We start from the raw sequence: 54,382 nt of genomic DNA on the forward strand, positions 1-54,382 counted from the left end.
AGCAGGCCGTAGTGGCCGAACCCGTCACGTATCGCCAGATCGCGCAACGTCCGCCAAAGGTCAAAGCTTCACCATAATGTGAAATTGTGGAGCTAAATGGATAGCCCTTATGAATGTACAGTATATAGCGCTTGCGAGGACTACATCGGTATCGATCCGTATCCCGCTCGCAACGCGTATACTGCGGACATTCCCGCAGTTATGGAGCAGGATTCCATCGATGAACCAGACCAAGGTCATTCACGGCATCACCCTGAAGCCTCGTGTAGAGGTTGCGCCGCGAAATGCGATCGATCCGACGACTCCTGAAGGTCGTGATCGACTGATGGAAGCAATGCGCGTGATTTTCGAAGAACATCGCGAAGTCTTCGAAAAATTGGCTAAGCGATGATGAACTTCTTGCGTGGATTCCTCAGCGGTTTGGCGGGCCCGGTAAGTCTCTTTTCCGAGCCGCGCCGTGTGCAGCCGGTGAAGATCGAAATTAAGAAACTGCACCGGTCGATCGCTGATCCCGTCGAGGCTATGCGCGCTGATTGGCAGCAGGTGGGAGACGACCTGCGCGCTGTGATGGGGTCCAAGATCGGAGAGAATGAATGACGAAACGAAACCTGTTCGCCGAGGTCAGGGACGGCATGGATGCGCTCGCTGCAGGGCGGGGCGGGAAGTCCGTAATCGAGAAAATCCCATACAAGGACTATCTGATAATCGTCCGCCTCGAATTGATGGAAGGCGGGGGCGCGAAGATTCACAGTCAAACAATCCAGAAAGGCGAGTCCGGTACGCCATACGAGGTGGCGGTAGATACCAACGTCACTGGCATGTACCGGAACGAAAGCGAGGCTATCTCTGCCGCAGTACGCACCGCTCGACCCATGATTGATGAATTCGCGAGCGGTAGGTCGTCGCTTCCTTGAGCATAACCATTAACGCGCGGGGTTGGCGCCGGTCAACTGCTCACATTCCTTCCTTGCAGCCTCCCGGCGCTGACCGATGTATAGCGCCAGATCTGCAATGTGAACGCCCTTGGCGGTCTTCTGTGACTTCTCCATCCGCACGAGCGGGAGGACAATATCGCCGGTCGAGATTTTCCGGAGCAACTTGTCGGCCTCGAGGTGCGGAAAGTAGTCGCGGCACACGACGTCGATGGGGATGATCGCTCGAGCTCCGTACTGGGCCATGAGGACGAAGGCGGTGTTCATTGGCCCTGACCTAATCTGCGAGACATCTCGCCGTACTCGTCGGCATAGACGGCAGTGGGCTCGACAAAATATCGGCTGCCGATTTTGATCGGTGCCGGCACGATCCAACCGCCTCGGCGCCAGTTGTACAGGGTGTTTCTGTGCGGGGCATGTTCACCGAAGACTAGCTTTGCCCATGCGTCGAGAGGAATCAGTTTCGGTTGATCAGTTGTCATCTCTCGTCTGTCCGGTATGAGGAGCCAGTAACGCGTCAACGCTTTCCGCGGTGATCCTGCTAGTGCGGTGTCCGAGACTCATCTTCGTCAGCCTACCGGCGTCTACCAGCCTGTACACCGTAGCCCGTGAGATGTTCAGCATGGTCATAACGTCGCTGATTCGGTACAGCCGAGGTTTGAGAATACTCATTGAACAGGTCTCCTTGCGCAGAGGGCTAATCCTACAACGGACCGAGTGAACGGCAAACGATCACATGGCAAGTCCATATCAGCTAGACCACTCGGCAATTTCTAGTGCGCTTTTCGCGTATCGGTAAATTCTCTTGCATTCTCCCAGGCGGTTGTCTATCCTTTGGGTGTCGCTGATACAACAGCGACCGGGCCTGGAAACCCGGAATAGCGTAGGCGGACGACCGCCAAATGGCGGTATTTTTTCGTCCGTAGTATCATCGCTCGCGCCCTTTTCTGGGCGGGCCATGGTGGGGAGGCGCTCGCGCCTGCCGGTTCCTACGTTCCGGTTTTCCAGCCCTGCCATGTGCCTGCCCACCCCGTCTGGAAACGTGGTGGCAGGCTCTTACCAAACGTAGGAGTTCGTACCATGACCGCACCCATCAGTTCACATCCTCCCCCTTTTGTCCAAGCTTCCAGATCGTCAGATAAACCGGCGTTCTGAGGGCATCTTTGGCTGCTGATCGGGCAATTGACCATCGCTCGCAAGCGGAAAAATAAGTTGAATCACACTACGTCGCCAAACTGGGCCGACGTGTGCATTGACAACTAGAGGGGCATCACCATGGACCGTGTATCTATTTCACAAAATCAGGAATCCGAAAGAGATAAAAAGCTCGCGCGATATAGCGACGCAATCAATGGCATCGATTGTATGTGCCAGACTCAGCTTGGCCAGATCGATGCGATCATCATGTCGACGCTTCGTGCTATGGAAACGCCGGATTTCTGGCGACATCCGCTCGCCATGAGGGAATCACTTGGTCTGATCCAATATCTCGCCGGGGACTTGATGAACTTTGTGAACGCGACGGCAGAAATCGAGGGTTGCAACTTTGTGGACGAGGTCGGGCGCGCGCGTGAAATGCGTATCCTTCAGGCCGCCCGTGCGATCCAGGAAACGGGAGCCAATCATGTCTGAATCGACAATCGATAAGGGCCCGATTCCTCTCACGGCCGACCGTTGGAGGTCGGATGAGGAGCCCGAATTCAGCCGCATCCGCAGCGCCGCGCTGGCCGACATCAACAGGGCTTCCCGCGGCATCGCATCGATCGCGCGGATCTTGCACAACTCGATTGGTGACGACATCGACGGTGTAACCCGCAGCAGCATCGACAACTTCACAAAGCAGAACCTGGCCGGCGCCGTCGAGTGCATAAGCGATTTCATATATTCACTCCTCGAGGAGGAGGCCGCCACGCAGTCGATGATCGACGGATTGCATAAGGCCACGTCCGCAACTGACGGTGTGAAAGCCGAATCTGAGCGTCATGGTTCGTGAGCAGGTAGCATATCTTGGCAGTCAATGGGCAACATTCTCGACAGAGCCACTTGAATTGGCTCTGTCGAATCTTCATCGGGGCATGAAGGTGGACTATATTCATCGAGCATTCGTGGTCCGACGGGGATCATCAAATTCGGTCGACCGCGACGCCGAGTTTAAGGCGGCGGTGTTCGAACGACGACTGGTGATTTACATCGACGAATGGGACAACAAGCGAACCATGGAGGCTCGCGTGTACGGAGCCACGCCAGGCGGGCATGTCCTCATCGGGTTTCAGATCGATGCTGACCGCGGCATAGTCCCGGCGCAACTGTGGAAAGTCGTCGACGACCTCGACCGAGTCGTGATCACGAAGGATGTGTACGAAACGATCGAGCGCACGGTACCGTCGCAGTACGCAGGACATCTCGTTCGTTTCGATGCGGTGTCGTCGGATACCGCGCTGGATCTGACGAAGCACGCTGCGGACGGATATTAAGAGTTGGAGAAAAAATGACCGTTCCAAGTGAAGACGCGTTCAAGTTGGCGATGGAGAGAATCGAAACATCGGGGGCCAACTATCTGCGGCCGGCTTTCAACCGCGAGATGTTTCTCCACGAGAACCCGAAGACGGCTAAACAGCTAATCGAGCTTGCTCTTCACGCTCGAAGGAAATCGTTCGCCTTGTTCAATGACGATGAAGTTCTGTCATGGCTGATCGAACAAGAGCCGTTCCGACGCGTAGAGCAGAAATTCTGGGGAACAACTGACGCAGGCGATCCTGACGAACGGTCTGACGAGCGACGGGTAGAAAGGCACTATGAAAACTTTCATAATGCCGCGCAACTAGATACCGCCAGAGGAAGAAGACGCTTTGACGACCGTCTCGATATGCTCTTAGGGGGACACGTGCGGTCGTACTCTGGGTGGCTGCTGAGGCTAGTGTCGGCTATCAGAGAATACCATTACGGCAATTCAGCGACGAGAATGATCGCCAACAGGCGACAGTATTTGTCAAAAATCAGGTCAGCAATTGTCGGCATGAAAGCGGTTCTTGATCTTACTAGCGACCCTTCGATCACCAACCGATTCTCCACCCTGACGGCGTATGCAGACGAGGGACTTCAGCTAATTGACGCGGACTTTTACAAAAGGCTTCAAGTCTTGCAAGCGATGGAGTCGACCGATATTGAAACCATGTATCCCCTTGAGCGGCTTGATAAGACAGCCAAGGAGAGACTGTTTGTCTTCCGCATGATGCGTGCGAACCATTTGGTCTGGCATAAGTATCGTCCTTCGGACATCTACGTCTTGATGGAGCTGGAAGGATTCGAATATCCCCAAAGCGAAAGAAATATACAACGTCTGTGCGCTGAATTCGACGTTCATTGGCGACGCTTAAACGAAGAAATTACGGCGGTTAGTGTCGCGACATTTAATTCGGTAAACGACAAAACTACCACCGTTACAACCGAATAGCTCTTTCTGTACCTTCTAGCCATACACAACGTTTCCCAAGAGGGGACCAGTATGGCTACCAAACAAACCGATGACAACCGTCCCGCCACCCTGCCTTTGGTGGGCCGGTCCCGCTGGACGCAAATCCAGCCCTTCCTACCTGTCTGTCGCGAGACGTGGCGCACCATGTGCCGAGAAGGCCGCGCACCTAAGCCCGTTCGCCTGAGCCCGCGTTGCACGGTCTGGGATAACGCGCAGGTTCACGCCTGGCTAGCTGACCCGCTTGGCTACCGCGCGGAGTAACGCATGCGTACTCTGCTCAAGCAAGCCATCATGGCTGCCTATAACCACGGGTTCTTGCCGTTCGCGGCCGTGTCGCCGTTGATCCATTTTCTGGGTCTGGAGGCTTCCTGATGAGCCTCGAACTGCATCCGCTTTGCACGCTGTTTCCTCGCCTCGAAGGCGTCGAGTTCGAGTCGCTGAAGGCTGACATTCAAGCAAATGGCCAAATGCAGCCAATCGTCCTGCACGACGGGATGATCCTCGACGGCGGCAATCGCTATCGTGCCTGCGTCGAGCTCGGCATTGAGCCGTTGATCGCCGAGATGGATCTCGGAGACTACGATCTCCTGTCCTACGTGCTTTCGGTGAACCTTCACCGCCGGCACCTTACGCCAGGTCAGCACGCAGCAATCGTAGCTGCAGCGACGAACTGGCTTGAGGCTCAAACGCACGGCGGGGACCGGAAGTCGGACCAAAGTGCAACGTTGCACTTTGAAACGACCGCTGATCGGGCAGCCCAATCCGGCGCCAGTATCCGCACGCAAAAGATGGCCGATAAGGTCGCTAAGGCGGACCCCGAACTGATAAAGGATGTCGGGCACGGGAAGATCAGCCTTCCCAAGGCGCTGAAACAGGTAGAAGGTAAGGATCAACCTGAGGCAGGCACGAGCATCGATTCTTCGCGTGTCGATGTCGCTGAGGAGTCCCTATCGAACCCGTGTGGTATGGACGATGCCGAATTCGAAAATTATCTCAACGGCCTGCTTGCGCAGATCGAGAGCCTGCAACGTGCCAACGACGCGATGTCAGCGACCGACCAGGGGGCAGAGATGATGAAGCACGTTCAACTGCTTCTGAATGCCGAGAACGCTCTGGCCGCTGAACGTGAGCGCGGTGTCGTCCGCGAGAAGGCGTTGCGGTGGTTCGGCAACCAGTATGCAGAGCTTCGCAAGGTTCTGAACGTCAAGAATGATCGTGACGTGCTGCCGGCGGTGAGGCAACTGTTGGAGGAGGCAAAGTGAGGGCGCCGACTCCTGAAGAAGTGGCAGCTTTCGAGCACTTCGGTCTTCGTCAGTATCAGATCGACGCGGTGCTGCGAGTGAGTGATGCCTATCGCAATGGCGCGAGGAACGTGCTTTTGTGCGCTCCCACTGGCGCCGGGAAGACCCGCATTTCCGCATGCGTTGCCTATCTCGCGTCGAACAACGGTAAGTACTCCCATTTCGTTGTCGACCGTGAGAACCTGGTTGATCAGACGTCGCGGACGTTCGATCAGTTTGGTGTCTCACACGGAGTCGTCCAGCAGAAACACTGGCGGTACCGTCCCTATGAGCGCGCACAAATCCTGTCGATACAGACCGTGATGCGTCGCGGCTGGCCAGACGATCCACAGCCAAAACTGGTGATTGTCGACGAATGCCATACCGTGCACGCTCCGACCAAGAAGCGGCTTGCCGCAGGCGATGCTCGCGGCCTCGGTCTCACGGCGACTCCGTTCACCAAAGGCTTGGGTGAGATCTACGACGCGCTGATCAACGTCGAGACGACGAATCGCCTGATCGAGCAGGGCGCCCTGGTGTCGTACCGGATCTACTCGCCGTCCCAGCCGGACATGACGGGCGTGAAGATCAATGCTGGCGAATGGGAGCAGAAGGAGGCGACTAAGCGCGCCCTTAAGGTGGTGGGCGATTGCGTCTCGGAGTACATCAAGCACGGTAACTCGCAGAAGTTCATCTGCAGCGCTATCACGGTCGACCATGCGCGCGAACTCCATCGCCAGTTCACCGCCGCCGGTATCCAGTGCGTAGTTTACACGAGCCGGGAGACGAAAGAAGAGTGCGACGAGATCGTCGGTGAATTCAGCAAACCCGATTCCTACATTCGAGGATTGATCACGGTTTCCAAAGCAACGAAGGGCTTTGACGTTCCCGATGTCGGCTGCGTGATCATGTGCCGGCCGCTTCGTAAGTCCCTCGCTGATGTTATCCAACTGATGGGCCGCGGGCTCCGTACAAGTCCCGAGACCGGCAAAACAGAACTCATCGTCCTCGATCATAGCGGCAACATCGAGCGCTTCTGGGACGAGATCAACGAGTTCTTTGAAACCGGCGCGGTAGAGCTCGACGACGGTAAGAAGAAGCCCAAGTCCGAGAAGAAAAAGCCGAAGGCTGAAGACGTGATGGTGAAGTGCCCGCACTGCTCGCACCTTCATAAAGCACGCCCTGCCTGTCCGAGTTGCGGTCACGAGTACCCGAAGCGCGCAACTGTGGAGCATGTTGCTGGCACGCTCGAGGAAATGCTGGCCAGCGGTAACCAGCGGAAGCTCACGACGGAGCTATGGCCCATGGTGTGCCATTACGCTCGTCTGAAAGCCACAGACATGCAACTCGCGAACAAGAAAGCGTACGCCATGTACAAGGAACTCACTGGCGCATGGCCGAAGGCTGATTTCTTCCAGACCATCCCAGTCCTGCCGACTCCAGAGGCCGCCAAAAGGTTCGTCAACATGGACAAGCGGTATTGGATCCGGCAACGCGCCATGTCGAGGAAAGCGGCATGACGTTCGAGCAGGCAATGATTGCTCACGGGCTGATTCCACGCCAGATAGTCGCCGACGGCAAGTGGTATCGCTGCCGGACCGTCGACAAGCCGCGGAAGATGAACGGCGCATACCTGCTGTGGCTGAACGGGCAGCGAGGTTTTTACAAGAACTTTGCCACCGACGATGACTATTGCGAATGGCGGTCCGACAAGCCTGTCGCGATTGCCGATCAACGTGCCATGGATGAGCGCATCAAACGGCTTCGGCAGCAGGAAGCGGCGGCGCGCGCACGGGCCATCAACCGGATGCGCGAGCACTGGGACACGCTTCCAATCCTGACTGAGTGGCACGCCTACATCGAACGCAAGGGATTGTCTCTGAGGGGCTGCCAAGGCGTCAGGCTGGAGGGAGATGACCTGGTGATCCCGATGTATCGCGGCGGCGCGTTGGTGAGCTTGCAGAACATCACGATCGACGGCCAGAAGCTATACCGGAAGGGATGTTCTACCCGTGGTGCGTCTTTTGTCATGTCGCGACCGGGAAGCACGATCACATGCTTCGTCGAGGGATTTGCCACCGGCCTGGCTGTCTTTCAGACGGTCACCAATGCGTCTGTCGTCGTGTGTTTCGACGCACAGAACCTGATCACCGTCGCCCAGGACACAAAGGTCCGCGGGATGGCTGTCGTGTGCGCAGACAACGACTGGGAAACGCAGCGCGACAGGGGCATCAACAAGGGCGTAGAGAACGGCAGGAAAGCCGCCGAAGCGATTGGCTGCGGTATTGCCTACCCCGAGGGCATCCGGGGCACCGATTGGGCCGATGCACTGCAGGAATGGGGCGATCGCGGCCCGGCAAAGGTTCGGATGCAGATCATGAAGGGGGCACGGCTCGTCATCTGATGCAGCAACGCACCGCGCTGGGCGGACACGGTTTAACACCAGCGGCGCGGGAAGACTCGGTACTGGGGGATAGGTCTGAAATACCGATAAGGGTGGCGAAGCTAGCGCCCGAGACCGAACGGCTGGCGGGTCATGCGGCTCCGGACGGGAAGCATGTGAAGGCAGACCTGGGATGGGCTAGGTCTGCCCACCAAACGGGAAGGATCGTAGGGATGTGGTGTAGGGGTTGAACAACAGGTGCTGGTTAGTACCACTGAGGGCCGGGGACGGCCAAATTTGCCCACGAAGGAGGGGCCATGCAACAGGATGACCAGAAGTCATGCAGTCGTGGATGGGTAACGACGTTCAAAAAGGACCTATCTCGGTTCCTTGCCGAACCGTTCTACACGACGAACCCGCTGTACGTCGCACAGCACAAGGAATGGGACTGGCAGGAATGCGACTTTGAGACTGCCGATCGTGAAACGCGGCGCCAGTCTGGCTATCCCACGGACGGCGACGCCGCATAAGAGGGCACCATGGCCACGCTAAGGGAAATCTACCGGGAGAACTCGAGCACGCGTGCGATATGCAAAATGCTCGACGGCGGTCCGCTGACACAGACGCAGATCTCTGCGGCGGGCGACATCACCAACGGATGTACGTGCAAGTGCCTCAAGCTTCTGATCGACGAAGGCTACGTGACGCGGGGCCCGCGCGCGATGAACCGGCACCGTACATCAATTGGTCCGCGACCGTGGACTTACGTCAGGACCACCAAACCGCTGCCAGAGACCAGAACGACGCTTCCGGCTGCTCCGACGGCAAAGGAACTGTGCGACATCATGAACAGCATCATCAGACGCTCCATGAGGCTTACATGAGCCAGGAAAAACTCATAACCTGATCACGTCTCCATAGCGTGTGGTTTGCCCGGTTCGCCGGGCTCTTTTTTCGATGAAGCCTGAAACCGTCCTGTGTCCGAACTGCGGCAACGAATGGCAGATCCCGCTTCTGGCGATGGTCAGGCAGCGCTCGCCATTGTGGTGTCCTGCGTGTTTGAAAAGGGCAGATGAGAGGCTCGACGAAGCATTGCGCAGGTATCCAGGAGAGACCTCACGCATACCGGCCCGGCAAATCCGGGAAGACTGACAGCTTCCGACCGGTGAGCTGCCCTGTCAGATGGGCCGGTAGTCGTGAGGTAACCGCAAATAGCCGACGCGGTATAGAAGAAAGGCGAACGGGGGGCCATAACCCAGCCCTAGCGGAGAAAAGGATCTGGCAACAGATTCGGCGTAGCGCCTACCGCGATAAACGTACCGAACTTGGCGAACTTGAATGTGAACGCCTTGGAGCAGATGGAAAGGTCACCGCACACGGGCGCGACAGTCTGCTTAGGTTAGATAAACCCAACGCTACCGAATTTCCTCAAATTGAGGGCATTCGCTTCGGGTGTGGTGCTTTAGAAGTGGCCACGCTCCGGTTATGCCACTTGCAGCGCATGCCGGAGCCCGCCGGAAAGACCTCGTTCCCCAGGCGCATTGCGCAAGATCCGACGCCTGTAGTATCGTCTCCAGCCCGCCACCACGGCGGATTCACGTAATGGAGACCATATGAGCATCGATGTAGAAAAGCAGGCAGCAGAAGCAAACTGGGTCAGGGACGTCAAGATGCTGGTAGAGAAGTTGAACGAATCCCTTGGCAAAGTCCCAGAGGGCGTAGACGTTTCGGTCGACGCATCCAAAGGGATTCACCTGGTCGGCGCGATCGATCTGTCGACCGCCAAGGAATCGTGGCGGATCGAACTCAAGGCCACGAAGACTCAAACGCTGATCGGATAGTTCAGTGAACCGGCGCGTAGGCAATCTCGCCTACGCCCGTCGTCTCCATCCACTCATCACGATCCGCGAATCCAGCCACCTCCGCACAGTGGTCAGCCAGCTTTTCCAGCGTTGGCGGAATAGCCGTCGTCAGGTAAGCCAGCATCGCGCCGCTCGGCGTGAAGATCGCGTAGGTCATCATCGTCAGTCTCCAGTGGGGATGTCTGAGTGTCGGATGATTTCCAGAGCAGTGCACAGCGTGACATGGTGTCATGCTGACCGGCGGATTGCCGGTTACCGATGGTTGCCCGCAACAGGGTCAGAGATAACGACTCTGTTGACCCCTGATCAAAGGGGACGGCTAATTACCGCATCCTCCGGTATTCGCCGACGGCATCCACACATCCGCGCAACGCTCAGCAGCAACTGACCCACTAAAAGACGTTCTGTCCAACGCATTCTCACGCGCACGCACGCGCGAGGAAAGGCTCAACGGATGGTGTGAAGATAGGAATGAATGCAACAAATGCTCCGCTTTCGGGGCCCGTGAGCGCCTCAGAAATACGCTCTGCGGCAGTCGGCAGGCCCGGTGCCCGCCGCTATCACTGCCTCGCGAGGACACGCTGCAGTTGCACGAGCGACCACTCGCTGCCTCGCGCCGTCCTGACTCCAAGGCGGTTCAGCTCATCAACCATCGCGCGCTGGCTCATGCCGGCAGCCTTCAGGCCGGCCAGCACGTTGGACAGCGATGCTGCGAAGTCATCAGCCGCTCGCTGACGGGCTTCGATGTTGGGCCTAAGGTTGGCGGGGCCGGTCGAACCTAGAACCACGCCGCGGGCCTTGGCGGCGCGCAGTGCGTCTTTCGTGCGCTCACTGATGCGCTTCGCCTCGTGTTCGGCAAATGCCGCCATGATGTGGATGGTCAGCTCGTTTGCTTCTGGCATATCGACGGCCACGAACTTCACCTTCGACTCCATCAGGCCGCTCACGAAGTGCACATTGCGCGCGAGGCGGTCGAGCTTCGCAATCAGCAGGCGTGCGCCAGTCTTCCGGCACAGGTCAAGTGCGGCGCGCAGTTGCGGCCGCTTTGCGAGTGCATCGGCACCTTTGCCGGTCTCAGTCTCTGTGAATTCTCCGACGAGCTCCCACGAGCCGCCGTTGAGGTATCGCGTGACGGCTTCGCGCTGAGCGTCAAGGCCGAGTCCGGACATACCCTGCCGAGCAGTCGATACCCGGTAATACGCCACGAATTTGCCGTTTGCCATTTCGCTTTCCCCGTTTGACAACATTTCAGTACGAACGTCCAATGTGTAGTCATGATAGGTGAAAAGGACGAGGATGCATAGGAATTCCCGTGAGGGAATCACCCTGGTCGGGATCCTGCGAATGGCGGAGAGCCTTTGCCAGAGCGGCTGAGCGGGCAAATTCCGCTAGCCGGCGGTGCAGTCGATGCCTGGCAATGCGAACGATTCTCAAACTCGGGGACCACGCCACTGCCCCCGGACCCGGGGTGACAAAGTTTGCAGACCCTCTCTCCAATCCGCACACAGGAAAAACACCGATGATCCTCCGCAATGGAGGATAGGCATGGCCCTGACGAACGCTGCGTTGCTCACATCGATCTCGGAGGACCGGGCGCTTGGCTCGGCCATGCTGTTTCCGCATCGTCATCCGCAGGCTTCACCGGCGTTCCACATTGAGGTCATGGACCTGTGGAGATGCGCCGATGAGTGGGTGTTGATCGAGGCATTTCGGGAAGGTGCGAAGTCTACGCTGTCGGAGGAGCATCTGCTGATCGAGGCGTGCTTCGGAAACTTCGGGTACTGCCTGATCATCGGCGAGACGTACACGAAGGCGTGTCAGAGGCTCGAAGCGATCAAGTTCGAGGCGACGCGCAACATGCGTCTGCAGAGCCTCTTCGGCAGGGTGAAGCAGGCTGGCAGGGTGTGGAACGAGCATCAGATGGAGCTCGCCAATGGGGTGTTGCTGGAGGCGCACGGATGGGAGGAGGAGTTCCGCGGCTTCAAGTGGCGGGACCTTCGACCGGATCGTGCGTATCTCGACGACATCGAGAACAAGGAGCGGGTCAAGGACAAGGCATCGGTCGATGCGTCGATGAGGAAGCTCTACCTCGAACTGATTCCGGCAATGGACAAGGTCAGGGGAAAGATTCGCGTCACCGGGACACCATTGGCCGAAGACTGCATGATCACACGCTTACGAGAAAACCCGGACTGGACGTCCCGCCGGTATCCGATCTGCAACGGTGACATCGACGATCCTGAGACTGAAGCGCTGTGGCCCGAGCGATACCCGATGGACTGGATTCGTCGCAAGCGTGACGAAATGGAGCGAGCCGGTCAGCTTCGCGGCTTCATGCAGGAATACATGCTGATGGCGATCGGCTCGCAGGACAAGCCCTTCGAGTCAGACCAGATCCGGGAGATGGCGCTTGATCCCGCTCCGTGGATGCCGAAGGTCGTCATCACCGACCCCGCCCGGACGGTGGATGTGAAGAAAAGCGACCGCACGGGCCGCGTGGTGCTGAGTCGTCTGGGCACGACGATCTACGTTCATGCGTCGTCCGGCGAGTATTGGAAGCCGAACGAGATCATCGACGATCTGTTCTCGACGTCCCAGCGGTTCAACGACGCGGCTGTGGCAATCGAAAAGAACTCGCTCGACGAGTGGCTGCTCCAGCCTATGCGCGCGGAAATGCTACGCCGCGGAGTAACGCTTGCTCTCAAGCCACTGTCTGCTCCCCAGGATCGTGACAAGGAGCAGTTCATCATGGGCCTCCAGCCGTTCTTCCAGGCGGGCGACATTGTTCTGGTCGGCGGGAGAAGTGCGCACCCGAAGCTCGTCGCCGAGATCCTGAATTTCCCATCTGGCAAGCGCGACATTCTGAACGCGCTCGCGTACTTCCAGCGTGTTTTCTCGGGGGCGCCCGTGTACGAAGAATTCGGCGAATGGAACCTCATCGACGGGTATGAACCGTCGCAGCGTCACGCCATGGCTTTAGCCTTCAATGCCGCCGGCGCGGAAACCACCGCGGCCCTCATCTGCATCGAGGGCGAAAGGATGGTCGTCGTTGCCGACTGGATTTCTCCGGTTCCTCCTGCCCAGGCAGTTCCGGACATTGCGCAGCTCGTGCGCGCGGCGTTCCCGCGTGCGCGCGTAACAGCATGGCTGCCGGCCGATGTACTCGATCAGTCCGACCGCATGCCGATCGTGCCAGCTTTGCGCGCGGCAAAGATGCATCCAATGCGCGGAGGGTATATCAACGTCTCTCGCGGGGCTCTTTCGCCGATGATCCGCACCGAGTCACGAGGAAAGAGGCTGTTCCTCGTCGATTCAGGTGCGACGCATACGCTCAACGCTCTGGCCGGTGGCTATAACTTCCCGGTGAATCGCACAGGAAATAAAGATAGCCTCCCTGAGACTGGTCCGCACCGCACCTTGATGGAAGGTCTGGAGTCGGCCACTTACGTGATCTGCTCGCAGCACAACGACGTCATTCCCGACGGCGTTCACACCGCGGTTAATCCGCAGGGCGCGAGCTACATGACTTCGTTACCCAGGAGATAGCCATGGCTGTTTCGAAAACCGTTTCGCCCAAAGCGCCTTCGCAGAACCCGACCTCGTTCTACCAGGGCAAACAGCAGGGCGGCGCCCATGGCAAGCCCGAGCGCGTGCCCGAAAAACTGAAGGGCGGCCCGATGCGCGAAAAGATGGGCAGGAAGGGGCTGTGATGAAACGCTACGGCCGCGGCGACGCGGGTAAAGGCCAGAACCGTTCAGAGTCGAGGGATGTGAACAGCTTTTTCGGCAAGACGCCGAAGAAGCCCGAAGCCGACGACCGTCCGGGACGCACGCCGCGCGATCGCAACACCGGCACGCGGCTCGCGAAAAAGCTCGCGGGCAAGGTGATCGGCTGAGATGGCCCGCAAGGCGAAAAAGAAGGACGACAAGCCCGCAGTCGAAACATTGGACTCGCGGGCTATCGACGCTGATAAGAGCGGCGAGGATCTGGAAAACTGGGCCGACCAGCCCGATTCCGAGGCCTACATCGAGGCCGGCAAGCTCTACGAGAAAATCTCGAAGTGCTTCCAGAACAAGCAGGAGCAGATCGACCAGTGCGAGGAATTCTGGTCGATCTACAACGCTCAGCCCGACGAGAACCAGCAGTACTCAGGCAATTCCCAGTGCTATATCCCCGCGGTGCGCAACGCGATCAACGCGCGCATGAAGCGCACGCTCGCGCAGCTTTTCCCGGCGAATCACAAGCACGTCAGTGCGACTGGTCCGGATGGAAACATGCCGTTCGCGCAGATCAGTCTGCTTGAGCACTACATCCGCCAGACGAAGCTGAAGGACATCGTTCGCGCCGATCTGATCGCCGGCGATGTTACGGGCCAGTGGAACCTCTACATCGACTGGACGAAGAGCTACCGCAAAGTCACCGAGCTTGTTCGGAAACCTCCGATCCTCGAAGACAGCCAGATTGGTGTCGAGGTCGAAGACGTCACGGTCGATGAAGACGATTGGGAATGGGAGAAGGAACAGAAGGACGTCATCGAGGAAGGGCCGGACATCGTTCCGTTCGCGACCGAGGACTTCGCCGTCTATCCGCCTACCTGCAATGACATCCAGAAGGCCACAGCCACCGCGATCAAGCTGCGCCTGTCCAGTGATGCGATCCAGCAGTTCGTCGATGAAGGCGTTTTCGTGGGACACACCGCGAAAGACATCATCGACCGGATGGCGCAACCGGGGCAGGGAAAGGAAAAATACGTCGCGCCCAAGAAACGTACAGGCGACGCGGGCATCCGCACCGAAGGAACCTACAAGTACGCGCTGATCTATGAAGTGCACACGAATCTCGATCTCGGCAACGGAAAAGAGCCGTGCTTCGTCTATTACGCGGGCCAGGAAGAGATTCTTGGCATTATCCGCAATCCATTTTGGTCTGGGAAAAGGCCGATCCTCTCGGCGCCCATTGAGCGAATCCAGGGATCGGCTTTCGGCATCTCGAAGATCGAACCGGTCAAGTACCTCCAGTGGAACCTGAACGACTTCTGGAACATGGGTCAGGACTCGGCGCAGTACAGCCTGTTGCCGATCACGATGGTGGATCCGCTCTCGAACCCTAACTACCAGTCGATGGTGGTCGGACTCGCCGCGGTGTGGCTGACTGACCCCGCCAAGACGAAGTTCGCCAATTTCCCGGCGATCTACAAGGACGCGATCCCGCTGTGCGAGAACCTCAAGCAGCAGATCAACGAGTCGATGGACGTCAATGACGCCATGCTCGGCAAGGCTCCGACAGGCCGGAAAAACCAGGCGCAGATGGCCGCGCTCACCGCAGCGCAGGAATCGAACATCATCGATAACGCCAAGCGTTACGAAGAGGTGATGCTTAATCCGCTGCTCGAATGGATGTTCGAGCTCGACAGGCAGTTCCGCACCGAAGAACTCACGGTTCAGGTGCTGGGCGAAGTGGGGGTACGTGCAAACCTTCAGGTGATCCCGCCGCAGGCGTTCGGCGAGCGCTATTTCTTCGGCTGGTGTGGAACCGCCTATCAGCAGAATCTTCAACGAATGCAGCAGATGATCGCGACGATGAACGTGCTGCGCGGAATCCCGCCGCAGCAGCTCGATGGCCGCCGGCTCAATATCGGTCCGATCCTGGAGAACCTCGTCGAGCAGGTGTTTGGCCCCGAAGTCGCGCCGCGCATCCTGATCGACGAGCGCAATCTGTTCCATGTCGATCCCGAAGATGAAAACCTGATGATGCACAACGGCCTCGCCGCGGAGATCCATCAGGCCGACGACGACCGTCGCCATATCGCTTCGCATCTGCAGGCCGCTCAGCTCACGGGAGATCCCGCAGGGCTTTTCCGCGCACACATCCAGCAGCACCAGCAGGCGATGCAGGCAAAGCTCCAGGCGCAGATGCCGAAACCGCAAGGGCAACCGGGTGTTCCAGGTGGAGCAGGTCCGGGTGTCGCAGGTACGCCGCGCATGGGGGCACAACCAGGACTTCCGAGACCGCAGGGTCCTAACGGCATGATCCACGCAGATCAGATGGCTTCGCCAACAGGAGGGTCACGATAATGGCCGACCAGTTCCAGCTCACGCAGTCTGTTCTGCAGATTCTCGGATCGATGGCTGATCCGGCTTCGCTCAAGCAGGCTCTTATCAGCCTGGCAACGCAGACGCAGATCTCTCTCAATACGTTGTCTACGCAGGCGCAGGCTCCTTCGGGAGCCGCGGGCGGCGATCTCGGCGGGACATACCCGAACCCGACCCTTGCGAAGATCACCAACGCGCTGACGTCATACGGTGGCCTGACTCTCGTAGGAGAAGGAATCCCGGTCCAGGTCGCGTCCGCCGGTCAGGTTTCACAGGCCGCGAATGTTTCCGCCACGACGCTTTACACCGTTCCGGCCGGTGGTGCTGGGTGGTATCGCGTGTCTGCGCAGGCCGTTGTGACTCAGGCTGCGACATCGTCGTCGACGCTGCCTAATGTTGGGGTGACGTGGACCGACAATGATTCCGGTGTCGCACTGTCCGCGACCACGATGACGCCGACTAACACGGCTAATGCTCCGGGCGCCTTCGGCCTGGGATCGCAGATGATGTATGTCAAGGCCGGCACGAACATCCAGTACCTGACGAGCAACTACGCGTCGTCCGGCGCCACGCCGATGCAATACGCAGTGCGCGCGCGTCTCGAATTTCTCGGGTGACCCATGAAGCGTTTCTTTGCGCGCACGACCCCGTGGCACACGGTGCAGACCGGCGACCTGATGGATTGCCTGACTCCATCGGTACGGGCAGCCGTGATAGCTCATGAAATGGGGCATCTGAAGCATTGGCATGCCGAGAAGCGGCTGCTGTGGTTTTTGACATTGCGCGTGCTCTGGGACTGGCAGGGATTCCTGCAGATGTGCGAAGAGCAGGAATTGGAGGCGGATCGCTACGCCCGCAGCACGGGGCACGGTCTTGGACTGAGGATGTTCCTCGTCGCGCATGGTCATCGGCGCAAGCAACTGGGCTATCCGTGCCTGCATAAACGACTGGAGGCCCTGAATGGCTGACGCATTCCGGATCACTCCGCCTCAGGTTCGCGCCGAGGGGAAGGACGTTCCGCCGGAGCAGATTCAGGCGGGCTTCAATGCTCTCGCGCAGCAGGTTACCGTCGCGCTAAACAGCGTGGCCAGTGATCCTACGGGGCCCGCTGGCGGTGATCTCTCAGGCACGTATCCGAATCCGACCGTGTCGGGTGTGAACGGATCGCCGGCCGGCACGATGGCGAACCAGAACGCAAGTGCTGTTGCGATCACGGGCGGCACGATCTCAGGCGTTACGCTCTCGACGAGCACTGCTATCGCGGCCACGAGCGGAGGAACCGGACGCAATGCACTGACGGCGAATGCAGTTCTGATCGGTGAGGGTTCGAGCCCGGTGAACTTTGCGGCGCCGGGAGCATCGGGAACTATCCTCGCATCGACCGGCACGAATGCCGATCCGTCGTTCCAGACCAAAGCGTCCCTCACCATCGCATCGAGCGGCGCGAACTCCGACATAACCAGCCTCTCCGGATTGACGACCGCCCTGTCTGTCGCGCAAGGGGGGACGGGGCGCCAGACGCTAACTGCTCATGGTGTGCTGCTCGGCGAAGGAACGGCCGCGATCAACCAGACAACGGCCGGCACATCGGGGCAGCCGCTTCTCTCCGGCGGCGCTTCCGCAGATCCGAACTGGGGAACGCTTACACCCTCATTCGGCGGAACAGGTCTCACGACGATCACGGCTCACGGCGTGATGATCGGCGAAGGGACGAGCAACGTCGCCACAGTTGCGCCGTCCACTGCCGGTCAGGCATTGATCAGCGCGGGCGCAACTTCTGATCCTGTTTTTGGATACCCGACCGGTGCATTGATCAATGTGCAGCGTTTCACATCGAGCGGCACATACACGCCGACTGCGGGAACGAATAGCGTCATCGTCGAGATTCAGGGCGGCGGCGGTTCGGGCGGTGGGGCTGTGCTGACGGGTTCCGGTCAGATTTCCTCTGGAGCCGGCGGCGGCGCGGGCGGTTACATCAAGCACCGAATGACCAGTGGCTTCTCAGGCGCGACCGTCACTATCGGTAGCGGCGGTACAGGCGCATCGGGTGCTGCTGGCGGAAACGGGGGTAACACTTCGTTCGCTGGCGTTACTGCAAATGGCGGCGGTGGTGGTGGTGTCGGGGCAGCCAGCTCTTCTACTTCTCTGGCGTCCGGAGGTACTGGCGGTGCCGCGTCCGGCGGCAGCATTCTCAATATTCCAGGTGCGAACGCCGGTGCATCGTCCTATTCATCAACTGCCATCATCGCCGGCGGTGTAGGCGCGAATTCGGTTTTGGGATCCGGCGGTTTGTATGCCGTAGGGACTACTGGTAGCGCGGGCGGTGGATTCGGCGGTGGCGGCGGTGGTACAGACAACGGAGCAAGTTCTGCCGCACTTACCGGTGGAGTTGGAGCGCCCGGCGTTGTGATCGTCTGGGAGTACGCATAACCCTTGCTTAGCACAGGAAATATTTCTACAAAGTCGCTAGTCCATCAGGAGAGCATCGTGCGCAAAATCCGTATTGCCCAAATCATCGGAGCCCTGTTTCCGGCGATCGGCCCCGGCCAGATTCCGAACATTCCGGATAACGGCACGGTGCCCGACCAGATCGGTCTTATCAACGCCATCATGGGTATCAATCCGCTTCAGGAAGCGATCTACAACGCGGACGCCGCGACTGCTTCCAAGACTCTAAGCGGAGCGGAAATGAGCGGCGCCGCTCAGGTGTTTCTCGCATTCACCGGCACGTTCGGCGCCGGCGGCGCACTGACGCTGCCGACCGTCGCAAACCTGATCGCGTCTCTGCCGTCGGTGGTTCAGGCAAATCCCGTCGGCATCACCTGGCAGTTGCGCGTTATCAACGTCGCGACGACACAGACTCTCACGATGACGACCAACACCGGGTGGACGCTGGCCGGAACGATGACCGTGTCGACCACGACGTTCCGTGATTTCGTCGTCACGATTACCAGCGCCACGACGGCCAGCCTTCAGGCGGTCGGATCGGGCAACGCTTAACAGGAATGGGCATGAGCGCACTTCTGAAAAGACTTCTTGGCTTGCTGCTTCCCGGCGTCGATGACCCGGACGCAGACTCCTCTGGCGATCCGGCAGCCGATCCGGACGCCGCTGGCGACCCACCAGCTGATCCCGGAACCGAGGACGACGAAGTCGATCTGGAGTTCGTCGAGACGCCGGCTCCCGCACGTACACGTGGAACCGAGGCGGACCGTCTCACTGCTCTCGAAGTTGAATTCGAGCGCCGTACGCGCATCGCTGCTGAGCAGAACGCGCGTCGAGAATCCCCGGTAGATACCGAGTTCCAGCGTGAAGAAGAGCGACTCCGGAATCCGGAAACCTCGGATATGGAACGCTGGCAGATTCAGGCGAACCGTACGTTGCGCCAGACCCAGGCTGAAGCGCAGCGCGCACGTATGGAAGCATCGGACCTGATGGACCGCACGCGCTTCGAATCGAAATTCAGCAGCGATCCGCGCCGCTCCAAGTACGCAGAGCGCGTCGAGGAAGCGGTCGCACAAGAACGAGCTCAGGGCCGCATCGCTTCACGTGAGGCGGTCTACTTCTACATGCTCGGCAAGGACATCGCCGACGGCAAGCTCAAGCCCAAAGCGAAAGCGCGCACGCCGGCTGCGGATGTGCCGCGCGGTCGTCCCGCGAATGCCCGTTCCGATATACCGGCGCGCGGTCGTCAGACCGAACGCGACAAACTCCGCTCGCGGCTTGAGAACCTGAATATTTAACCAGCAAGAGGAAACCATGATCACGACCCAACTGGCCCTTCTGCTGGGCCTTCTGTTCCCCGGTGTGACTAACCAGTCCACCAGTTTCACCGCCGATGTCGAGGCGTACATCCAGGAAGAAGTCGAACCGCTCGCGCGTCGCCAACTCGTCGCGTATCAGTTCGGCAAGCCCCTGAAGCTCGACACGAACCGCGGCACGACGTACACCGCGTCGCGCTACCAGCGCCTGCCGCTGCCGTATGCGCCGCTGCAGGAAGGCGTTGCGCCTCCGGGTGAAGCCATGACCCTCCAACAGGTCAGCGCCACCGCTCAGCAGTGGGGCGACCGCGTCATCATCACCGATGTCGCGAACCTGACCATCAAGCATCCGCTCTTCCAGCAGGCCTGCGAACTCGTCGGGTTGCAGTTGCCGGAAACGCTTGAGCGCAACACGATGAACACGTTGCTTTCGACCACGCAGGTGAACTACGCGAACGGCAAATCGAGCCGCGCGAACCTGCTCGCAACCGACGTGATGACGCCGCACGAGAACAACCGTATCGTCGGTTCGTTCCTCACGTACGGCGTCCCGCGTTTCATGGGCGACGAGCGCGAAGACATGATGATCGAAGCCGGCGCGTACCGTGATCCGTCGCGCTCGCCGGCCGTCATGCAGCATTACGTCGCGCTGATTCACCCGCTGTCCGCTCAGGACATGCGCGAAAACACCACCGTCGTCAACGCGTGGTCGTACAGCGACGTGAACCGACTCTACAACAACGAGCTCGGTCCGTTCGGCGGCGCGCGCTTCGTTGAGTCGAACATGATCCCCTACTGGACCGGCGCTGCCGCGATCCAGGGCACGGCATCGGCTTCGGGCGGCCAGCTCGCGACGAATGCTGGTTACCAGATCATCGTCACCGCTTCGCCCGCCCAGACGTCCGTCGAGCAGGTGATCTATCAGGTGTCGAACACGATCAGCGTGACGGGTCCGACGGGATCGATCTCGGTCGTGCTGCCGCAGCTCGCCGGCTACGTGTTCAACGTCTACCTTGGCACGTCGGCTACGCCGTCGAATCTGGCGACCGCAGTCGGTGTCGGCGTTCCGGTGACGGGTCCGCTCGCCGGCATGGCGACGCAGCTCGCACCGAACCAGACGGTGACGCTCACCGGCATCGGTGTTGCACAGACGCCGCCGGCGGCTCCGGCGACGGGTGTCAGCGTGTTCCCGACGATCTACATCGGCAACCACTCGTACGGTCAGGTTCTGCTCGAAAACCCCGAGTTCCACTACCTCACGGGCGCCGACAAGTCCGATCCGCTGAACCAGACCCGAGTCGTGTCGTGGAAGGTCTTCTACGGCTCGATCATCCTCAACCAGGCGTTTATCGCCCGCGTCGAGGCAGGCTCCGCGTTCACGCCGGGATACTCTGCCGGCACGCAGTCTTAAGGAGTAGCTGATGCCCCCGCGCAACCCGAATAGCCCGCTGGAAGGCGAAGACAAGTCGGAACAGCCGAAGCTGGAAACGACCGAAGAGCTTCAGGCGCGTATCCGCGCGCTTGAAGACGAACTCAGCCGGTCAAACGCCGCGCGCGTGATCGCCGAGGACGAGTCCGCACGTATCCAGGCTCAGGCCCAGTCGTCGCTGCTGACGACGAACGTCACCGAGCGCTTTGCCGGCGAGGAAGATGGCAAGCAGATGTGGTGGTACCGCATCGACCTCGCGCCCTGCGGCGGCACGGAAATCCGTATCAATGGAACTCCGTACTACCACGGCTCGACGTACAAGTTCGAGACCGATCTGCTGCGCAGCGTGAAGGAGATCGTCGCGCGCACGTGGTCGCACGAGAACAGCATCAACGGCGCGAACGAAAACCCCTACAAGCAGGCTCAGAACAAGGTACTCGGCAGCGGCCGCGGTATCGCGCCCTGGGCTTTCCAATAAGAGGAAACATGGAAAACACACCTGTACTCGGCAACTTCCAGATCAACCTGCCGGCGCCGAATGGCGCCAGCCTGTCGGTGAGCGGCTACATCTATGGGGATGAGTCTCTGACGTCGTTGACGGAACGCATGGACATGCTCCGCGAGGCGCTGGAGTCGCAGCAGCGCGCTCTGGAACTGCCGGTACTCGAAGAGCGTCTCGTGCAACTGGAACGCACGCGCGAACAGGTCATGTCCGCTTATGCTGATCTGCTCGAAAAGCAGAAGCAGAAGCAACTGGCGACGACGGAAAAACCGCACCTGCGCAACTACCCTCTGCAGATCAAGCAGATCGAGGAAGAGATCGCGAAGGGCCGCAGCAAGGTTGCGGAGTTCCGGAAGGCGGCATAGTGGCATACCTCCAGGCCCAACAGATCGTCGCGCGCGCCTGTGCGATCGCCAAATGCCCTGGCTTCACCCAGCAGGGCGGCATCTATCTGAACATGGTCTTGGAGGATCTGTGGCTGCATCGCGATCTGAAGATCAACCGGGTCGTGGAGTCGGTCGTTGTGGCGGCCAACAACTACGGCCCGTTCACGCTGCCCCTGAACTATCTGCGCACCTACGACCTGTTCTTCCAGCAGAACAACCTGCCGTATTTCCTGCATCCGATTTCCATTGAGGAATGGGACCAGGAGTTTAAAGACCCGTCGATCGCGAACTACCCGTACGAGTTCATGACTACCCTGCTCGACGAGACGAGCGCGCAGGCGGCTAACTCGGCGGGAAGCCTCTATATCTATCCGCAGTCTTCCGGCCAGATCACGCTGACGCACCGATACATGGTGAAGCAGCCAGACATCGTCGCGCCCGAAACATCGGCGGTCATTCCGTGGTTCCCGGATCAAGGCTATCTGATCGACGCCACCGCTGCCGGCCTGATGAAGGAATCGGACGACACGCGCTATGACTCGTTCATCGCCAGATGCGAGTCAATGCTGCGCACCCACCTGATCATGGAAGGCGACGAGCAGGCGGTCGTGAAGTCGGTACGCCTCGATCCGCGGCGCTTCCATACGAACCGGACCCTGAAGCCGACGAAGATCACGGACTAGGAGCGGACATGGCTATTCGCAATGGCAAGCCGGTTCGCTTCACGCCGAAAGGCCTCTGTGATGCTTTTGACGCCACAGACGCCTTCCCAGGCGCATGCCAGCTTCTATCCAATCTCGTATTCGACCAGGGCAATCCTGAACTCGTGGTGTCGCGCCCGGGTGTAGGTGCTGCGGATACCACGTTCTCTGGTTTCACCACGCCGACCTATGTGTCGGTCTATATCGTCGTGGCCAACGTCGCCTACGGGATGGTGTCGAGCGCACGCAATCCCGGCCACGACGAGCCGTTTGCCTACAACATCGTCACCAACACGTTCATCACGATCTCTGGAGTGACCTCGGGCAATACACCGACCTCACCCGCAACAAGTGGACCGTGGACGCCACCGACGATGGCCGTCGTAAGCACGAAGATTCTTGTGACGCACCCGGGGTTTAGCGGTACCGGATCGAACTTCTTCGGCGTGATCGACATCACGACACCTTCGTCGCCGGCGTGGTCCGCGACTAACACAGCGACGAATGCGCTCCCAGGTGTGCCGACGGCGGTCGCGAACTTCAATAACCGCGCGCACTTCGCGGTGGGGAACGTCGATTATTTCAGCGATGTGCTTGTGCCGACGACTCGGACCAACGCGACTCAGTCCGTTACGGTGGGCGACACGACGCCAATTACCGCGTTCTCTGGTCTGCCGGTGCAGACGACGTCGGCCGGCGTGATTGGCGCGCTCGTGGTTTTCAAGGCCTCTCAGATCTGGCAGGTGACGGGCGATCCGACGACCAACAATCTCGCGCTGAATTACATCACGCTCACGACCGGATGCTCTTCTCCTCGGAGCGTCGTGCAGGGCCCGTTCGGCATCTTCTTCGCGGGGCTAGATGCGCCGTACATCCTGAATTTTCTGGGAACTCTGGTGCCGTTGTCGAGCCGGCCGGGAACCGACTTTCCCGCTGATCTTCAGGTGCCGTTCCAGAACTGCACGGAGCCGACTCGTGTAACAGCCGCTTTCGCCGGGAACATCTATCGGGTGTGCGTGCCGACGCTTATCCTCGGACAGGCGCAGACCAACGACTACTGGTACGACATTCGCCGGAAACGCTGGACCGGTCCGCACACGTTCAGTTACGACTGCGCCGCGCAGTTCGGCAACGCTTTCCTGCTGTCGTCCCCAGCCCAGGGCGCCGCGTTGTTCGTGAGCACGACGATTCCGACGTCGAACAGCACCTATTCCGATGCTGGAACACCCATCGTCAGCCATATGCGCTCTTCGAATTTCCCGAAGACGGGGCACATGGCAGAAGTGCAGGTGGTGGAATCGACGATCGAGCTCGCGTCCACCGGCTCTCCCGTGAATTTCAACATCACGGCCACTAACGATCAGGGCACGACGATTCAGACGACGTTTATCCAGACGCCTTCGTCCGGATCGCAATGGGGCGCTTTCAACTGGGGCGCGGCGAACTGGTCGTCGAACGTCAGCATTCCGCACGTCTACACGATCCCATGGCCGGCCGCTCTTGTGTTCCAGAAAATGTCGATCGACGTGAGTGTGACGCCGGTCAATGAGGTGTCGATCGGGACGTTCTTTGCCCGGTATCAGGACACCGGCTATACGAACCAGAGGTAATCATGTCGATAATTGGCGCACTACCCAACAACCTCGCGAACGGCACGACTGCGGATGCTTCCCAGGTCATGGCGGATTTGAACTTCATCGTCAACCAGGTCAATGCAAATGCGTCTCCCATCGGAACGCTGACTGCTCCGTCCGGGACCCGCATGGCGTTCCATCAGACGGCCGCGCCGGCGGGATGGACGATCGATACGACCATCACTAATCACACATGTCTGTACACGTCGTCAGGCGGCGGCATCGTCAACACCGGTTCGGGGTATTCCTCGTTTGTATCGAGCGGATGGTTCACCGATCTGCATACCTTGACAGTATCGGAACTCCCGTCCCACACGCACAACGTGCCAATTATTACCGGTAGCGGCGTTCAGTCCGGCGCCATTGGTGGCGGGAATTTCACCGGCGGGAATGCTTCCACCGACAACGGAACCGGCGGCAACCAGGGCCATCAGCACAACATCACGACCAAATTCCAGTACATCAGCATGTGCGTGGCGCAGAAATCATGACCAAAAAGTGTCCTCTCCTGAAGAAAGCCTGCATTGAGTCCGACTGCGCGTTCTGGACGCACATGCTCGGCATGCATCCACAGACGGGGGCTCCGGTGGATCAATGGGGCTGTGCGGTCACGTGGCTGCCGCTATTGCTGGTCGAAAACTCGCGCCACGCGCGCGGCGTGCAGGCGGCGGTGGAATCCGCACGGAACGAGATCACGGCGCGGCAGGATGTCTTGAACTGCGCGGTGAGAGTAGCGCGCCAGTCGGCTAACCAGGTGGAAGGTGGGCAGCATGAACAGTTACGCGATCGTTGAAAACGGTGTCGTCTCCAACGTGATCCTTTGGGACGGACAGACAGAATGGACGCCGCCGCCCGGATCAACCGTGATGAAGCTCGCCGACGGGATTGAATGCGGTCCGGGCTATACCTTCGACGGAACCAACTTTATTGCGCCGCCGGCGCCTCCGCCTCAGATTTTCTGAAGCCTTTTGTTACGGGGGAAAAAAATGGACGATAAGCGCACTTTGAGCGAGGCCGACGTCAGAGCGATCGCCGAGCAGATCGAAAGAGGCATCACCCAGCGGTTTCAACTGAATGTCGGCCGCGGCGTCCTCGGATTCGCGTGGAAGGTGGTTCTCTATGCGCTGATCTGCCTCGCCGCTTACGGCGCCGGAGGTGGCTTCAAGAAGTTTCTCTAGGAGAAGGTGATGAGCATCTGGTCAGCAATCGAAAGCGAATTCAACTCGATCATCGCGGATGCGCGCTCGGTTCCCGAGAAGCTAGCCGCGCTCGTTGACCTGCATGGCAAGGCTCAAGGTCTCGCCGGAATCGAAACGGCCGTGACCACGATCATCGAGGACACGACCAAGGCGACCGAGGAAAAGGTCACTGCGATCATGCAGGCGGTGGGCAAGCTGTGAGTTCGTTCGATGACGCCTTCGTGTCCCTCATGGGTAACGAAGGCGGCTACTCGAATAACCCGGCCGATCCGGGCGGTGAAACCATGTGGGGCATCACCGCCCGAGTGGCGCGCGCGAACGGCTATATGGGCGACATGCGCCTGTTGCCTCAGTCCGTGGCGAAGCAGATCGCGAAGATGGTCTATTGGGACCCGTATTACTGCGACCAGTTCGACCCGCGCGTGGCTTTTCAGGTGTTCGATGCGGCATACAACGGCGGCAAGCCTGCTACGTGGCTCCAGACCGCCGCCGGCGTCGAGGTGGACGGACATATCGGGCCGGTCACCATCGCAGCGGTGAACAGGTCGGACGCGCGCCAGATCGTGATGCGCTTTCTCGCCTACCGCCTGAAGTATCTCGGCGATCTGCCCACGTGGCCGTCATTTGGCCACGGATGGGCGAATCGTATTGCAGGAAACCTGATTAAAGGAGCCGCATGATGGCCCTCGATCCGATTACCGCAGTGTCCAACGTGGTGGGCGGCATCATTGACCGCCTGTGGCCAGATCCTGCCCAGGCAGCCGCAGCCAAACTGCAACTCCTGCAGCTTCAGCAGACGGGAGAGCTCGCGCAGATCACCGGCCAGATGCAGATCAATCAGGTCGAGGCGCAAAGCACCGACCCGCTTCAGCACTGGCGCGGTGGGCTAGGCTGGGTATGCGTTGCCGGCTATTTCTGGAACTACGTGCTGGAGCCGGTGCTCGGCGCAGCTGCCGTTTTCATGAATCACCCGGTTGTCCTTTCGAAGATGGACATGAGTGAGCTTTCCACGCTCACGCTCGGCATGCTAGGCCTGGGCGGCCTGCATGTGGCCGAAAGAATCAAGGGCGCCACGAAATGAAAAACTTCCTCAAGATTGCACAGGGCGTTGATGTGTTGCCGCTGGCTCTCGAACTGCATCAGCATCCGGAGCTGTGGAATGTCGATGCCGAAAGGCTCGGTCCTAATGGTCCGCACCATGAAAGCGACGACATATGGATCCGGTACAACGACAAGACCGAATACCTGAAGTCGGGCGACTGGTCGCATTTCAACGATGAGCACGACGCGATCTGGTATCCCGCGTTCTACGCGCTGCCATCGGTGCGCAAGCTCGTGTTCGATCTGGCGCGCCGAGTCGAAGCCGAACGCATCGGTGGGATATTCATCTGGCGGGTTCAGCCTGGAAAGAAGATTTATCCGCACAAGGACTTCGGCTGGCACGTCAACTACTACGACAAGTTCAACATCTGCATCCAGAGCGCACCGGGTGCGGCCTTTGTGTACGAAGGCGAAGCGATCGAAGACAGGCCGGGCGACGTCCACCGGTTCATCAATACGGTAGATCACTCGGTCGTCAACACGAGCGCCGAGGATTACATCGTGATGTGCGTGTGCCTGAAGGTGCATGACTACCGGAAACGGTATGTGCGCCAGTCGAAGAAGGCGGCGGCATGAGCACGCTTTTCGGCGCCACGTCCGCGCTCGTTATCCGCGATCAGGAAGAGGTCGATGCCGCGCTCGGCGTCGTTCATTACTTTCCGACCGAAGGTAACCCGGTGTACATGCGCCGCATGCGCGCCGAAGCGGGACAGGTCATTGGTTCACACCGCCATCGCTACGAGCATTACAGCGTGCTGTGCTCGGGGAAGGTCCGCGCCGAGTTCGACGGCGAAGTGGAAGAGTGCGAAGGACCGGCAGTGATGGTGGTTCCGGCCGGCGTCGAACACCGCATTACTGCCCTGACCGACATCGTTTGGATATGCGTTCACGGTACGTCGGAAATGGACCGGGAAAGCGTTGATGAAGTGCTGATAGGAGAGTGATATGCCCGCCGCCTGGATTGGAGCCGGCGCCGCAGTCCTGGGAGCGGTCGGTTCGATGTCGAACAGCCCCTCCACTTCCGGAGGCGGCCCGAGCTATTACATTCCGACTGGTCTTTCAGATGCCGATACTACGTGGCAAAACATTCTGACGGGCGAGCGTAACAATGCTGGGTCAGTCTATAACGGCGATCTGTTGCCTTATTACCAGAACTCGCTAAATCTCGGATCCAATGCCTGGAATACGTACGGTCCCGCATACCAGAACGCAGCGAACACCGCCGGTACCACGTACAGCACGATCGCTGGCGACATGTCGACGCAGGCGCTGCAGAATTGGGGTACCCAGAAAGATCTACTCGGCGCTGGTCAGCAGGTATTCAATCTTGGGCTCGACCCACAAAGCGCGCTATATGGCCGCACTGTCCAGCAATTGCAGGACCAGACAGGCGCAACCAATTCTATGTACGGGCTAGGGTCGTCGGCTGCCGGTGCTGGGGCAGCCAACCAGGTTCTGTCGAACTTCAATATCGACTGGCAGAACAATCAGCTCTCTCGCGCCCTGCAGGGTCTTCAGGGGTACGCGGGAGCTGCCAACACAGCTGGAAGTTACGGTCAGCTTGCTGATAGTCAGGCCGCGCTGATCCCGCAGTATCAACTGGCCAGCGGGCAGATTCCATATTCGACTGCTCAGGGCATCGCTGCGGTGCCCGGGCAACTTGCCGGTCAATACGCTTCGGGCATTGAGCAGGGACCGCTGGCGGCCGGCTCCAGCATCATGAGCCAGATCATTCCGTACATGAATTACGGCCAGGGTGCGCAGGCTGTGCCGTTCCAGGCGCAGGCGCAAAGTGCAGGCGCGCTCGGCAGCATGATTACCCAGGGAGTCAATGGCATCGGCAACGCCGTTCAGAACAATGGCGGTTTCAGCAACCTGTTCAGCAACGGCACGACCGGATCGTTCGGGGGCGGCGATTTCAGTGGAGCGTTTTCATCGAGCCCGTACTATCAGGGTGGCGGGAATAGCTACGGCTTCACGCTGCAGTGAGGTGAACCATGGCAGGGATTTTAGGACTTCCGTACTACCTCCAGTATCAGGAGCAGGCCCAACAGCAGGCTCTGCAGCGTCAGTACGCGCAGATGCAGATGCAGCAGTTCCAGCAACAGCAGCAGGACCGTCAGCGTCAGCAGGCCGCGCTCGCTGCCGCGGGAAATGCGTTGCCTCAATTGCTCGCGGGTCAACAGCAACCTCCGCAGCAGATCTCTCCTCCGCCGCAACCTCCGGCACCTGGGCAGCCGTCCGTTTCCGCGCAACCTGCTCCGCAAGGTGGCGGTATGCCGTTGCCTGCGGGACCTGTTCCTGGTCAGATTCCTCCTATTCCTCAGGGTGGTGCGAAGGGCGCAATTCCGCCCCCTGGGTTGCCGCCGTTCAAGCCGATGCCAACGTCTGCTTCTCCCGCACAGGCAGAGCCTGCTGCTATTCCCGCACCGCCTTCGCCGCAACCGCAGCAGCCGTCTGGTCCGTTGACGCTGGAGGGGGCGGTGAAGGTCCTGAAGGATCAGGGTCTGAGCGGCGCCGATCTGATGATGGGCTTGCAGCAGCTCACGCCGATTCTCGATTCTCAGGCGAAAGCACAGGCCGCACAGATCCAGATGAGATTCGAGCAGGAAATGAAGTTGCAGGCCGTGCGCGACCGGCACGATTCACTGGAGGAACGACGCCGTGAAGCTGACCAGAGATCAGAAGATCGTGCGCTCGATCGTGCGGACCGCGCGCAGGCGCGCGCTGAGTCGAATGCTCTGCGTGCTGAATCAATTGCGCTGCGCAAACAGACCATCGCGCTAGCCAATGGCGACGACGCCAGGTTCTCCCCGGACGACCTGAAGTTTCTGGCTGAGCAGGCGCGTGCCGGCGACACGTCGGTGTATCAGAACCTCGGCCGCGGCGCGCAGGGCGCGAAGAACATCATTGCTCTTCGCCGCGAGGTGATGCGTCAGGAGCGCGAGGCGGGCGGTACCGGCGCGGACGTCGCAGCCGCTAACGCAGGATTCCAGGGCGAGAAGGCAGCGGCGCGCACTGGCGCCACGCGTGCGGCAAACATCGGTATGGCCGTGGCCGAAGCGCAGAAGACATTCCCGCTCGTGCGGGAGGCGTCGGCCGCGCTGCCCCGCACGCAGTTCGTTCCTGCAAACCGCGCGATGCAGGCCGCCCAAACGAACACAGGCGACCCGCGCGTCGTCGCGCTCGGCACGGCGCTGAACACGTCGGTGAATGCCTATGCGCGCGCGATCAGCCCGACCGGCGTGCCGACGGTGTCGGACAAGGAGCACGCGCGTGAACTGCTATCCACCGCGAGCACGCCCGAGCAACTCGACGCAGTGCTCACGATGATGGAGAAGGAAATGGCCGCCGCGCGGCAGGCGCCGACCGAAGTCCAGGCGCAGCAGAAAGCGCGAATCTCTGGCCGCGGTGAAGGGGCGCCGGCTGTCGGCACGGTCGAAGGAGGCTACCGGTTCAAGGGCGGCGATCCGTCCAAGCAAAGCAACTGGGAGAAGATGTGATGGGTCCGTGGGAGAAATACGCGCAGGACACCGCCGCGTCCACTACGGGACCTTGGGACAAGTACGGCGCCGCGCCTACTGTGAAGCCTGCGACCGGGCTCGAGAAACTGCCGCCTGACACGCCTGCACCGAAAGCGCCGGAGCATGCCGACAGCATTGCTAACAAACTGCTCGGGATCGGTGAGGCAGGGCTATCTGTCGCGTCGTCCATTCCCGCCGGCATTGCGGGTCAGGTGTATGGAATCGGCAAGACTCTCACCAGCGGAAAATACGGTACACAGGCAGGCATTCAGGAAGGCGAGAAGGCTGGTGTTGATCTGGCTAACCGGATGACCTACCAGCCGCGTACGCAGACCGGCCGCGACCTCGTAGAGGGTGCAGGACGGGCAATGGACGCGAGCCGCTTGCAGGGTCTACCTGTTGAGGGGCCGATGCTTGCGCGCATCCCCGAGGTGCCGCGTGGTGTACTGGCCGCTGGCGAAGGTACCGCGGGCGCCGCACGTGGCGTCGGACAGGTTGCGGGTAGAGCTGCGCAGGGCGTTGGACGAGCTGCCGTCAATCAGTTACCCGACGTCGATCCCCAGACTTTGCAGCTCGCTCGACAGGCGCACAGCATGGGCTTCCGTCTCACCCCCGATATGGTCTACGGGAACAAGTACGCGCGCGGCGCTGGCGAACTGGCGCAGGACAACCCATTTGTCGGAAAAACCGTGCGCGAGCACAACCAGCAGGTATTCAATTCCCATCTTGTCAACGCGATCGGTGGCGAAGGCGACAAACTCACGCGAAAGACGTTTGCCGAAGCAATGGACAGATCCGGCAATACCATTGGATCCATAGCTGAAAAGTACCCGCTCCCGATCGATCAGTCGTTTGTTGCGAAACTTCGTGAGAACGGTGCTAACCAGTTGCCGGAAGTGCGTGGCGTGATTGAAAAGTACGCAGACCAGATCGACCGCGCGGCGGGGAAGCCGGAAAAGCTCCTGGGAGGTGGACGAACTGCAGCGCCTCGTGAGCTTCCTGGACCAGTGTTCCGCCGCATCAATACGGCGCTCTCCAAGCAGATTAGAGGAACGACGAACGGGGATTTGCGTACCGCACTGCTTGGTCTGCAGGATGATCTTCTGGAAGAGCGCTCGAAGTATATGAGCCAGTCGGACCTCGATGCATATAACGAGGCCCGCAGGCAGTATGCCATCGGCAGCGCTCTCGAACCGCTTGTCGCAAAGTCCGCGACTGGAAACGTCTCGCCAGCCGCGTTACTGGGCGTCGTGACGAAAAACGCAGCCGGCAAGTCGGCGATGGCCCGCGGCACAGCCGGCCAGATGGGCGTGTTGGCGGACATCAGTCAGCGCTTCCTGAAAGAGCAGCCGTCCAGCGGGACCGCAGAGCGCTCGCTGATGCAGAACCTGCTGACCCACCCGATCGGAGCGCTTGCCGCCGGCGGCACTGCGGCGCTGACTGCGCCGGTGGCCGCTGCATACAACCGGTACAGCCCGAGCGTCACGAATATGCTTATCGAAAGGCCACCTGCACCGTGAGAATCCTTGCGATCGACGTCGGATCCAATTGCCTTGACTGGCTTATGCGATGCCAGCAATGGGGGCATGAAGTCCGCTGGTACGACAAACCTCGAACTGATGGCACTGACCGGCACGCGGGCGAGGGCATCGTGCCGAAGATCCGCGACTACGACGAACTGCGCCGCAAGTGGCTTGGATGGCCCGACCTGATCTATACGCCCGACAACACGCACTATCTCGACATGCTCGAGCCGTTCCGGCGCATCGGCTATCCGATCTTCGGCTGCAACCTTGCTGCGGTGGAATGGGAGCTTGATCGCGAAGTGGGTCAGAAGGTGATGGAAGAGTGCGGCATGCGCATCATCCCGGGCAAGACGTTCCACGATTACGATTCGGCGATCGCCTACGTGAAGAAGGAGGCGAAGCCGTTCGTGTCCAAACCCTCCGGAGACGGCGAGCGGGCTATGTCCTACGTGTCGAACAGCGCGGCCGATATGGTGTACATGCTGCAGCGCTGGAAGAAGATCGACAAGTACCGCGCGGCGGCGAAACAGGACGGGTTCATCATGCAGGAGAAGATCGACGGCATTGAGATGGCCGTCGGCGGGTTCTTCGGCCCGGACGGCTGGTCGAAAGGCTGGATAGAGAACTTTGAAAACAAGAAGCTGATGAATGGCGACCTCGGCGTGAATACGGGGGAAATGGGCACTACGGTACGAGTCGTGCGCCAGTCCAAGCTAGCCGACGAGGTGCTGAAGCCCGCCACCGAGCATCTGCACCGCATCGGCTATGTCGGGTACGTCGATGTCAACTGCATGATCCCGACCGACGGCAAGGGACCGTTCCCGCTCGAATGGACCATGCGCGACGGCTGGCCGATCCGTCACAACCTGACCGCGCTGATCGAAGGTGACCCGGCGCAGTGGATGGTGGACAAGCTCAACGGGCGCGACACGCTGAAGCTTCGCATGGATGAAGTATGCGTTTCTGTCCTCATGGCGCTTCCCGACTTTCCGTACTCGAAGATCACGAACAAGGAGCTGTGCGGCATTCCGATCTACGGCGCCGAAGACATGGAGCACATCCATTTCTCGGAAGTAATGATGGGCGTCGCGCCGCGCGAGGTGAATGGGAAGGTGGTTGACCTGCCTGGACCGGTGACGGCCGGCGACTATGTCCTGATCTGCACCGGCACGGGCGAGACGATCACCGGCGCGCGTCGCTCCGCGTACAGCGCAATCAGGAAGGTCAAGATCCCGAATAGTCCGTTCTACCGCACGGACATCGGCGTCGGCCGGCTGAAGAAGCAATTGCCTGAGTTGCAGAGCATGGGCTACGCGAAAGGTCTGGGGTATTGATATGCGACGAGCACTTCGCGCGGGCCTAATTTCGGAGCAGTCGATCAAGGAAGCGCTGACCGAATCCAAGGGCGACATCTTTCTCGCGGCTTCAACGCTCGATTGCACGGCTCAGGAACTGGATCGGTACATCCGTAATTCTGCTGAGCTGCAGAATTACGCTGCGGCAATCGAGAAGGTCAAGGTCGATCCAGCATATTCCCGCATGAGCAATGAGCAGTTCGAAAGCGAACTGGCTGACCTGACCCGCGCGTATCGCGTAGTGGGGCTTCAGGAGTTGCACGAGCTCGCGACCATGGATCATGGAGATAGCGCGGCGATGGCGAAGGTAAAGCTCCAGGCCGCCATTTCCCTGCGTGGTGGTGCGCCGGCTGCCGTCGGCGACCGCGAGATCGAACACGCGCTGAGCGAACTAAACCAGCTCTACCACCTGAACGCGCCTCGGATCAAACAGGTTCGCCAGACGACTATCACGTTTGAAGATGGTCGGGAAGTGTCTCAACCAGTGATCGAACTTCGGCCAGATCCGCAATAGCGGCGGCCCGCTTCTTCTCCAGCTTCTCCCAGTCCGGCTCATCCGCCGGGTATTGCTGGATCTTCTCAAGCGCGATATGCCCGAGGCGCGCCATTTCTCGTATCGCTACCTTATGGGCGCGCGCGTCTTTCCTGCTCACAGTGCGGCCGGCGCCGATCCATTCCCATGCGTCCACGAAGCCGGCGAACTCCGGCGCGAGGCGAGGTTTGATCGTCCACTCTTCCGCCGGCTTCAGACTCTTGCGCATGTACATGACGTGCTGCTTCGGAATGCCCGACAGGTCAGCCAGTTCGGCGTCCGTGAGGCGCGTGCCGCGGCAGATACCCCATAGCACCCGGAGGCGCTCCGCAGTCGGCGTGCGCAGTTCTATGCATTCCTCGTGAACGCGCCAGGTGTGCGGACGTGGTATCACCGCGTATTCCGCGGTATTGACGACGGACTTCTGGATGCGCTTCATCGTCAGCGGGCACTCGACGAAGACAACGACATCGTTAGATCCCGCTTTGTCGGAAAAGGTGTAACGGTCAATCAGGATGCCGCCGCGCTCACGCCAGCGGTGCAATTGGCCGTCCGTCGCTTTGTCCCACCACGCCCACTGATAGACCGGCAGATCAGCTATCTTGCTGCTTCGAAAGAATATCGGCTTGATCGTCGTGTATCCGCGATTCACTAGGACATGGGTGAAGTCCCCATGCGCCTTGCGGATCGAAGCGGCGATGTCACTGGTTGCGTAGATCTTCACGGCTTCTGGAATTTCTGCATTTCGCTTTGTGGCCACGGTTGGTATGCATCAACCGGCGACGCGTTAAGATTCGGGGACCAGTAGCTTCCGCCGTTTCCCGATTGCCCTGCACCTGATTGACCACCACCGAACGCGCCGGCAGCAGCCCCGAGTGCGCCGTTATTCCCTCCGCCGTGATGGCCCTGATTGGCACTTGCTTGCGAAGCATGAGCGGAAGATGCGAGGATCAAAGCTGCGATGAGCACTGCGATTTTCATGATGGTCTCTCCGTGGTTGTGAGCGATACCACCCACGGAAACTGTCCGGATTAGAGTCCCGAAAATCAGGGAAATTGTCCGGGGGCACATGCGGGGGCATCGAACTGGTTCACGTTGAGGCACAGCCAGTACAGGTAAGGCTCAGACGATAGAGTTCGAGTCCGGTCCCCGGCACCATGCTGTTTCCCACGCTTCGCAAACCGGTCGCCCCCATTCCCTCGACCCCACCCATCCCACACTGTGCGCAAACCCGCACTCACGTAACCACTCCAGACACTGGGGAATGCCTGATCTTGAGGCCTTACCGCCGGGCGTCGTAGAATCGTCGGACACCGGTTTGGGGGGCGAGCATGTGCCTGGCTTCTCGTTGCGATTTCAGTCGAACAACCTCGCGCCGTCCGGCGCTTTCGCGACCCGTCTCCCGGGTTGAGGCAAGCGCATGCCGCGCGCGCGCCGCTCCCTTCGCCGGCTCCGCGCCATGACCCCCCTCATTTCCGTCCACAAGCTCAGCAAGAGCTTTCCCGGCGTGCGGGCGCTTCACGACGTCCAGTTCGAACTGATGGCGGGCGAGGTCCATGCGCTGATGGGCGAGAACGGCGCCGGCAAATCCACGCTCATGAAAATCCTCGCCGGCGTGTACACGCGCGATTCGGGCGATATTCTGGTCGACGGCCAGCCGGTGTCATTCGAGTGTCCGCGTGACGCGCAAGCGGCGGGCGTCGGCATCATTCATCAGGAACTCCAACTGATGAATCACCTGACGGTCGCGCAAAACATCTTTATCGGCCGCGAGCCGCGCGGGCGGCTTGGCCTCTTTCTCGACGAAGACAGGCTGAACGCGCAAGCGCGCGAGATTCTTTCGCGCATGCATGTGAATCTGAACCCGCGCGCGCTGGTCGGCGAGTTGACCGTCGCGAGCCAGCAAATGGTCGAAATCGCCAAGGCGCTGTCGTTCGATTCGCGCGTGCTCATCATGGACGAGCCCACCTCCGCGCTGAACGACGCCGAGATCGCCGAGCTCTTTCGCATCATCCGCGAACTGAAAGGACGGGGCGTGGGCGTCGTCTACATCTCGCACAAGATGGACGAGTTAAAGCAGATCGCCGACCGTGTCACCGTGCTGCGCGACGGCGAATATGTCGCCACGGTCGACGCCGCCAATACGACCGTCGAGGCCATCATCGGCATGATGGTCGGGCGCACGCTCACGGACGTGGCACCCGCCGCGCGCGCCGCGGCGCAAGGGGAGGCCGCGCTGGAAGTCAGGCATCTCAACGCCGGCCCGCTTGTGCGCGACGTGAGCTTTACCTTGCGTCAGGGCGAGATTCTCGGCTTTGCCGGTTTGATGGGCGCGGGCCGCACCGAGGTCGCGCGCGCGGTGTTCGGCGCGGACCCCGTCGAGTCCGGCGAAATCTTCGTGAAAGGCGCGAAAGCCACGATCAGAAACCCGAGCGATGCGGTCGCGCACGGCATCGGCTATCTGTCGGAAGACCGCAAGCGCTTCGGGCTCGCCACCGGCATGGACGTCGAGTCGAACATCGTCATGTCGAACCTGCGCAGCTTCCTGTCGTTCAACTTCTTCCTGCGCCGCGCGCGGATGCGCCGCCGCGCGAGCCATTTCATCAGTCTGCTCGCGATTCGCACGCCGTCGCCAAGCCAGGAAGTGCGGCTGCTGTCCGGCGGCAACCAGCAGAAAATCGTCATTGCCAAATGGCTCGAGCGTGACTGCGACGTGCTGTTCTTCGACGAACCCACGCGCGGCATCGACGTCGGCGCCAAAAGCGAAATCTACAAGCTGCTGCGCTCGCTCGCGGACGAAGGCAAGGCCATCGTCATGATTTCGTCGGAGCTTCCGGAGATTCTGCGAATGAGCGACCGCATCGTCGTGATGTGCGAGGGCCGCATTACCGGCGAGCTCGGCGCCAACGAGGCGACGCAGGAGCGCATCATGCATCTGGCTACGCAGCGCCAAACACTCAAAGCGGCGTGAGCCTCGCGAGGACCCCATGACACTGCCATCCGATTCCCCCGCGCTGGCCGGCGAGCGGCGCCTGAGCGGCCTGAAGGCCCGCATTTTTTCGCCGACGGCTCTGCAGAAGCTGCTCGCCTTCACGAGCCTGATCCTGCTGCTCGTGTTCTTCAGTTTTGCATCGCCGGCTTTCATGCAGATGGACAACATCCTCGGCATTCTGCAGGCGACGGCGGTCAACGGCGTGCTCGCCATCGCCTCCACCTTCGTCATCATCACGGGCGGCATCGACCTCTCGGTCGGCACGTTGATGACCTTCACCGCGGTGATTTGCGGCGTGTTCCTCACCTACTGGCATTTGCCGATGTGGCTGGGCGTGCTCGCCGCCATCGGCACCGGCGCGATTTGCGGAACCATTTCGGGCACCCTCACCGCGAAGATGAAAATCCCGCCGTTCATCGCGACGCTCGGCATGATGCTGCTGCTGAAGGGACTCTCGCTTGTCGTGTCGGCGGACAAACCGATCTATTTCACCGACACCGAAAATTTCTACATGATTTCGCAAGACTCGTTGATCGGCTACCTGTTGCCGAGCCTGCCGATTCCGAACGCCGTGCTGATCCTGTTCTTCCTCGCCATCGTCAGTTCGCTCACACTGAATCGCACGGCGCTCGGCCGCTATACCTTCGCGCTCGGCAGCAACGAAGAAGCGGTGCGGCTCTCCGGCGTAAACGTCGACCGCTGGAAGATCGCCATTTATGGCCTCGGCGGCGCCATTTGCGGCGTCGCGGGGCTGCTTATCGCGTCGCGCCTGAACTCGGCACAACCGGCGCTCGGCCAGGGCTACGAGCTCGAAGCGATTGCCGCGGTCGTGATCGGCGGGACGTCGCTCTCGGGCGGCTCGGGGACGATTCTCGGCACGATCATCGGCGCGTTCATCATGAGCGTGCTGACCAACGGCTTGCGCATCATGTCCGTCGCCCAGGAGTGGCAGATCGTGGTGACGGGTCTCATCATCATTCTCGCGGTCTACGCCGACATCCTGCGACGCAGGAAGCGCTGAGCCTGCACCGGACAACATCAACAAGGGGCGGCACTGCAACGCATCCCCGACAGCGAAGAAGAAGGGTCCACACCTTAGGAGGAGAGAGTCCATGTTGAATCGAAAAGCATTCGGCGTCGTAATCGGCGTGAGCGCGCTCGTCGGCGCAGTGAATTTTGCTCACGCGGAGGACGTTTATATTCCGCTCATTTCCAAGGGGTTCCAGCATCAGTTCTGGCAGGCGGTCAAAGCCGGCGCAGAGCAGGGCGCGAAGGAACACAAGGTGCGGATCACGTTCGAGGGCCCGGAAACCGAGGCCATGGTCGACAAGCAGATCGACATGCTGTCGGCCGCGCTCGCGAAAAAGCCGCAAGCCATCGGCATTGCCGCACTCGACAGCAAGGCGGCCATTCCGCTGTTGAAAAGAGCGCAGGCCGCAAAGATTCCGGTCATCGCATTCGACTCCGGCGTGGACAGCGACATCCCGCTCACGACCTGCGCGACCGACAATCTGGCGGCCGCCGCGCTCGCCGCCGACAAGATGGCCGAGGCCATCGGCAATGCTGGCGAAGTCGGCGTGATCGTGCACGATCAGACGAGCCGCACGGGCATCGACCGGCGCGACGGATTCCTTAACGAAATGAAGAGCAAGCATCCGAACGTGAAGATCGTGTCGGTGCAATACGGCGGCGGCGACCATCTGAAATCGGCGGAAATCGCCAAGGCGATGATTCAGGCGAACCCGAACCTGAAGGGCATCTTCGGCGCCAATGAAGGCTCCGCGGAGGGCGCGGCGATCGGCGTGAAGGAATCGGGCAAGAAGCTCGTGCTGATCGGCTACGACTCGGGCAAGGAGCAGAAGGAGGACATTAATTCCGGGCTGATGGCCGGCGCGATCACGCAGAACCCGATCGGCATCGGCAAATGTGTGGTCGATTCCGCGGTCAGGGCGCTCAAGGGCGAGAAGCTGCCGAAGAAAGTCGATACCGGTTTCTATTGGTACGACAAGAGCAACATGAACGATCCGAAGATCGCCGCGGTGCTCTACGATTGATCGTCGCGTGAATGCAGCCGTCCTGGAGCGTGTGACATGACCACGATCACTACGATCAAGAGGCTGTCGGTGCGCGACATCCGCTTTCCGACTTCGCGTTCGCTCGACGGCTCGGATGCGATGAACGCCGCGCCTGATTATTCGGCCACCTACGTCACGCTCGAAACGGATGCGCCGCAAGGGCTCGTGGGCCACGGTCTGACGTTTACGATCGGCCGCGGCAACGAGATCTGCGTGAGGGCGGTGGAGGCGCTTGCGCCGCTCGTCGTCGGCAAAACGCTGCAGGAGATTGCCGCCCACATGGGCGGCTTCTGGCGCGCGCTGACCTCGGACAGCCAGTTGCGCTGGATCGGCCCGGACAAGGGCGCGATTCATCTGGCCACCGCGGCCGTCGTCAACGCGGTCTGGGACCTGTGGGCGAAAGCAGAAGGCAAGCCGGTGTGGAAGCTGCTCGTCGACATGAGTCCCGAAGAACTCGTACGGTGCCTGGATTTTCGCTATGTGACCGACGCGCTGACCCCGCAGGAGGCGATTGCGATGCTGCATCGTCATGCCGGGACCAAGGCCGCGCGCGAGCAGGAGATGCTCGCGCACGGCTACCCGGCTTACACGACGTCCGCGGGCTGGCTCGGCTATGACGACGACAAGATTCGCCGCCTCGCGCGCGAAGGCGTCGCGCAAGGGTGGACGCATTTCAAGCAGAAAGTCGGCGGCAATCTCGCCGAAGATCTGCGCCGCGCCCGCATTCTGCGCGAGGAAATCGGCCCGGACCGCAAGCTGATGATGGACGCCAACCAGGTGTGGGATGTCGACGAAGCCATCGCGAACATGCGGCAACTCGCGCAATTCGACCCGTGGTGGATCGAGGAGCCGACGAGCCCCGACGACGTTCTCGGCCACGCCGCCATTCGCGAGCGGCTTGCGCCGATCGGCGTGGCAACCGGCGAGCATTGTCATAACCGCGTGATGTTCAAGCAGTTGCTGCAGGCACGCGCGATCGACTTCTGTCAGGTGGACAGTTGCCGCCTCGGCGGTCTGAACGAAGTGATTGTCGTCCTGCTGATGGCGGCAAAGTTCGGCGTGCCGGTGTGCCCGCACGCGGGCGGCGTCGGTTTATGCGAGTACGTCCAGCATATTTCGTTATTCGACTATATCTGCGTGTCCGCGTCGCTCGAGAACCGGGTGCTCGAATACGTCGATCATTTGCATGAGCATTTCGTCGACCCCGTCGTCATCCGCAACGGGCGCTATTTGCCGCCGCAACGTCCCGGCTACAGCATCGAAATTCACGCGGCGTCGCTCGATCAGCATGATTTTCCCGGCGGGCCGGTGTGGCGGGTGTGAGGCATCGTCGCGCGAGAGCCGTGTAAACTGGACGTTTCGCGCGACCCCAATACCATGCACCACCTGAAATACCTGAGCGGCTATCCGCCCGCGCTGCTCGAGAAAGTGAAGAAACTCATCGCCGATGAACAACTCGGCCCGTACCTCGCCGCGCGCTATCCGAACACGCACGACGTGCAGACCGATCGCGCGCTCTACACCTACTGCGCCGAGTTAAAGCGCGAACATCTACGCAGTGCGGAGCAGATCGACAAGGTGACATACGACAGCAAGCTCGACGTGATGCGCCATGCGTTGGGCCTGCACACCAGCATCTCGCGCGTGCAGGGCGGCAAGCTCAAGGCGAAGAAGGAAATCCGCATTGCGTCGCTCTTCAAAGCGGCGGCGCCGGAATTTCTGAAGATGATCGTGGTGCATGAACTCGCGCATCTGAAGGAAAGCGATCACAACAAGGCGTTTTACCGCCTCTGCGAGTTCATGCAGCCGGGCTACCATCAGATCGAGTTCGATCTGCGGCTCTATCTCACGCACCGCGACTTGGCGAAAGTGCAGGCGTGATACCTCAGGCCACCGCTTCTACCGACGACGCCTTCAGCAACACAGGAATCGACTTCGAAGTGGGCGTGCCCGCGCCGTCCGCGACCGACGACAGCGGCACGAGCGGATTCGTTTCCGGATAGTAGGCGCCGAGGCAACCGCGTGGAATATCGTATTCGACGAGCAGAAAGCCGTCCGCATGACGCTCGATGCCGTCGGCCCACACGCTCGTGATATCCACGCGCTGTCCCGCTGCGAAGCCCAGCATCGCGATGTCGTCCCGGTTCGCGAACAGCACGCGCCGCTGTCCGTACACGCCGCGATAACGGTCGTCGAGTCCGTAAATCGTTGTGTTGTACTGATCGTGTGAACGCGTTGTCATCAGGGTCAGCAGGCGCTCGCCGTGCTCCTTGCGCGCGCGATGAATCGGCGTGTCGAGCGCAATGGCATGCACGAGGAACTGCGCCTTGCCGCTCGGCGTTTTCCAGATCCGCTCGCGCGACGCGACGCCCAGATGGAAGCCGCCTGGGCGCTTGAGCCGCTCGTTGTAATCGTGGAAACCGTCGATCACTTTGGCGATGCCGTCGCGAATCAGCGAGTAATCCGCGGCGTGTGCGAGCCAGTCGACCTTGTCGCTGCCGAGCGTCGCATGCGCCATGCGCGCGACAATCGCGATCTCCGACAGCAGATTCTCGGACGCCGGCTTGTTCATGCCGTATGAGATATGCACCATGCTCATCGAATCCTCGACGCTTACACCCTGCGCGACGCCGTTCTGCAGATCGATTTCGGTGCGGCCGAGCGTCGGCAGAATCAGCGCGTCGCGGCCGTGCACGAGATGGCTGCGGTTCAGCTTCGTCGTGATGTGCACCGTGAGATCGCACGAACGCATGGCTTCCCACGTGCGCGGCGTGTCGGGCGTCGCGATCGAAAAGTTGCCGCCCAGGCCGATGAACACTTTCACTTTTCCGTCGAGCATCGCGGCAATCGTGTTGACGACGTCGAGCCCGTGCTCGCGCGGCGGCTCGAAACGGTAGACCTCGCCCAGCCGGTCGAGAAAGGCCTGCGTAGGCTTTTCCTCGATACCGACCGTGCGGTCGCCCTGCACGTTCGAATGTCCGCGCACGGGACACAGCCCCGCGCCGCGCCGGCCGATGTTGCCGCGCATCATCATCAGGTTCGACAGCAGTTGCACCGTTGCCACCGAATTCTTGTGCTGCGTGAGGCCCATGCCCCACGTCGAGATCACCGCGCGGCCTTTTGCGTAGATGTCCGCGAGCTTGAGCACGTCTTCATAGGGCACGCCGGATTCCGCGACGATCGTGTCCCAGCTTTCGGCGCGCAGATCTTCCGCGAACGCTTCGAAGCCGACCGTATGTTCCGCGATGAACGCGACGTCGAGCACGCGTTCGAGGCCCGACGCCTGCGCTTCGTCGTCGAGTTCGATCACGCGTTTGGCGACGCCCTTGATGAGCGCAAAGTCGCCGCCGACCTTCGGGCGAATGAACACTGAGCTGATCTTCGTGCTGCCCAGGGTCAGCATTTCCACGGGATGCTGCGGGCTCGCGAAACGCTCCAGCCCGCGCTCCTTGAGTGGGTTGATTGACACGATGGTCGCGCCGCGCTTCGCGCATTCGCGCAACTCGCCGAGCATGCGTGGGTGGTTGGTCGCCGGATTCTGGCCGAAGATGAGCAGCGTGTCGGCGTGTTCGAAGTCGTCGAGCGTGACGGTGCCTTTGCCGATGCCGACGGTGCCGGGCAAGCCGCGGCTCGTCGCTTCGTGGCACATGTTCGAGCAGTCGGGAAAATTGTTCGTGCCGTACATGCGCACGAACAGCTGGTACAGGAACGCGGCCTCGTTGCTCGCGCGGCCCGACGTGTAGAACGCCGCCTGATCCGGATCGTCGAGGCGCTTCAGGTGGCTCGCGATCAGGTCGAAGGCTTCGTCCCAGCCGATCGGCACGTAGCGGTCGCTGATCGCGTCATAGACGAGCGGGTCGGTCAGGCGGCCGTGCTGTTCCAGTTCGAAGTCGGACTGCGCCATCAGTTCGGCGACCGTGTGCTCCGCGAAGAATGCGGGCGTCACACGCTTGCTGGTGGCCTCGGCGGCCACGGCCTTCACGCCGTTCTCGCAGAACTCGAAGGTGGACGCGTGCTCGCGGTCGGGCCACGCGCAGCCGGGGCAGTCGAAGCCGTCCGGCTGATTCTGCTTGAGCAGCGTGCGGTAATTGCCGCCCGTCACCTTTTCCTTGATCAGGTTGATGGCGACGTACTTGAGCGCGCCCCAGCCGGCAGCCGGGTGCGTGTACGGCTCGATACGGGCGTCGCCGCGAGCTTTCTGGCTCGCGTGGGCGCCGGATGTGCTGCGAATGTCGGTGTTCTTCATGCTTGCCGCGTGTGGTCTGTCATGGCTTTTGGCCGATGGGACAAGCCTACTGTGTTCCAATCGCAGTGCAGCATACAGAAAAACAAAAAGGGAAGGGATACAGTTGTCGCGCTTTGTCATAGACTGACGCGCGGGAAGTCCGTCTTTATTGAGCCACGTCCTTGAAACTCTACGAAAAGCTCGCCGACGAAATCGCCGAAGCCGTGCGCCGCGGCGTGTTCGCGGCAGGCGAACGGATTCCGTCGGTGCGGCAGGCGAGCCAGCAGCACGGCGTGAGCATCAAGACGGTGCTGCATGCTTATGCCCTGCTTGAGAGCCGCGGCCTCGTCGAAACGCGTCCGCAATCGGGCTATTTCGTACGCGAAGCGGCGCTCGCCGCGCTCCGGCCCGAAACCCGTCGCCGCAACGGCACGCCCGCGCTGCCCGTTGCGCCCGTCGCCGCGGAAGTCGACGTGAGCCGGCTCGTGCTCTCCACGCTGCGCAGCATCCGCGCGCACGACGCCGTGCCGTTCGGCTCGCCGTATCCGGACCCATCGCTCTTTCCGTGGCGGCGCATCAATCAGTATGCGAACGCAATTGCGCGCCGTCAGGCAAGCTGGAACCTGATCGACGATCTGCCGCCGGGCAACCCCGAACTGATCCGGCAGATCGCGCGCCGCTACACGGAAAACGGCATGCCGGTCGATCCTGGAGAAATCGTCATCACGCTCGGTGCGACGGAGGCGATCAACCTGAGTCTGCAGGCCGTCGCGAGGCCCGGCGACACGGTCGCCGTGGAATCGCCCACCTATTACGCGATGCTGCACGCCATCGAGCGCCTCGGCATGCGGGCGATCGAGGTGGCGACCCATCCCGTCGACGGAATCGATCTCGACGCGCTCGCGCAGGTGATCGCGCGCCAGAACATCGCCGCCTGCATGGTGATGCCGAACTTCCAGAATCCGCTGGGTTTTCAGATGCCGGACACGCGCAAGCGGCAACTGGTCGAACTGCTCGCCGTGCATCAGATTCCCGTCATCGAAAACGATGTGTATCAGGAGCTGTATTTCGGCGAGACCCGGCCCGCGAGCCTTAAGAGCTTCGACACGCAGGGCCTGGTGCTGCATTGCGCGTCGTTTTCCAAAAGTCTGACCGCTTCGTACCGGATCGGCTGGGCGTTGCCGGGACGCTTTCGCGCGCAGGTCGAGAAGCTCAAATTCCTGAACACGCTGACGACGCCCTCGGTGCCGCAGGTCGCCGTGGCCGATTATCTGCGCCAGGATGGCTACGACCGGCATCTGCGGCACGTTCGCAAGGTTTATCGGCAGCAGGCGAGCATCATGAGCGCCATGGTGCGGCGTTTTTTTCCGGCCGGCACGCGCCTCTCCGCGCCGCAAGGCGGCTATGTGCTGTGGGTGGAGCTGCCGGAGCACATCGATTCGATGAAGCTTTACCAGGCGGCGCTCGCGCGCAGCATCACCGTCGGACCCGGCATGATGTTTTCTACGCGCAATCATTACCGCCATTTCATCCGGCTCAACTACAGCTATCCGTGGACGACGCAAAGCGAGGCAGCGTTGAAGACACTCGGCGAGCTGGTGACGCAGATGGCGTGAGAAGCCGTACCGTCAGAGCTCGCAGACAGGCGGCCGACGGACAAAACAGGGAGACACGAATGGATGACGATGAGATCGACCCGCTGCTGCTCGCCGTGCTCAGGCAGCTTTGGCGCGCGCACACCGAACTGCCGGCGCGGGCGACGCCCGGCGGCGCGTGGTCGCTCGCGCGGCTCTCGAAGCAGGCGAACGTGCCGATGAGCGTGCTGCGGCGGCAGTTGACGGCGCTCGTCGACGGCGGTCTCGTGAGCACGACGTTCAACGAGGAAGGCGCGGGCACCGCGCGGCTCACCGAAACCGGGCGCGATGTGTGCGCCGGGCTGTTCGGCGAGGGCGGTCCCGCGGACGACGCGCCCGAGCCGGACTCTTCCGGTCAGGACGTGCCGCCGAGGCTGCACTAGTGGACTGCGAAGCCGCGTGGGGCGCCGCGTGTTCGCGTCCTTAAGGGCGTCGTCGTGTGCGTTCTCATGTGCGTTTTCACGAACGCCCCAGCATCGCGACGCCGCAGAACCAGTCGCCGCCGTGCGGCCGGTACTTCCACGGACTGCCGTTCTGCCTGAGCACGCTCGAACAAGGCTCGCCGATCGCAAGGCCCGGATGCGCGGCGGTGCACTGAAGCATGGCGGCGTCGACGGCGGAAGGCGCGGACATCGAAGGTTGGCGCGCGGGCTCGGATTGCGCGGGGCTGGACACATCGCCGGAATGCGGCGGGTCGGCCGCGGCAGTGGCCGCGCCCGCACCCGCCTGCATGCTCGCGATCAGTTGCCGCAATTCGTCGATGCGCGTCGCATACCATGTCCCGAGGCACGCGGCGTCCCGGCAATGGGTCTCGCGCCAGGCCCATTTGTTGTCGCTGTCGGTGATGAAGCCGCGCCGGTCGCTCACTTTTCGCCGCGCTTTCCAGTAGAGTTGTCCCAACGTATCGTCGAGGCGCGACAGGGCCGGGTCGTGGCAGATTATTTTTTCGGCGAGCGAGCGCCCCTTGCTGCAATCGAAGCTCGCGGCGTGAGCGGACGAATGCGCGATCAGCAGCGCGGCGATCAGAACGGGGCGGACGAGTTTCATGACGGTTCACGCGATGCAGGGTTTCTCATGCAACGGATGATCGTCCGATCGCACGTCATGCGGACGGCGGAAAAAGCAGCAATTCGGACAGGTGATTACCAGATATTGCCTTACGCGGTGTGGCCGGCGCCGCGATAGTGCAAGGCATGGCAAATACAGACGCTGCCGACAGGGTCTTCGGGCATTTGACGGGTATACCCTGATGCGCTGCTTACATAAACTTGCCGATGTTGGGTTGGGGGGCATATATGAACCGCGAAGCGACATCATGTAGGGAGGTGGAAGCAACGCCCGGCGATGGCCGTTACCGGCCGGATCTGGCCGAAGAGGTACTGGCCTCGGAGCGCAGCGTATTGCGGCTCATCACCCGTAATACGCCGTTGCCGGAGTTGCTGGATGAGGTGTGTCTGCGCGCGGAAGCGCTGCTGGGCGCGGGCGCGTCCTGCTCCATCCTGTTGCTCGACGAAGACGGCGTGCATGTGCGCATGGGCGGCGCACCGTCGCTGCCAAGGCGCTTCAGCACGGCGATCGACGGCGCGGCGATCGGCCCGCAAGCGGGCTCGTGCGGCACCGCGATGTACGAGCGGCGCCTCGTGGTGGTCGAGGACATCGAAACGGACCCGCTGTGGGCGGACTTCCGCGCGCTGGCGCTGCCGCACGGGCTGCGCGCGTGCTGGTCGGTGCCGTTCGAAAACGACGCGGGCGTCATGCTCGGCGCGTTCGCCGTCTATTATCGCGAGCCGCGCCGGCCGACTCCGCAGGAAGAGACCATGCTGCGGGACATCAGCCGCAGCGTCGGTCTCGCCGTGCATCAGGACGCCATGGCGCAACGCCTCGCCAACAGCGAGGAGCATCACCGGCTCGTCGTCGATCATCTGATCGAAGGCATTGTCGTGCAGTCGCGCGAGGGCGTCGTGCTGGCCTGCAATCCGAGCGCGCAGCGCATGCTGCGCACGGGGCCGCAGATCGTCGGACGCAGCATTCGCACGGTGATGGTGCGCGGCTTTCACGAGGACGGCTCGCCCGTGACGGAAGACGAGCGGCCCACGAACCAGGTGCTCGCCACGGGCAAACCGATGCTCGGCGTCACGCTCGCCATCGAGCTCGTGAGCGGCGAGGTCATCTGGATCACCGAGAACGTCGTGCCGATCCTGAAGCCGGGCCAGAGCAAGCCCGACTCCGTGTTGATTTCTTTCACCGACATCGGGCCGGTGCGCGAGGCGCAGCGCCAGCTCAAATTCCTCGCTACCCGCGATTCGCTCACCGGGCTTTACAACCGCGCCTATCTGACCGAGCGGATGAACAGCCTGTTCGCGCCCGGCGGGCCGGACGGCACCGGCGAGCTCGCGAGCGTCGCGGTCCTGTTCGTCGATCTGGACGGCTTCAAGAAGGTCAACGACACCGCCGGTCACGAGGCCGGCGACGCGCTCCTGAAAAGCGTCGCAGGGCGGCTCGCCGGTTGCGTCGGCCCGGACGACACGCTCGCGCGCGTGGGCGGCGACGAGTTCGTGATCGTGGTCAGCGCCTGCGACTGCAGCGAACGGCTGATCGCGCTTGCCCGTCACATCCTCGATGAAATCGCCGTGCCGTTCGCGGTGGCGGATAACGAGTACTACCTGGGCGCCTCGATCGGCATCAGCCGCTTTCCGGACGACGGCCAGGACGCGCCCACGCTGATGCGCAACGCTGACTCGGCCATGTATCACGCGAAGCAGCGCGGCCGCAACAACTTCCAGTTCTTTACCGCCGAGCTCAATCAGCAGTTGCAGCGCCGCTTCCTGATCGAGCAGTCGCTGCGCCGCGCGCTCGCCGGCAACGAGCTGAGCCTCGTCTATCAGCCGATCGTCGATAGCCAGGACGGCCGCACCATCGGCGCGGAGGCGCTGCTGCGCTGGTACAACAGCGAGCTCGGCAACGTCTCGCCGGCCGAGTTCATTCCGGTTGCCGAAGACGCGGGCCTCATCGCCGAGATCGGCGAATGGGTACTCGCGCACGCGTGCGAGCAGGCGGCGCACTGGCGGCGCACGCTCGCGCCCGAGCTGATCGTCGCCGTGAACCTGTCGCCGCGCCAGTTCAACGAGGGGCTCGTCGAGCGCATCAGGCGCTGCCTCGACCAGTCGGGGCTCGAACCGGCGGCGCTCGAACTGGAAATCACCGAGCGGCTGCTGATGAGCGACAGCGACACCGTGCTTCCCATGTTGCTCGCGCTGAGCGCGACGGGCGTGCGTATTTCCGTCGACGACTTCGGCACCGGCTATTCGTCGCTGTCGTATCTGAAGCGCTTTCCGCTGCATAACCTGAAGATCGACCGGTCGTTTGTCGCCGGTTTGCCGGACCATCGGGATTCGATTGCAATTACCCAGGCCGTCGTGGCCATGGCGCATTCGCTCGGCATGAACGTCACCGCGGAAGGCGTGGAAACGCCCGAGCAGGCGGCGTTTCTGCGTTCCATCGATTGCGACAAGCAGCAGGGCTATCTATACAGCCGGCCGGTCGGCGCGAGCGCCTATGGGCGCGCGCTGGCGGATGCGTATGCGCCGGCGGTCACCTGAGCCGCACCGCGCATTGTCCGGTGTGACAAGGCGGTCGGACCACGGCTAATTGGCCGCGTGGCGCAAGCGTGACGGCGACTGGGCGTAAGATGCAACGACCGGCATCCGAGCCGCGAGGAGAGTCGCCATGGCACAGCACTTCGACGCAGTCGTAATCGGCACCGGCCAGGGCGGCGCGCCGCTCGCCGTGCGTCTTGGCAAGAGCGGCCGCCGCACGGCGGTCATCGAGCGCGCGGCGTTCGGCGGGACCTGTGTGAACGTGGGCTGCACGCCGACCAAGGCGTATGTGGCAAGCGCTCGCGCGGCGCACGTGGCGCGCCACGCGGCGCGGCTCGGCGTGCTGGTGAGCGGGGCGGTCAACGTCGATCTGTCGGCGGTGAAAGCGCGCAAGGACAAGATCATCGGGCAGTCGCGCGACGGCGTCGAACAATGGCTGCACGGCACGGAAAACGTCACCGTATTCAACGGCCACGCGCGCTTCACGGCGCCGCATACGCTGTCCATCAGCGGGGCGGACGGCACGGTGCTGCATGAGCTGAGCGCCGGCGAAATTTTCCTCAATACCGGCACGCGGGCGGTGGTGCCGCCGCTCGAAGGTATCGAGCGAATCCGCTATTACACCAACTCGAGCCTGCTTGAGCTTACCGAGCTGCCGAGCCGGCTCGTGATTGTCGGCGGGAGTTATATCGCGCTCGAATTCGCGCAGGTGTTTCGCCGCTTCGGCAGCGAGGTCACCGTGCTCGTGCGCGGCGAGCGCGTGCTGACGCGCGAGGACGCCGATCTCGCCGAGTCCGTGCAGACAGTGCTGGCGCGCGAAGGCGTGGAATTCCGCTTCGGCGTGCAGCCTTCGCGCGTCGAGCCGCATCCGCATCGCGCGAATGACGTGTGCATCGGCTTCGAGCAGAACGTGCCGGCGCTGGAGGCGTCGCATCTGCTCTTTGCGACCGGCCGCGAACCGAATACCGACGACCTCGGCCTCGCCGCCGCCGGCATCCAAGTGGACCGGCACGGCACGATTCCCGTGGACGGCCAGCTGCGCACCAACGTGCCGGGCATCTGGGCGATCGGCGACATCAACGGGCGCGGCGCTTTCACGCATACGTCTTACGACGATTACCAGATCGTCGCGGCCAATCTGCTCGATGGCGGTGCGCGCACGGTCGACACGCGCATCATGGCCTATGCCGTTTTCGTCGATCCGCCGCTCGCGCGCGTCGGGCTCTCGGAAGAGGACGTGCGCAAGAGCGGACGCGATGCGCTGATCGCGACGATGCCGATGTCGCGCGTGGGCCGCGCACGCGAACGCGGCGAAACCGACGGCTTCATGAAGGTGCTCGCCGACGCGCGCAGCAAGCAGATTCTCGGCGCGGCGATTCACGGCATAGAAGGCGACGAGGCGATCCACACGTTCATCGACATCATGACGGCGGGCGCGCCTTATCCGACCTTGCAATACGCGATGCACATCCATCCGACCATCAGCGAATTGATTCCCACCTTGCTCGACGGGCTGAAGCCGTTGAAGTAGCGGGGGGCGTGGCGCGCGGATCGACAAGGCGTCGCGGCATCGCGGATAATCGCGGGCCATTCAACCGCATTCACTCGAGGAACAGCCGATGGGCAAGGGACGCGTCGAAGCCTTCAGCGATGGCGTGATTGCCATCATCATCACGATCATGGTGCTCGAAATCAAGGTGCCGGAAGGCTTCGACCTCGCCGCGCTGCGGCCGCTGGTGCCGGTGTTCTGCGCGTATGTGCTGAGCTTCATCTACGTGGGCATCTACTGGAACAATCATCACCACATGTTCCATGCAGTGCAGAAGGTCAACGGCGGCGTGCTGTGGGCGAATCTGCATCTGCTCTTCTGGCTGTCGCTGCTGCCCGCGGTCACGCATTGGGTCGGCGAGAATCACCTGGCTTCGTGGCCGACCGCGCTGTACGGCGTCGTGCTGTTCATGTCGGCAATCGCCTATTTCATTCTGACGCGCTTGTTGGTTCGCCAGCACGGCCGCGATTCCGCGCTGGCGAAGGCGGTAGGCAACGACTTCAAGGGCAAGGTTTCCGTTGCCATCTATCTGGCGGGCATCGTGCTCGCGTTTGTGGCGCCATGGACATCGGCGGCGCTCTATGCACTCGCGGCGGCGTGGTGGCTCGTGCCGGACAGGCGTATCGAACACGTTCTGGAAGCCTGAGCATGCTCGCGTTGAAGCTCGCGCTCGTGCCGGCGTTTCTCGCCGCGCTGACGATGGCGGGGCGCATGTGGGGACCGTCGGTGGCGGGCTGGCTCGCGGGCCTGCCGGTCGTCGCGGGACCGATCGTGCTGCTGCTCGCGCTGGCGAGGGGGCCGTCGTTTGCGGCGCAGGCGTCGGTTGCCTCCATTGCGGCGATTGCCGCGTCGGAAGCATTCAACCTTGCGTATGCGTTGAGTTGCCGCCGTTTGTCGTGGCCGGTCGCGGTCGTCGCGGGCATGAGCGCGTGGCTCGTGGCGGCGCTGCTGCTCGCGCAACTGCCGCGCTCGCTCGCGTGGGCTGTTGCGGCGGCTTGCACGGCTGTCGCGATTTCGCAGAGCATTTTGCCGCGCGTCGCGGAACAGGTGCCGGCCGCGCGGGCCGGGCGGGCGGATCTCGTCGCGCGCATGCTCGCCGGCGCGCTGTTGACGCTTGCGGTCACTGGCTTGTCGGCGTCGATGGGGGCGACCTGGAGCGGCCTGCTGTCGGTCTTTCCACTGCTTGGGATCGTGCTTGCCGTGTCGGCGCAGCGCGAGCACGGGCCCGATTTCGTCGCGTTGCTGATGCGCGGCATGGTGCTCGGGCGCGGCTCGTTCGCGGCGTTCTTCGCGGCGACCGCGGCAATGCTGCCGCGCTATGGCGTGTGGGCGAGCTTTGCGTGCGCGTCGGCAATTTCGATCGTCGTGCAAGGCGCGACGCGGCGCATGCTGGATGCGCGGCGGCCGGTGCGAGCAGGATCGTCGGAGGCTGCGTTGCAGCGGCGGGTCGAATAGTCTGGCGCGAGTATGGGAGCGGGCGTCTGCACGCGAGCGTTCGCCGCGTGTGAGCTGAGCGTGGCGCAAAGCATGGCCGAGCGAGCTGCGAAACGTCGCTGCGGTCGCCGGTCGATCGATAGGCCCGCGGGCGCGTCGTTTGCTCGCAAAGCGGAGCTTTGCCAACACTTCCTTCATGACTTCAGCCCAACATCGTTCCCCGCCGAGCCGTATCGGCCTGATCTCCGACACGCATAACCTCGTGCGGCCGGAAGCGCTCGCGTATCTCGCCGGCTGCGACGCCATCATCCATGCCGGCGATATCTGCAATCAGGCCGTGCTCGACGCGCTCGCGCAGATTGCACCGCTCACGGTGGTGCGCGGCAATAACGACGTGGGCGAGTGGGCCGCGGCGCTGCCGACCCATGCGACGCTTACCGTGCAGCAGGTCGTGATTCTGGTCGTGCACGACATGGCCGAGGTGCCCGCCGATCCGCGCACGCAGGGCATCAAGGTCGTGGTGACCGGCCACTCGCACAAGCCGTCGATCAGCGAGCGCGACGGCGTGCTGTTCGTCAACCCCGGCAGCGCGGGGCCGCGGCGTTTCAAGCTGCCGGTTTCGGCGGGACTGCTGACCATCGAAGGCGCACACGCCGAGGCGAGGGTCGATGTGTTGCTGGAATGAAAAAGGGCCGGCTCTTGCGCCGACCCTTTGTCCACTAGTTCAAGTCTTCACGACGAGCGCAGCATTGCACTGCGTTTGCCGCGCTCACGCGCGCGCCGTAGCGGTCGCCGCGTAGCCTTCGTCCATCTCTTCGGCTTCGCGTTCGCCGCGCAGCACCGCGTGTGCTTCGGCGCGCGTCGCGACGCACGGACCCGAGCCGAGCAGCGGCTTGCGGGCCGTCTCGCGCAGCGCGACGACCGAGACGATGCCGATCAGCGACGCGCCCATCAGGTAGTACGCGGGCGTCATCAGATTGCCGGTGCGCTCGACGAGCCACGCGGTCACGAGCGGCGTTGTGCCGCCGAACAGCGACACCGAAATGTTGAAGCCGATGGCCAGCGCGCCATAACGGATCTTCGTCGGGAAGAGGGCCGGCAGCGCCGACGGCATCACGCCCGTAAAGCACGACAGCAGCACGCCCAGAATCATCAGGCCGGCGAACACCGGCAGCACCGTGCCCATGCGGATCAAGAGGAGCGCGGGGATGGACAGCGCGAAGAGACCCATGCAGCCGAACAGCATCACCGGTTTGCGGCCGATCGCGTCCGACAGGCGGCCGGCTGCGAGCGTTGCCGGCATCATCAGCACCATCACGACGAGGACGATGAAGAGGCCGTGCGTCTCGTTAAAGTGCAGCGTCGCCGACAGGTAGCTCGGCAGATACGAGAGCGCCATGTAGTCGGTCACGTTGAAGATCAGCACGAGGCCCACGCACAGCAGGAGCGGTTTCCATTGCTGCACGAGCAACTGACGGAATGACTGCTTCGGCAGCGCCTTTTCCTCGGCTTCGCGTTGCTCGGCCTGCTTCTTGAACGCGGGCGTTTCTTCCAGCTTCATCCGGATGTACAGACCCACGAGTCCGAGCGGACCTGCGATCAGGAACGGCACACGCCAGCCCCACGACAGCAGCGCGTCGTTCGACAGCGTCGCGGTGAGCACGGCGACCGTGCCCGCGCCCAGCACATAGCCGATCAGCGTACCGAATTCGAGAAAGCTGCCCATGAAGCCGCGGCGCTTGTCCGTCGAGAATTCGGCGATGAAGGTCGCCGCACCGCCGTATTCGCCGCCGGTCGAAAAGCCTTGCACCAGACGCGCGACGAGCAGCAGGGCCGGCGCGAGAATGCCGATCGACCCGTAGCTCGGAATCAGCCCGATGGCGAACGTGCCGAGCGCCATCATGATCATGGTCATTGCCAGCACGCGCTGACGGCCGATGCGGTCGCCGAGTGGCCCGAACACCATGCCGCCGACCGGGCGCACCAGAAACGCGGCGGCGAACGTGCCGAAGGTCGCGATCAACTGGGCGGACGGGCTCGACGACGGGAAGAACACTTTGCCGAGCGTGACAGCGATGTAGCTGTACACGCCGAAGTCGAACCATTCCATTGCGTTGCCAAGCGCCATGGCGCCGACGGCACGCTTCAAGAGAGAGTGGTCGACGACCGTGATGTCGTCGAGGGAAAGGCGTTGTTCTTGTTGGTGTCGCCAGAAGCCGTTGCTGGAAGCGGTCAAGGTAAAAACTCCGATGACTGCGACGAAACTCATGATGCGTTCCGCCACGGTTGCTGGGAAGTGCAGTTTCGAGAAACGGGGCGAGGGCTTCTCGCCGCGACGGCGAAAAAGTGGGCGCGCGTAGAAAGAAACGCAAAAGACTCGCCAAACGCTGCGCAAGCAGCGAAAGCAGCAAGTGCCCGTGCCTCGCGAGCCTGTCGCGAAAAAACACTCGTCTAGATTGTGCTGACTGTTGCACCTGCGTGGCCGTGATAGGGGGGCAGGCGCATGAAGACGCGGGCGGCTCGGCGCCGGATTCCACGTCACGGGAAGGCTTGAAACGAAAAAGGCCGGTGCTTGATTCGCGGTTGCGACGCCTTCGGGACGACCCTCAGAACCGGCTCAACCTGCGATACGACCGACAAGCCTTCTTGTATAAAAACTGTTCCATCGCGATGGACACGCCGCAGTGCAGGCACTCGCAGTGCACGCACTCTGTGTCGCAAGGTCAGAGAACGCGAATGAAGGTGAATTGCTGTTGGAACGACACACATGTTAGCACGATGACAGAGGATCGTGCAAACCCGGATTCTCCGGGGAGGCCGGTGGACGGCGCGCAATCCCTTGCCGGGAGCGGGATTCGGGCAATCGCGCGGTCTGGAGAAGGGGCTTAAAACGGCCTGAAAATGTACCGTTTGGGGAGTTTTGCGGGCGCTCGCCGGAGGTGGTGCGACGAAGTGTTCGTGCGAAAAAAATCCGCGCATGAGGCGCGGATTTCGTCGCGGATTTCGTCGTTGTACACGTAAGGGCGTGACGCCCGCTTACTGCGATCGAGCGCTCACCATTCGTTCATTCGCCTGCAGGCGGCACATAGCCTTGCGCGGTGTCCGCGCCTTCGCCGAAGAAGAACTTCTCGGTCTGCTTCATCAGGTACTGGCGCGCGCGCGGGTCGGCCATGTTCAGACGATTTTCGTTGATCAGCATGGTT

At 61.4% G+C, this 54,382-nt stretch carries 65 protein-coding genes (1 of these 65 cut by a window edge); 53 read left to right on the forward strand and 12 right to left on the reverse strand.

Annotated elements, in window-relative coordinates; translation table 11 throughout:
- The first annotated feature begins 220 nt into the window (after positions 1–220).
- The 3 genes from HV711_RS23255 to HV711_RS23265 are packed head-to-tail and all read left to right on the forward strand — an operon-like array spanning position 221 to position 914.
- The gene (locus HV711_RS23255; RefSeq protein WP_175145254.1) at positions 221–391 is read left to right on the forward strand and encodes a hypothetical protein; all 171 of its coding nucleotides are present in this window, start codon (positions 221–223) and stop codon (positions 389–391) included.
- On the forward strand, positions 388–597 hold the full coding sequence (locus tag HV711_RS23260) for a hypothetical protein (protein WP_035482217.1): 210 nt from the start codon (positions 388–390) through the stop codon (positions 595–597). The genes HV711_RS23255 and HV711_RS23260 overlap by 4 nt, the downstream gene beginning before the upstream one ends.
- Positions 594–914: a hypothetical protein gene (locus HV711_RS23265; RefSeq protein WP_035482219.1), complete on the forward strand. Its 321-nt coding sequence runs from the start codon at positions 594–596 to the stop codon at positions 912–914. The genes HV711_RS23260 and HV711_RS23265 overlap by 4 nt, the downstream gene beginning before the upstream one ends.
- 9 nt (positions 915–923) lie before the next feature.
- On the opposite strand, the gene HV711_RS23270 is transcribed toward HV711_RS23265, so the two are convergent.
- The 3 genes from HV711_RS23270 to HV711_RS23280 are packed head-to-tail and all read right to left on the reverse strand — an operon-like array spanning position 924 to position 1,604.
- Positions 924–1,199, reverse strand: a complete 276-nt coding sequence (locus HV711_RS23270) for a pyocin activator PrtN family protein (RefSeq protein WP_035482222.1) — start codon at positions 1,197–1,199, stop codon at positions 924–926.
- Entirely contained in the window at positions 1,196–1,414 is a 219-nt protein-coding gene (locus HV711_RS23275) for an excisionase (protein ID WP_082201500.1), read from the reverse strand. The genes HV711_RS23270 and HV711_RS23275 overlap by 4 nt, the downstream gene beginning before the upstream one ends.
- Positions 1,404–1,604, reverse strand: coding sequence for a helix-turn-helix transcriptional regulator (locus tag HV711_RS23280; protein ID WP_035482224.1), 201 nt, complete (start codon positions 1,602–1,604; stop codon positions 1,404–1,406). Before HV711_RS23280 ends, HV711_RS23275 begins: the two co-directional genes overlap by 11 nt.
- A 603-nt stretch (positions 1,605–2,207) precedes the next feature.
- Between HV711_RS23280 and HV711_RS23285 the strand changes: the two genes are divergently transcribed.
- The 10 genes from HV711_RS23285 to HV711_RS23330 all read left to right on the forward strand — a co-directional run bounded on the left by HV711_RS23285 (position 2,208) and on the right by HV711_RS23330 (position 9,911).
- On the forward strand, positions 2,208–2,564 hold the full coding sequence (locus tag HV711_RS23285; RefSeq protein ID WP_175145256.1) for a hypothetical protein: 357 nt from the start codon (positions 2,208–2,210) through the stop codon (positions 2,562–2,564).
- Positions 2,557–2,925, forward strand: coding sequence for a hypothetical protein (locus tag HV711_RS23290; RefSeq protein WP_035482228.1), 369 nt, complete (start codon positions 2,557–2,559; stop codon positions 2,923–2,925). Before HV711_RS23285 ends, HV711_RS23290 begins: the two co-directional genes overlap by 8 nt.
- An 82-nt stretch (positions 2,926–3,007) precedes the next feature.
- On the forward strand, positions 3,008–3,406 hold the full coding sequence (locus HV711_RS23295; RefSeq protein ID WP_035482230.1) for a hypothetical protein: 399 nt from the start codon (positions 3,008–3,010) through the stop codon (positions 3,404–3,406).
- Positions 3,407–3,420: 14 nt separating this feature from the next.
- Entirely contained in the window at positions 3,421–4,386 is a 966-nt protein-coding gene (locus HV711_RS23300; RefSeq protein ID WP_035482232.1) for a hypothetical protein, read from the forward strand.
- A 165-nt stretch (positions 4,387–4,551) separates the two neighbouring features.
- Positions 4,552–4,668, forward strand: a complete 117-nt coding sequence (locus tag HV711_RS34135) for a helix-turn-helix transcriptional regulator (RefSeq protein WP_254604867.1) — start codon at positions 4,552–4,554, stop codon at positions 4,666–4,668.
- A 110-nt stretch (positions 4,669–4,778) separates the two neighbouring features.
- Positions 4,779–5,669, forward strand: coding sequence for a ParB/RepB/Spo0J family partition protein (locus HV711_RS33550; protein ID WP_244142691.1), 891 nt, complete (start codon positions 4,779–4,781; stop codon positions 5,667–5,669).
- Complete coding sequence (locus tag HV711_RS23315) at positions 5,666–7,207, forward strand: DEAD/DEAH box helicase (protein ID WP_175145257.1); 1,542 nt, start codon at positions 5,666–5,668, stop codon at positions 7,205–7,207. Before HV711_RS33550 ends, HV711_RS23315 begins: the two co-directional genes overlap by 4 nt.
- The gene (locus HV711_RS23320) at positions 7,204–8,091 is read left to right on the forward strand and encodes a toprim domain-containing protein (protein WP_035482235.1); all 888 of its coding nucleotides are present in this window, start codon (positions 7,204–7,206) and stop codon (positions 8,089–8,091) included. Before HV711_RS23315 ends, HV711_RS23320 begins: the two co-directional genes overlap by 4 nt.
- A 296-nt stretch (positions 8,092–8,387) precedes the next feature.
- Positions 8,388–8,600 carry a hypothetical protein gene (locus tag HV711_RS23325; RefSeq protein ID WP_035482237.1) on the forward strand — a complete coding sequence of 71 codons (213 nt, stop codon included), beginning with the start codon at positions 8,388–8,390 and terminating at the stop codon, positions 8,598–8,600.
- A 1,083-nt stretch (positions 8,601–9,683) separates the two neighbouring features.
- The gene (locus HV711_RS23330) at positions 9,684–9,911 is read left to right on the forward strand and encodes a hypothetical protein (RefSeq protein WP_035482241.1); all 228 of its coding nucleotides are present in this window, start codon (positions 9,684–9,686) and stop codon (positions 9,909–9,911) included.
- A gap of 1 nt (position 9,912) precedes the next feature.
- On the opposite strand, the gene HV711_RS23335 is transcribed toward HV711_RS23330, so the two are convergent.
- Together HV711_RS23335 and HV711_RS23340 are read right to left on the reverse strand one after the other, a co-directional pair.
- Positions 9,913–10,092, reverse strand: coding sequence for a beta-lactoglobulin I (locus HV711_RS23335; protein WP_244142690.1), 180 nt, complete (start codon positions 10,090–10,092; stop codon positions 9,913–9,915).
- A 400-nt stretch (positions 10,093–10,492) separates the two neighbouring features.
- Positions 10,493–11,314, reverse strand: coding sequence for a recombinase family protein (locus HV711_RS23340; RefSeq protein WP_244142689.1), 822 nt, complete (start codon positions 11,312–11,314; stop codon positions 10,493–10,495).
- 163 nt (positions 11,315–11,477) lie between these two features.
- Between HV711_RS23340 and HV711_RS23345 the strand changes: the two genes are divergently transcribed.
- Genes HV711_RS23345 through HV711_RS23460 form a run of 24 tightly spaced genes read left to right on the forward strand, consistent with a single transcriptional unit; the run spans position 11,478 to position 28,726 of the window.
- Positions 11,478–13,478: a hypothetical protein gene (locus HV711_RS23345; RefSeq protein WP_035482245.1), complete on the forward strand. Its 2,001-nt coding sequence runs from the start codon at positions 11,478–11,480 to the stop codon at positions 13,476–13,478.
- 2 nt (positions 13,479–13,480) lie between these two features.
- The gene (locus tag HV711_RS23350) at positions 13,481–13,642 is read left to right on the forward strand and encodes a hypothetical protein (RefSeq protein WP_156946688.1); all 162 of its coding nucleotides are present in this window, start codon (positions 13,481–13,483) and stop codon (positions 13,640–13,642) included.
- The gene (locus tag HV711_RS23355) at positions 13,642–13,827 is read left to right on the forward strand and encodes a hypothetical protein (protein ID WP_035482247.1); all 186 of its coding nucleotides are present in this window, start codon (positions 13,642–13,644) and stop codon (positions 13,825–13,827) included. Before HV711_RS23350 ends, HV711_RS23355 begins: the two co-directional genes overlap by 1 nt.
- A 1-nt stretch (position 13,828) precedes the next feature.
- On the forward strand, positions 13,829–16,006 hold the full coding sequence (locus HV711_RS23360; RefSeq protein WP_035482249.1) for a hypothetical protein: 2,178 nt from the start codon (positions 13,829–13,831) through the stop codon (positions 16,004–16,006).
- Complete coding sequence (locus HV711_RS23365) at positions 16,006–16,641, forward strand: hypothetical protein (protein ID WP_035482251.1); 636 nt, start codon at positions 16,006–16,008, stop codon at positions 16,639–16,641. Before HV711_RS23360 ends, HV711_RS23365 begins: the two co-directional genes overlap by 1 nt.
- A 3-nt stretch (positions 16,642–16,644) precedes the next feature.
- Positions 16,645–16,992 (forward strand): M48 family metalloprotease, encoded by a 348-nt coding sequence (locus HV711_RS23370; RefSeq protein ID WP_035482254.1) that lies wholly within the window; start codon positions 16,645–16,647, stop codon positions 16,990–16,992.
- The gene (locus tag HV711_RS23375; protein ID WP_175145260.1) at positions 16,985–18,454 is read left to right on the forward strand and encodes a glycine-rich domain-containing protein; all 1,470 of its coding nucleotides are present in this window, start codon (positions 16,985–16,987) and stop codon (positions 18,452–18,454) included. Before HV711_RS23370 ends, HV711_RS23375 begins: the two co-directional genes overlap by 8 nt.
- Positions 18,455–18,511: 57 nt before the next feature.
- Complete coding sequence (locus HV711_RS23380) at positions 18,512–19,024, forward strand: hypothetical protein (protein ID WP_035482257.1); 513 nt, start codon at positions 18,512–18,514, stop codon at positions 19,022–19,024.
- Positions 19,025–19,035: 11 nt separating this feature from the next.
- Positions 19,036–19,767, forward strand: coding sequence for a hypothetical protein (locus HV711_RS23385; RefSeq protein ID WP_035482258.1), 732 nt, complete (start codon positions 19,036–19,038; stop codon positions 19,765–19,767).
- A gap of 16 nt (positions 19,768–19,783) precedes the next feature.
- Positions 19,784–21,196: a N4-gp56 family major capsid protein gene (locus tag HV711_RS23390; RefSeq protein ID WP_035482260.1), complete on the forward strand. Its 1,413-nt coding sequence runs from the start codon at positions 19,784–19,786 to the stop codon at positions 21,194–21,196.
- A gap of 10 nt (positions 21,197–21,206) precedes the next feature.
- Positions 21,207–21,692 (forward strand): hypothetical protein, encoded by a 486-nt coding sequence (locus HV711_RS23395; protein ID WP_035482262.1) that lies wholly within the window; start codon positions 21,207–21,209, stop codon positions 21,690–21,692.
- 8 nt (positions 21,693–21,700) lie between these two features.
- Positions 21,701–22,081 (forward strand): hypothetical protein, encoded by a 381-nt coding sequence (locus HV711_RS23400; protein ID WP_028363479.1) that lies wholly within the window; start codon positions 21,701–21,703, stop codon positions 22,079–22,081.
- Positions 22,081–22,785 (forward strand): hypothetical protein, encoded by a 705-nt coding sequence (locus tag HV711_RS23405; protein ID WP_035482264.1) that lies wholly within the window; start codon positions 22,081–22,083, stop codon positions 22,783–22,785. The genes HV711_RS23400 and HV711_RS23405 overlap by 1 nt, the downstream gene beginning before the upstream one ends.
- An 8-nt stretch (positions 22,786–22,793) precedes the next feature.
- Positions 22,794–24,413, forward strand: a complete 1,620-nt coding sequence (locus HV711_RS23410) for a hypothetical protein (protein WP_035482265.1) — start codon at positions 22,794–22,796, stop codon at positions 24,411–24,413.
- Between the two features lie 2 nt (positions 24,414–24,415).
- Entirely contained in the window at positions 24,416–24,928 is a 513-nt protein-coding gene (locus HV711_RS23415; RefSeq protein WP_051224402.1) for a hypothetical protein, read from the forward strand.
- The gene (locus HV711_RS23420) at positions 24,925–25,230 is read left to right on the forward strand and encodes a hypothetical protein (RefSeq protein WP_051224405.1); all 306 of its coding nucleotides are present in this window, start codon (positions 24,925–24,927) and stop codon (positions 25,228–25,230) included. The genes HV711_RS23415 and HV711_RS23420 overlap by 4 nt, the downstream gene beginning before the upstream one ends.
- Positions 25,208–25,399 (forward strand): hypothetical protein, encoded by a 192-nt coding sequence (locus tag HV711_RS23425; protein WP_035482267.1) that lies wholly within the window; start codon positions 25,208–25,210, stop codon positions 25,397–25,399. The genes HV711_RS23420 and HV711_RS23425 overlap by 23 nt, the downstream gene beginning before the upstream one ends.
- A gap of 24 nt (positions 25,400–25,423) precedes the next feature.
- On the forward strand, positions 25,424–25,615 hold the full coding sequence (locus HV711_RS23430; protein ID WP_035482269.1) for a hypothetical protein: 192 nt from the start codon (positions 25,424–25,426) through the stop codon (positions 25,613–25,615).
- Positions 25,616–25,624: 9 nt separating this feature from the next.
- Complete coding sequence (locus HV711_RS23435; protein WP_035482271.1) at positions 25,625–25,837, forward strand: hypothetical protein; 213 nt, start codon at positions 25,625–25,627, stop codon at positions 25,835–25,837.
- A complete protein-coding gene (locus tag HV711_RS23440) occupies positions 25,834–26,316 on the forward strand; it encodes a glycoside hydrolase family 108 protein (protein ID WP_035482273.1) in 483 nt (160 codons plus the stop codon). The genes HV711_RS23435 and HV711_RS23440 overlap by 4 nt, the downstream gene beginning before the upstream one ends.
- Positions 26,316–26,717, forward strand: a complete 402-nt coding sequence (locus HV711_RS23445) for a 3TM-type holin (RefSeq protein ID WP_051224408.1) — start codon at positions 26,316–26,318, stop codon at positions 26,715–26,717. The genes HV711_RS23440 and HV711_RS23445 overlap by 1 nt, the downstream gene beginning before the upstream one ends.
- On the forward strand, positions 26,714–27,313 hold the full coding sequence (locus tag HV711_RS23450; RefSeq protein WP_035482275.1) for an aspartyl/asparaginyl beta-hydroxylase domain-containing protein: 600 nt from the start codon (positions 26,714–26,716) through the stop codon (positions 27,311–27,313). The genes HV711_RS23445 and HV711_RS23450 overlap by 4 nt, the downstream gene beginning before the upstream one ends.
- A complete protein-coding gene (locus tag HV711_RS23455) occupies positions 27,310–27,681 on the forward strand; it encodes a cupin domain-containing protein (protein ID WP_035482278.1) in 372 nt (123 codons plus the stop codon). Before HV711_RS23450 ends, HV711_RS23455 begins: the two co-directional genes overlap by 4 nt.
- A 1-nt stretch (position 27,682) precedes the next feature.
- Positions 27,683–28,726 carry a hypothetical protein gene (locus tag HV711_RS23460; RefSeq protein ID WP_035482280.1) on the forward strand — a complete coding sequence of 348 codons (1,044 nt, stop codon included), beginning with the start codon at positions 27,683–27,685 and terminating at the stop codon, positions 28,724–28,726.
- Between the two features lie 20 nt (positions 28,727–28,746).
- Here the strand turns inward: HV711_RS23460 and HV711_RS23465 are convergent, their stop codons facing one another.
- On the reverse strand, positions 28,747–28,920 hold the full coding sequence (locus tag HV711_RS23465; RefSeq protein WP_175145261.1) for a hypothetical protein: 174 nt from the start codon (positions 28,918–28,920) through the stop codon (positions 28,747–28,749).
- A gap of 300 nt (positions 28,921–29,220) precedes the next feature.
- On the opposite strand from HV711_RS23465, the gene HV711_RS23470 reads away from it, so the two are divergent.
- From HV711_RS23470 to HV711_RS23485, 4 genes are all read left to right on the forward strand, one after another.
- On the forward strand, positions 29,221–30,240 hold the full coding sequence (locus tag HV711_RS23470) for a hypothetical protein (protein ID WP_035482283.1): 1,020 nt from the start codon (positions 29,221–29,223) through the stop codon (positions 30,238–30,240).
- Positions 30,240–31,781 carry a hypothetical protein gene (locus HV711_RS23475; RefSeq protein ID WP_035482285.1) on the forward strand — a complete coding sequence of 514 codons (1,542 nt, stop codon included), beginning with the start codon at positions 30,240–30,242 and terminating at the stop codon, positions 31,779–31,781. Before HV711_RS23470 ends, HV711_RS23475 begins: the two co-directional genes overlap by 1 nt.
- A 131-nt stretch (positions 31,782–31,912) precedes the next feature.
- On the forward strand, positions 31,913–33,121 hold the full coding sequence (locus tag HV711_RS23480; protein ID WP_035482288.1) for a hypothetical protein: 1,209 nt from the start codon (positions 31,913–31,915) through the stop codon (positions 33,119–33,121).
- Between the two features lies 1 nt (position 33,122).
- Positions 33,123–33,656, forward strand: coding sequence for a hypothetical protein (locus HV711_RS23485; RefSeq protein WP_035482292.1), 534 nt, complete (start codon positions 33,123–33,125; stop codon positions 33,654–33,656).
- Here the strand turns inward: HV711_RS23485 and HV711_RS23490 are convergent.
- Positions 33,592–34,398 (reverse strand): hypothetical protein, encoded by an 807-nt coding sequence (locus tag HV711_RS23490; protein ID WP_035482293.1) that lies wholly within the window; start codon positions 34,396–34,398, stop codon positions 33,592–33,594. The genes HV711_RS23485 and HV711_RS23490 overlap by 65 nt on opposite strands.
- Positions 34,395–34,655: a hypothetical protein gene (locus HV711_RS23495; protein ID WP_156946680.1), complete on the reverse strand. Its 261-nt coding sequence runs from the start codon at positions 34,653–34,655 to the stop codon at positions 34,395–34,397. The genes HV711_RS23490 and HV711_RS23495 overlap by 4 nt, the downstream gene beginning before the upstream one ends.
- Positions 34,656–35,133: 478 nt before the next feature.
- On the opposite strand from HV711_RS23495, the gene HV711_RS23500 reads away from it, so the two are divergent.
- From HV711_RS23500 to HV711_RS23520, 5 genes are all read left to right on the forward strand, one after another.
- Positions 35,134–36,645, forward strand: a complete 1,512-nt coding sequence (locus tag HV711_RS23500; RefSeq protein WP_035482311.1) for a sugar ABC transporter ATP-binding protein — start codon at positions 35,134–35,136, stop codon at positions 36,643–36,645.
- 16 nt (positions 36,646–36,661) lie between these two features.
- Entirely contained in the window at positions 36,662–37,687 is a 1,026-nt protein-coding gene (locus HV711_RS23505) for an ABC transporter permease (RefSeq protein ID WP_013588970.1), read from the forward strand.
- 91 nt (positions 37,688–37,778) lie between these two features.
- Positions 37,779–38,720: an ABC transporter substrate-binding protein gene (locus tag HV711_RS23510; protein WP_035482295.1), complete on the forward strand. Its 942-nt coding sequence runs from the start codon at positions 37,779–37,781 to the stop codon at positions 38,718–38,720.
- 45 nt (positions 38,721–38,765) lie between these two features.
- A complete protein-coding gene (locus HV711_RS23515; RefSeq protein ID WP_028363462.1) occupies positions 38,766–40,064 on the forward strand; it encodes an L-fuconate dehydratase in 1,299 nt (432 codons plus the stop codon).
- A gap of 54 nt (positions 40,065–40,118) precedes the next feature.
- A complete protein-coding gene (locus HV711_RS23520; RefSeq protein ID WP_035482296.1) occupies positions 40,119–40,622 on the forward strand; it encodes a M48 metallopeptidase family protein in 504 nt (167 codons plus the stop codon).
- Between the two features lie 4 nt (positions 40,623–40,626).
- On the opposite strand, the gene HV711_RS23525 is transcribed toward HV711_RS23520, so the two are convergent.
- Positions 40,627–42,987 carry an FdhF/YdeP family oxidoreductase gene (locus tag HV711_RS23525; protein WP_035482298.1) on the reverse strand — a complete coding sequence of 787 codons (2,361 nt, stop codon included), beginning with the start codon at positions 42,985–42,987 and terminating at the stop codon, positions 40,627–40,629.
- Positions 42,988–43,148: 161 nt separating this feature from the next.
- Here HV711_RS23525 and HV711_RS23530 point away from each other — a divergent pair, with 161 nt between their 5' ends.
- On the forward strand, positions 43,149–44,582 hold the full coding sequence (locus HV711_RS23530) for an aminotransferase-like domain-containing protein (RefSeq protein ID WP_028363460.1): 1,434 nt from the start codon (positions 43,149–43,151) through the stop codon (positions 44,580–44,582).
- Positions 44,583–44,641: 59 nt separating this feature from the next.
- Positions 44,642–44,983: a transcriptional regulator gene (locus HV711_RS23535; protein WP_035482299.1), complete on the forward strand. Its 342-nt coding sequence runs from the start codon at positions 44,642–44,644 to the stop codon at positions 44,981–44,983.
- A 76-nt stretch (positions 44,984–45,059) separates the two neighbouring features.
- Here HV711_RS23535 and HV711_RS23540 read toward each other — a convergent pair whose 3' ends face one another.
- Positions 45,060–45,647 (reverse strand): lysozyme inhibitor LprI family protein, encoded by a 588-nt coding sequence (locus tag HV711_RS23540; RefSeq protein WP_175145263.1) that lies wholly within the window; start codon positions 45,645–45,647, stop codon positions 45,060–45,062.
- A gap of 248 nt (positions 45,648–45,895) precedes the next feature.
- Here HV711_RS23540 and HV711_RS23545 point away from each other — a divergent pair, with 248 nt between their 5' ends.
- The 5 genes from HV711_RS23545 (at position 45,896) to HV711_RS23565 (ending at position 51,864) form a co-directional block, all read left to right on the forward strand.
- Positions 45,896–48,199: a putative bifunctional diguanylate cyclase/phosphodiesterase gene (locus HV711_RS23545; RefSeq protein WP_035483502.1), complete on the forward strand. Its 2,304-nt coding sequence runs from the start codon at positions 45,896–45,898 to the stop codon at positions 48,197–48,199.
- Between the two features lie 127 nt (positions 48,200–48,326).
- Positions 48,327–49,727 (forward strand): FAD-containing oxidoreductase, encoded by a 1,401-nt coding sequence (locus tag HV711_RS23550; protein ID WP_035483504.1) that lies wholly within the window; start codon positions 48,327–48,329, stop codon positions 49,725–49,727.
- An 88-nt stretch (positions 49,728–49,815) separates the two neighbouring features.
- Entirely contained in the window at positions 49,816–50,391 is a 576-nt protein-coding gene (locus HV711_RS23555; protein WP_015003220.1) for a TMEM175 family protein, read from the forward strand.
- Positions 50,392–50,393: 2 nt separating this feature from the next.
- On the forward strand, positions 50,394–51,200 hold the full coding sequence (locus HV711_RS23560) for a hypothetical protein (protein WP_035483506.1): 807 nt from the start codon (positions 50,394–50,396) through the stop codon (positions 51,198–51,200).
- A 175-nt stretch (positions 51,201–51,375) separates the two neighbouring features.
- Complete coding sequence (locus HV711_RS23565; protein ID WP_013588958.1) at positions 51,376–51,864, forward strand: metallophosphoesterase family protein; 489 nt, start codon at positions 51,376–51,378, stop codon at positions 51,862–51,864.
- Between the two features lie 84 nt (positions 51,865–51,948).
- On the opposite strand, the gene proP is transcribed toward HV711_RS23565, so the two are convergent.
- Both proP and HV711_RS23575 read right to left on the reverse strand, forming a co-directional pair.
- On the reverse strand, positions 51,949–53,448 hold the full coding sequence (proP, locus tag HV711_RS23570) for a glycine betaine/L-proline transporter ProP (RefSeq protein WP_244142688.1): 1,500 nt from the start codon (positions 53,446–53,448) through the stop codon (positions 51,949–51,951).
- A gap of 795 nt (positions 53,449–54,243) precedes the next feature.
- Positions 54,244–54,382, reverse strand: partial view of an oxidative damage protection protein gene (locus tag HV711_RS23575; protein WP_013588956.1) — the 3' portion only. Its footprint extends 137 nt past the window's final position; only the last 139 of its 276 coding nucleotides appear in the window; its start codon lies off the right edge, out of view — the gene reads right to left on this strand; the stop codon is at positions 54,244–54,246.

This window comes from Paraburkholderia phenoliruptrix (assembly GCF_902859825.1).
Lineage (GTDB): Bacteria > Pseudomonadota > Gammaproteobacteria > Burkholderiales > Burkholderiaceae > Paraburkholderia > Paraburkholderia phenoliruptrix.

What these genes read in the sequence shown, in the direction of transcription:
- HV711_RS23255 (WP_175145254.1), top strand. Translation starts at nt 221, where the DNA reads ATGAACCAGACCAAGGTCATTCACGGCATCACCCTGAAGCCTCGTGTA.
- HV711_RS23260 (WP_035482217.1), top strand. Translation starts at nt 388, where the DNA reads ATGATGAACTTCTTGCGTGGATTCCTCAGCGGTTTGGCGGGCCCGGTA.
- HV711_RS23265 (WP_035482219.1), top strand. Translation starts at nt 594, where the DNA reads ATGACGAAACGAAACCTGTTCGCCGAGGTCAGGGACGGCATGGATGCG.
- HV711_RS23270 (WP_035482222.1), bottom strand. Translation starts at nt 1,199, where the DNA reads ATGAACACCGCCTTCGTCCTCATGGCCCAGTACGGAGCTCGAGCGATC.
- HV711_RS23275 (WP_082201500.1), bottom strand. Translation starts at nt 1,414, where the DNA reads ATGACAACTGATCAACCGAAACTGATTCCTCTCGACGCATGGGCAAAG.
- HV711_RS23280 (WP_035482224.1), bottom strand. Translation starts at nt 1,604, where the DNA reads ATGAGTATTCTCAAACCTCGGCTGTACCGAATCAGCGACGTTATGACC.
- HV711_RS23285 (WP_175145256.1), top strand. Translation starts at nt 2,208, where the DNA reads ATGGACCGTGTATCTATTTCACAAAATCAGGAATCCGAAAGAGATAAA.
- HV711_RS23290 (WP_035482228.1), top strand. Translation starts at nt 2,557, where the DNA reads ATGTCTGAATCGACAATCGATAAGGGCCCGATTCCTCTCACGGCCGAC.
- HV711_RS23295 (WP_035482230.1), top strand. Translation starts at nt 3,008, where the DNA reads ATGAAGGTGGACTATATTCATCGAGCATTCGTGGTCCGACGGGGATCA.
- HV711_RS23300 (WP_035482232.1), top strand. Translation starts at nt 3,421, where the DNA reads ATGACCGTTCCAAGTGAAGACGCGTTCAAGTTGGCGATGGAGAGAATC.
- HV711_RS34135 (WP_254604867.1), top strand. Translation starts at nt 4,552, where the DNA reads ATGTGCCGAGAAGGCCGCGCACCTAAGCCCGTTCGCCTGAGCCCGCGT.
- HV711_RS33550 (WP_244142691.1), top strand. Translation starts at nt 4,779, where the DNA reads ATGAGCCTCGAACTGCATCCGCTTTGCACGCTGTTTCCTCGCCTCGAA.
- HV711_RS23320 (WP_035482235.1), top strand. Translation starts at nt 7,204, where the DNA reads ATGACGTTCGAGCAGGCAATGATTGCTCACGGGCTGATTCCACGCCAG.
- HV711_RS23325 (WP_035482237.1), top strand. Translation starts at nt 8,388, where the DNA reads ATGCAACAGGATGACCAGAAGTCATGCAGTCGTGGATGGGTAACGACG.
- HV711_RS23330 (WP_035482241.1), top strand. Translation starts at nt 9,684, where the DNA reads ATGAGCATCGATGTAGAAAAGCAGGCAGCAGAAGCAAACTGGGTCAGG.
- HV711_RS23335 (WP_244142690.1), bottom strand. Translation starts at nt 10,092, where the DNA reads ATGATGACCTACGCGATCTTCACGCCGAGCGGCGCGATGCTGGCTTAC.
- HV711_RS23345 (WP_035482245.1), top strand. Translation starts at nt 11,478, where the DNA reads ATGGCCCTGACGAACGCTGCGTTGCTCACATCGATCTCGGAGGACCGG.
- HV711_RS23350 (WP_156946688.1), top strand. Translation starts at nt 13,481, where the DNA reads ATGGCTGTTTCGAAAACCGTTTCGCCCAAAGCGCCTTCGCAGAACCCG.
- HV711_RS23355 (WP_035482247.1), top strand. Translation starts at nt 13,642, where the DNA reads ATGAAACGCTACGGCCGCGGCGACGCGGGTAAAGGCCAGAACCGTTCA.
- HV711_RS23360 (WP_035482249.1), top strand. Translation starts at nt 13,829, where the DNA reads ATGGCCCGCAAGGCGAAAAAGAAGGACGACAAGCCCGCAGTCGAAACA.
- HV711_RS23365 (WP_035482251.1), top strand. Translation starts at nt 16,006, where the DNA reads ATGGCCGACCAGTTCCAGCTCACGCAGTCTGTTCTGCAGATTCTCGGA.
- HV711_RS23370 (WP_035482254.1), top strand. Translation starts at nt 16,645, where the DNA reads ATGAAGCGTTTCTTTGCGCGCACGACCCCGTGGCACACGGTGCAGACC.
- HV711_RS23375 (WP_175145260.1), top strand. Translation starts at nt 16,985, where the DNA reads ATGGCTGACGCATTCCGGATCACTCCGCCTCAGGTTCGCGCCGAGGGG.
- HV711_RS23385 (WP_035482258.1), top strand. Translation starts at nt 19,036, where the DNA reads ATGAGCGCACTTCTGAAAAGACTTCTTGGCTTGCTGCTTCCCGGCGTC.
- HV711_RS23390 (WP_035482260.1), top strand. Translation starts at nt 19,784, where the DNA reads ATGATCACGACCCAACTGGCCCTTCTGCTGGGCCTTCTGTTCCCCGGT.
- HV711_RS23395 (WP_035482262.1), top strand. Translation starts at nt 21,207, where the DNA reads ATGCCCCCGCGCAACCCGAATAGCCCGCTGGAAGGCGAAGACAAGTCG.
- HV711_RS23400 (WP_028363479.1), top strand. Translation starts at nt 21,701, where the DNA reads ATGGAAAACACACCTGTACTCGGCAACTTCCAGATCAACCTGCCGGCG.
- HV711_RS23410 (WP_035482265.1), top strand. Translation starts at nt 22,794, where the DNA reads ATGGCTATTCGCAATGGCAAGCCGGTTCGCTTCACGCCGAAAGGCCTC.
- HV711_RS23415 (WP_051224402.1), top strand. Translation starts at nt 24,416, where the DNA reads ATGTCGATAATTGGCGCACTACCCAACAACCTCGCGAACGGCACGACT.
- HV711_RS23420 (WP_051224405.1), top strand. Translation starts at nt 24,925, where the DNA reads ATGACCAAAAAGTGTCCTCTCCTGAAGAAAGCCTGCATTGAGTCCGAC.
- HV711_RS23425 (WP_035482267.1), top strand. Translation starts at nt 25,208, where the DNA reads ATGAACAGTTACGCGATCGTTGAAAACGGTGTCGTCTCCAACGTGATC.
- HV711_RS23430 (WP_035482269.1), top strand. Translation starts at nt 25,424, where the DNA reads ATGGACGATAAGCGCACTTTGAGCGAGGCCGACGTCAGAGCGATCGCC.
- HV711_RS23435 (WP_035482271.1), top strand. Translation starts at nt 25,625, where the DNA reads ATGAGCATCTGGTCAGCAATCGAAAGCGAATTCAACTCGATCATCGCG.
- HV711_RS23445 (WP_051224408.1), top strand. Translation starts at nt 26,316, where the DNA reads ATGGCCCTCGATCCGATTACCGCAGTGTCCAACGTGGTGGGCGGCATC.
- HV711_RS23450 (WP_035482275.1), top strand. Translation starts at nt 26,714, where the DNA reads ATGAAAAACTTCCTCAAGATTGCACAGGGCGTTGATGTGTTGCCGCTG.
- HV711_RS23455 (WP_035482278.1), top strand. Translation starts at nt 27,310, where the DNA reads ATGAGCACGCTTTTCGGCGCCACGTCCGCGCTCGTTATCCGCGATCAG.
- HV711_RS23460 (WP_035482280.1), top strand. Translation starts at nt 27,683, where the DNA reads ATGCCCGCCGCCTGGATTGGAGCCGGCGCCGCAGTCCTGGGAGCGGTC.
- HV711_RS23475 (WP_035482285.1), top strand. Translation starts at nt 30,240, where the DNA reads ATGGGTCCGTGGGAGAAATACGCGCAGGACACCGCCGCGTCCACTACG.
- HV711_RS23485 (WP_035482292.1), top strand. Translation starts at nt 33,123, where the DNA reads ATGCGACGAGCACTTCGCGCGGGCCTAATTTCGGAGCAGTCGATCAAG.
- HV711_RS23495 (WP_156946680.1), bottom strand. Translation starts at nt 34,655, where the DNA reads ATGAAAATCGCAGTGCTCATCGCAGCTTTGATCCTCGCATCTTCCGCT.
- HV711_RS23500 (WP_035482311.1), top strand. Translation starts at nt 35,134, where the DNA reads ATGACCCCCCTCATTTCCGTCCACAAGCTCAGCAAGAGCTTTCCCGGC.
- HV711_RS23505 (WP_013588970.1), top strand. Translation starts at nt 36,662, where the DNA reads ATGACACTGCCATCCGATTCCCCCGCGCTGGCCGGCGAGCGGCGCCTG.
- HV711_RS23510 (WP_035482295.1), top strand. Translation starts at nt 37,779, where the DNA reads ATGTTGAATCGAAAAGCATTCGGCGTCGTAATCGGCGTGAGCGCGCTC.
- HV711_RS23520 (WP_035482296.1), top strand. Translation starts at nt 40,119, where the DNA reads ATGCACCACCTGAAATACCTGAGCGGCTATCCGCCCGCGCTGCTCGAG.
- HV711_RS23525 (WP_035482298.1), bottom strand. Translation starts at nt 42,987, where the DNA reads ATGAAGAACACCGACATTCGCAGCACATCCGGCGCCCACGCGAGCCAG.
- HV711_RS23535 (WP_035482299.1), top strand. Translation starts at nt 44,642, where the DNA reads ATGGATGACGATGAGATCGACCCGCTGCTGCTCGCCGTGCTCAGGCAG.
- HV711_RS23540 (WP_175145263.1), bottom strand. Translation starts at nt 45,647, where the DNA reads ATGAAACTCGTCCGCCCCGTTCTGATCGCCGCGCTGCTGATCGCGCAT.
- HV711_RS23545 (WP_035483502.1), top strand. Translation starts at nt 45,896, where the DNA reads ATGAACCGCGAAGCGACATCATGTAGGGAGGTGGAAGCAACGCCCGGC.
- HV711_RS23550 (WP_035483504.1), top strand. Translation starts at nt 48,327, where the DNA reads ATGGCACAGCACTTCGACGCAGTCGTAATCGGCACCGGCCAGGGCGGC.
- HV711_RS23555 (WP_015003220.1), top strand. Translation starts at nt 49,816, where the DNA reads ATGGGCAAGGGACGCGTCGAAGCCTTCAGCGATGGCGTGATTGCCATC.
- HV711_RS23560 (WP_035483506.1), top strand. Translation starts at nt 50,394, where the DNA reads ATGCTCGCGTTGAAGCTCGCGCTCGTGCCGGCGTTTCTCGCCGCGCTG.
- HV711_RS23565 (WP_013588958.1), top strand. Translation starts at nt 51,376, where the DNA reads ATGACTTCAGCCCAACATCGTTCCCCGCCGAGCCGTATCGGCCTGATC.
- proP (WP_244142688.1), bottom strand. Translation starts at nt 53,448, where the DNA reads ATGAGTTTCGTCGCAGTCATCGGAGTTTTTACCTTGACCGCTTCCAGC.